Consider the following 41333-nt stretch of genomic DNA (forward strand, 5'->3'; position numbering starts at 1 on the left):
GGCCAGGGCTGCGAGGGTGCCGAAGTCGCTGTAGTAGCCGTGACGCTCACCCGACAGCGCCGCCCACATGGCATGATGAACATCATCGCACCACTGCGCGTCCAGGCCGTGCCCACCGGCTTCGCGGGCGGTGACAAGCCGGGGGTCATTGAGGTCGGATTCGGCGATCGCGAACAGCGGCCGGCGCTGCTGGGCCGCGAGCCCGTGAACCGCGACGGCGATCTCCTCAAGGATGTGGATGGCACGGGTGTCGGCAAAGGCGTGCACCGCATCCAGCCGCAGGCCGTCGCAGTGGTAATGCCGCAGCCAGCTGAGCGCGTTGTCAATGATGAATGCCCGGACCTCGTCGGAGCCGGGGGCGTCAAGGTTGACGGCCGGCCCCCACGGAGTGTCGTGGGAGTCGGTGAAGTAGGGGCCGAAGCGGGCGAGGTGGTTTCCGTCGGGGCCGAGATGGTTGTAGACGACATCCATGATCACGCCGATTCCCCGGCTGTGGGCCGCGTCGACGAACCGCTTGAGCCCGTCCGGGCCGCCGTAGGACTCGTGCACGGCGAACAGGCCCACACCGTCGTAGCCCCAACCGTGGCGGCCCGCGAAGGCGTTGACGGGCAGCAGCTCGACGGCGTCCACCCCGAGGGCCACCAGATGGTCGAGCCGTTCGATGGCCGCGTCGAAGGTGCCGGCTCGGGTGAACGTGCCGATGTGCAGTTCGTAGAGGACGCTACCGGCCAGCGTCACCCCTCGCCACGTACCATCCGTCCAGGTAAACAGAGAGTGGTCGATGAGCCGGGAGCGACCGTGGACGCCGTGCGGCTGGCTGGCGGAGCGCGGGTCCGGTACCTCGTCGACCTCACCGTCGATCAGGTAGGCGTACTCGGTGCCGTGGCCCGCGGCGGGTACGTTCACCCACCACCAGCCGCCGTCGTCGGTCAGCATCTCGTGGACGGTCTCGTTACCACCAGTATTGGTGATCACGCTCACCGTTTTGGCTTCTGGCACCCACACGCGGAAAGTGCTCATCCGTACTGTCTACCCGTCGTCGAATCCGTGAGCATCTGTGATCCTGATTTCACGGCACTGTTACCGGTGTGGCGTAGGACACGCCACGCGGCTGCCTCGGAAGGGGTTTCGTCGCCCGCCGGACGAGCTGGAGCTTGCTGTGCCATGTTTCAGGGCATCACATGCGGGCCCGTCCCGCACAGCGTTTCAGCTGATTTTCAGCCGGGTCACGCCCGTTCTCCTGGTTACCGGCGATCATTCTTTCGGCGCGTGCCCGGCGGTGTTTCGGTCAGGTGTTTCGGTCAGGTGTTTCGGTCAGGCGGTGCGGACGAGGAGGCTGACGGGGAAGTCGCGCAGCAACCGCAGGACGTAGGCGACGCCGCCGTCGTGCCGGCGGCCGGTGAACAGGTCGGTCCAACGACCGTCGGGCAGCGGGAGGGTGGTGTCCCGCCAGCCGCCGCCGCGGCGCAGCCCGAGCACCAGCCGGGGCGCCACCGCGATCACCTCCCCGGAGCGGACAAAGGCGACCACGTGCTCGGCCGCCGAGCCTGATGCCCACAGCGGCCGGTAGGTCGCTTCCGCGCCGAACCACTGCGGATGTTCCCGGCGCAGCCTTAACGCACGGGCGACAACCAGCAGTTTCGCCGCGCCGGTGTCGTCGAGCGCGGGTGGCTTGCGGGCGCCTGGATCCGGCCCGAGCTCGGTCAGCAGCTTCGCCCGCTCGCCGAAGTTGACCGGCCGCCGATTGTCCGGGTCGACCAGGGAGGCGTCCCACACTTCCTGGCCCTGATAGACATCGGGCACGCCGGGACAGACCAGCTGGAGAAGCTTCTGGGCGAGGGAGTTCTGGCGCCCGAGCTCCACCAGGGCCGCAACATAGGTTTCCAGGGCGGCCACGTAGTCTCGGTCGTCGAGGACGGCGTCGACGTAGTTCACCAGCGCGGCCTCGTAGCCGGCGTCCGGGTCGGTCCAGGAGGTGTACATCTTGGCCTCGCGGACGGCTTTGAGCAGGTGATCCCGGGCGCGCTCGATCGGCAGCGGCCACGCGCCGACCAGGGTCTGCGCCAGCAGGTAGCAGGCCTCCCGGTCCGGCCAGCCACGTTCGGTGTCCGTGTGCCGCTCGCCCAGGGCGATCAGGCGGCGGGCCAGCTCGCCCCAGCCGTGCGGGTCCTCGGTCAGGACGGCGAGCCTGGCCCGCACGTCCTCCGAGCGCTTGGTGTCGTGGGTGGACAGCGCCGTCATCGTCAGCGGCCACGTCCGTTGGATGATCGCGTTGGCCTCGTGGAACTCGTGCACAGCGCTGTGCGGATGCCCGGCGGGAAAGCCGGGGAAGTCGCCGGGAGCGCCGCCGACCTCGTTGAGGGCGATCATCCGGCCGTAACGGTAGAAGGCGGTGTCCTCGATGCCCTTGGCCATGACGGGCCCGGTGGTCTGTTGGAACCGCACCACGAACTCGGACGGGCCGGCCAGCGCCAGGTTCTCGATGAGATCGATCTCGCTGGACCGCCGCGGCAGGGACTCCCGGGCGCGCTCGCACGCCCCGACCACGTGCGCTCGAGCCTCCAGGGTCGCGGCCCCGCCTGGCCGGATGTAGGCGCGGTAGACCGCGAACGCGGCCAGCACCTCCGCGAGCGCGTCGCGAAGACCGGTACGCGTCAGGTCCGCGCGCCGCCGCCGCGCCTCGGTGAGCGCGAGTGCCGCCAGCCGCTCCAGCTCCGGGCGCAGGACATCCGTGAGCGCGTCCAGCTTCGCCGTGTGGGCGACGGCCGCGAAGTCGGGCGACGAACCGGTGATACCGGTGTACAGCTGGGTGATGGGCCTGGCCGCTGTCGGGTCGATGAACAGCCGGGTGAGCCGGTTGAGTGTGTCGTAGCCGGTGGTGCCGGCGCAGGCCCAGGTGCCGGGCAGGGCCTCGCCCGGTTCGAGGATCTTCTCCACGACCGTCCACACGCCGCCGGTGGCCTCGGACAGCCTGCGCAGGTAGTCCTCGGGATCGGCGAGGCCATCTGGATGGTCGACCCGCAGGCCATCGACGGCGCCGGCGCGCACCTGGTCGAGGATCAGGCGATGGGTCGCGGCGAAGACGGCCGGCTCCTCCTGGCGCAGGCCCACGAGGGTGGTGATGTCGAAGAACCGGCGGTAGTTGAGCTCGGTGCCGGCGACCCGCCAGAAGCACAGCCGGTAGTGCTGCCGGTCGAGGGTGGCGGCTATGTCGCCTGGTGTGGCGGTCCCCTCGGCCACCGGCAGCACGTGGTCGTGATAAACGATCACTGATTCGGCGTCGTCGTTCGTCGCGAGCCTGATCTCCCCGCCCGCGAGGCAGTCCGCCAGCGGCTCACCCAGAATCGGGACGACGACCTTGCCGGGGTTGTCCGGGGAGTCCCAGTCGATGTCGAACCAGGAGGCGTACGGCGACGCCCGGCCCTCCCGCAGCACCGACCACCAGCCGGCGTTCACCGACTCCGGCGCGGCGATCGCCATGTGGTTCGGCACCAGGTCCACCACGAGGCCGAGGCCCGCCTTGCGGCAGGCGGTCACCAGCCGGCGGAAGCCGGCCGGACCGCCGAGCTCGGGGCTGATCTGATCGTGGTTGACGACGTCGTAGCCGTGGGCCGAACCGTCGACCGCTTCAAGCACGGGCGAGCAGTACAGGTGGGTGACCCCGAGGGCGGCCAGGTAGGGCACGATGACAGCCGCGTCGGTGAAGGAGAACTCCATGCTCAGTTGCAGCCGGTAGGTCGAGCCGGGGACCGGCCGGGCGGGCGCCGGGATGCCGCCGTCCCGTGGCTCAGTCGGCACAGCGCAGCACCAGGGCTGACCGGGCGTCGACCTCGATCGGGTCGTTGGCCTTCACGATCCGGCTGGTGGCGCGCGCGTCCGGCGCGGCGCTCTCACGCGTGCCGGCAGCCGCGGTCACGACCGCGGTGGGTACCCGGGTGTCGATGACGATCTCCCAGCTGGTGCCGAAGTTCTCCGGTGGCACGCGGAATCCGAGCGGTTCGAAGTGCGCGTTGAAGAAGAGCAGGAACGACTGGTCGACGACGTTCTCACCACGATGGTTGCGATCGGGTATGCCGTGGCCGTTGAGGAACATCCCCAGGGAGCGCGCCAGGCCGAACTCCCAGTCGGCGTCGGACATCTCGGTGCCATCCGGCAGGAGCCAGACGATGTCCTTGAGCGGCTCCCCGTCCTTGAGCGGCTCCCCGTCCTTGAGCGGCTCCCCGCCGTCCGAGCCGTGCCCCGAGGTACCACCGGAGCCACGAATCGCGTCCCCCTGAAAGAACCGCCGGCGGCGGAACACCGCGTGTTCCCGGCGCAGGGCGGACACGAGCGCGGTGAACTCCACCAGGCTCGCGTTGCGTTCCGCCAGCGACCAGTCCAACCAGGAGATTTCGTTGTCCTGGCAGTAGCCGTTGTTGTTGCCGTGCTGTGTGCGCCCCATCTCGTCACCGGCCACCAGCATGGGTACGCCCTGCGAGAGAAAGAGCGTGGTGAGGAAGTTCCGGACCTGGGCCGCGCGTAGCGCGAGCACGTCCGGATCGTCGGTCGGTCCCTCCGCCCCGCAGTTCCAGGACCGGTTGTCATCCGATCCGTCCCAGTTGTCCTCGCCATTGATTTCATTGTGTTTGCTGTTGTAGGAGACCAGGTCGTTGAGGGTGAAGCCGTCGTGGGCCGTGATGAAATTGATGGAGGCGGAGGGCCGCCGGCCGTCGGATTCATAGAGGTCGCTCGACCCGGTCAGGCGGGAGGCGAACTCGGCGATGCCATGGTCCTGGCCGCGCCAGAAGTCGCGCACGGTGTCACGGTACTTACCGTTCCACTCGGTCCACAGCGGTGGGAAGTTGCCGACCTGGTAACCGCCCGCGCCCAGATCCCAGGGCTCGGCAATCAGTTTGACCTGGGAGACGACCGGATCCTGCTGGACGAGGTCGAAGAAGGAGGACAGCCGGTCAACCTCGTAGAACTCGCGTGCCAGCGTCGCGGCCAGATCGAACCGGAATCCGTCGACGTGCATCTCGGTAACCCAGTAACGGAGCGAGTCCATGATGAGCTGGAGGACATGCGGGTGACGGACCCGCATACTGTTCCCCGTGCCGGTGTAGTCCATATAGTAGCGCGGATCGTCCTCTATCAGCCGATAGTAGGCGGTGTTGTCGATCCCGCGGAAGCAGAGCATGGGACCCATGTGATTGCCCTCGGCCGTGTGGTTGTAGACCACGTCGAGGATTACCTCGATACCGGCGTCGTGCAGGTTCTTCACCATCAGCTTGAACTCCTGGACCTGCTGCCCGGCCCGGGTCGCGGCCGCGTAGGCGTTGTGGGGGGCCAGGAAGGCCAGTGAGTTGTATCCCCAGTAGTTGCGCAGGCCGCGGCTGACCAGATGCTCATCCTGGACGAACTGGTGGACGGGCATGAGCTCCACGGCGGTCACACCGAGCCGATGGTAGTGGTCGATCATGATCGGATGTGCCACGCCAGCATAGGTGCCGCGGTACTCCGCCGGCAGTCCCGGGTGCGCGATCGTGAGGCCGCGCACGTGCGCCTCGTAGATGACGGTCTCGTTGTACGGGGTGCGCGGCGGGCGGTCGTTGTCCCAGTCGAAGAACGGGCTGATGACCACCGACTTCATCATCCGTGAGGCGGAATCGGCGGTGTTCATGCTGTCCGGGTCGCCGAAGTTGTAACCGAACACCGACTGGTCCCAGTCGATCTCGCCGTCAACGGCCTTCGCGTACGGGTCGAGGAGCAGCTTGTGGGGATTGCAACGCAGCCCCCTCGCCGGGTCGTGAGGGCCGTGCACCCGATAGCCGTATCGCTGGCCGGGGCCGATGCTGGGCAGGAACCCGTGGTAGACGAATGCGTCGACTTCCTTCAGCTCGACGCGTGTCTCGGCATCGTCATCGTCGAACAGGCACAGCTCGACCTTCTCGGCGATCTCGGAGAAGATCGCGAAATTGGTCCCGGTGCCGCCATAGGTGGCACCGAGCGGATAGGGGCTGCCCGGCCAGACTTGCAACATACGCACGGAGCCTACGGGTGGTCGGGGATCCAGCGCCGACCGGCGCGGGTCTGGATGAGCCCCACAGGCCGGGTGAGTCCAGGCGGACGGTTTTCTGATCCTGTCAGGCTGGATCGTGCCAGGCCCGATCGTTGCGGGGGGATCAGCCGTACCGTGATGTGATCATATGCGGATTCGGTCCATTCGTGTTGCCGGCCATAAGAGCGACCGGCAACAGGAGAGTAGATCAAGGAATGGGGCTGGGGCGCGTGTATCGCGAGGCGGCGCGGGGAGCCACTTCCGTTGCTGGTCGCGCTACGGCGTGTCCCGGAAGTCGTCGTTCGATCAGGGAGCCCGCGTCCAGGCGGCTCCCGAAACACGCCCTGACCGTGCTCCGGCCATGAGCCCGGCCGCGGCGCGCCGGTGTTGGGACGCGCCCGGTCACTGGACCGGCCGACGGCCGTCACGAATCATCCGGATATCGCCCGAATGAACATGGATTGTCTGCCAGGGGGCGGGTATGGACGCGGCGGCAGCCCATGGCACCATCGGTACCGCACGGCGCGGACGATCGTGAGGCGAGGTCGCAGGGGAAGGCGTAACTCGTCGACGGAGGTCTTGCGTGGTCGCAATGTCATCAGCACGAGATCTTGTGTCAGGTCCGGCGTCCTTCAAGGTTCCCGGCATGTTGGCGGTTCTGGCCTGCCCGCCGCCGCTGTGTCCGCACCTGGAGTTCGCCGTGTCCGCCGTGCTGTCCTCGCCGGTGTCGCTGACCTGGAGCGAACAGCCACGGTCCCCGGGCTCGCTCTACGCGGGCCTGGAGTGGCAGGCTCCGTGCGGCACGGCCGGGCGTCTCGCGGGCCAGCTGCGTCGCCTCGGTCATGTCTCCTTCGACGTGGTCGAGGGCCCGTCGCCGGGCTGCGATTCGGAGCGCTACTCCCATACGCCCGAGCTCGGTCTGCACCGCGCGTCGATCGCCGCGAACGGGGACATCGTCGTTGGGGAAGCCGCGCTGCGTGCCCTCATCGAGCGGGGAGAGGGGCGGGAGACCCTCGCCAGAGGGCTGCAGCGCCTGCTGGGCACGGCATGGGACGAGGCCTTGGAGCCGTTCCGGCAGGCAGCCCACGGAGCTCCGGTGACCTGGTTGCGCCGGACGGGCTGACCCGGCTGTTCCCGCCCGGTCCCAGCGTGCGGCCTTGGCCCGCCCGGCGGCGACGAGACGCACCGGCTGGGTTCCGGCTGGACGGACTTTCGTTTATGATCATCGAAATTGATGTGGCGAAGGCCACACCCGATGGGGATCGTCCTAACGGGCACATACCCCACCGGTCGTGCGTTGTGGGTTGCGCACGAGACGTACTCAATTCACGGGAGAATTTCAGTGGCCACCGATTACGACACCCCCCGCACCACCGATGCCGAGGAGGTTTCCGAGCAGAGTCTGGAGGCGCTCAAGGCGCGGCGGGCGGATGCGGCGGCCGACCTCGGAGACGATGTCGACCCGTTCGAGGCCGAACTTGACCTACCCGGCGCGGATCTGTCCGGCGAGGAACTGACGGTCCGCGTCCTGCCCCGCCAGGCGGACGAGTTCACCTGCAAGAGCTGCTTCCTGGTCCACCACCGCAGCCAGCTCGCCGACAGCCGGCGCATGATCTGTGCCGACTGCGCGGCATAAGAGCGACCGGCAACAGGGCTGGCCGGCTCGCGGCGTCCGGGCGGCGCTTCGCGACGCATCCGCCGGGCAGCTGGCATACCCTGACGGGCCTCCCAGATCGGCTTCGCCCAGCCGGCCGGAACCCCGGCTTGCGGCGGCGGCCCGTAAGGCGGGGCCGGTAGGTCATCAATAGCGCCGGATGTATCCGCCGGCGTGTCAGCCGATAGTGATCTATCCGACAGTCGGCCGGTACGGAGCGGGTTCGCCTGGCGGGCCACAGGCGATGCGATCGTGGTTCTGTCGCGTCGCCGACGGCCGGAGTTTTGAGCGGCTCCGGTAACAGGGCTGGCCGGCTCGCGGCGTCCGGGCGGCGCTTCGGGACGCATCCGCCGGGCAGCTGGCATGCCCTGACGGGCCTCCCAGATCGGCTTCGCCCAGCCGGCCAGAACCCCGGCTTGCGGCTGCGACCACGTCACGCGCTGACGGGGACGACGAGCGCGAACGCACCAGGCGGGCTCGGGTGGGCCGGGATGCCGGGCAATGTGATGGGCCTGGGCAATGCCATGGGCTCGGGCGCGATGGGCCTGGGCAATGCCATGGGCCTGGACGCGATGGGCTCGGGCGCGATGGGCTCGGGCGCGGTTGGGCCGCGCCGGGCGCGCTCCGCACCGTCTCCCGCGGGGCGCCGGTGAGATTGTGGGACCGGGCTCGTGGGGCTCTGACGCGATACGGGACGGGCGGCTGGGATACGCTCCTGCGGCAGCATCTACAGCTTGTCGAAGAGCCTTGCGCCGACCGCTTGGTTCGGTCGGATCGGCGCATTCGTGGGAGGCAGGACCTGGTGACCCGATCCTTCGGCCGAACTCGGCCGTTGCCCGCCGATGTCGAGGTGGCGACTGCCCGCGACGTTCCTTCGGCGGGGAGCACGAACCGCGCGAGGAGCGCTGGCCGGCGCTCTGTCCGATCCGGTTCCCCGTGGCGGGCGCTACGACTAGTGACCGGCTTTGCATTTTTGGCACTGCTGGCAACTGCCTGTGACGTACCCAACTTCGGGTTTCCGGATGGGGTGACGGACCTTACGCCGCGCATCCTGAACCTGTGGCAGGGCTCTGTGATCGCGGCGCTTGCCGTGGGTGCGTTCACCTGGGCTTTGATCTTCTATGCGATCATCATGTTCCGCAGGAAGTCGGACGAGCTGCCCCAACAGGTGCGGTACAACCTCCCGGTCGAGATTCTTTACACGGTCGTGCCGCTGGTCATCGTCGCCGGACTGTTCTATTACACCGCCCGCGATGAGATCGAGATCGACAAACTTCCGCCCAACCCGGATGTCACCGTCAATGTGATCGGTTTCCGGTGGAACTGGCAGTTCCGCTACCTCGACACGGGCCAGCACGGCACGATCCCGGTGGAGGTCACCGGCAGGCCCGGCGAGCCCGCGGTGCTGGTGCTCCCGCAGGGCCGCACGATCCGTTTCGTGGAGACCTCCCCGGATGTCATCCACTCCTTCTGGGTGCCCGAGTTCCTGTTCAAGCGGGACGTCGTCCCCGGCCGGATCAACCAGTTCCAGCTCACGATCACCAAGACCGGGACCTTCATCGGTCGTTGCGCGGAACTGTGTGGGGTTGATCATGATCGGATGAACTTCTACGTGAAGGTCGTCCCGGGTGACGAGTACGACCGCTTCATCGCCGAGCGGACCCGGCCGGCCGCGCTGGCGGCGGCCGGGCCGGTCACCCCTGGGGCGACCACGCTGACATCCGCCGGAACTACCACTCCCGGGAGCGGACAGTGACACTGGTGCACGAGCCGCCAGCCGGCCACGTCGAGGACCTGCACGCCAAGCCGCGTACCAACCTGCTCGGTTATCTGCGCACGACGTCGCACAAGGACATCGCCGTGATGTACGGCGTGACGGCGTTCGCGTTCTTCCTCTTCGCCGGGATCATGGCCGAGATGATGCGGGCGGAGCTGGCCAGGCCCGGCCTGCAGTTCCTGTCGAACGAGCAGTTCAACCAGCTTTTCACCATGCACGGCACGCTGATGCTGCTGATGTTCGCCACACCTATGGCGTTCGCGTTCGCGAACTTCCTGATCCCGTTGCAGATCGGCTCGCCGGACGTGGCGTTCCCGCGGCTCAACGCCCTGTCGTTCTGGTTCTTCTTCTTCGGGAGCCTCACCGTCATCGCCGGGTTCCTGACCCCGAACGGTGCGGCGGACTTCGGCTGGTTCGCCTATGCGCCGCTCAACAACGCGGTCTACTCGCCGGGCGCCGGTGCCGATATGTGGATCATGGGGCTGGCGGTGTCGGGTCTCGGTACCATCCTCGGCGCCGTCAACATGATTACGACGATCCTCTGCCTACGCGCCCCGGGCATGACCATGTTCCGGCTACCGATCTTCTGTTGGAACTTCCTCGTCACATCGATCCTGGTTCTGGTCGCCTTCCCAGTCCTCGCCGGCGCGCTGCTGGCGCTGGAAGCCGACCGGCGCCTGGGCGCCCACGTGTTTGACGCGGCCAACGGTGGCGCCATCCTGTGGCAGCACCTGTTCTGGTTCTTCGGCCATCCCGAGGTCTACATCATCGCCCTGCCGTTCTTCGGGATCATCAGTGAGGTGCTGCCGGTCTTCTCCCGGAAGCCGCTGTTCGGGTACAAGGGCCTCGTCTTCGCCACGATCGGGATCGGGGCATTGTCGGTAGCGGTGTGGGCGCACCACATGTTCGTCACCGGCGCGGTCCTGCTGCCCTTCTTCGCGTTCCTGTCCTTCCTGATCGCGGTGCCGACCGGCATGAAGTACTTCAACTGGATCGGCACCATGTGGCGGGGCCAGGTCAGCTTCGAGACGCCCATGCTCTTCGCCCTGGGCTTTCTCGTGACCTTCCTGTTCGGTGGTCTGACGGGTGTCCTGCTGGCCAGCCCGCCGATCGACTTCCACGTCAGTGACAGCTACTTCGTGGTCGCCCACTTCCACTACGTGGTGTTCGGCTCGGTGGTCTTCGCCGCATATGCCGGGATCTACTTCTGGTTCCCGAAGGTGACCGGGCGCATGCTCGACGAGAAGCTCGGGAAGGTCCATTTCTGGACGCTGTTCTTCGGCTTCCACCTGACCTTCATGATCCAGCACTGGCTGGGTGTCAAGGGCATGCCGCGACGGGTGGCCGACTACTCGCCGACCGACGGATTCACCACGTACAACACGATTTCCACGGCCGGTGCCTTCCTGCTGGCCACGTCGACCCTGCCGTTCATGTACAACGTCTGGCGTTCCTACAAAAAGGGCGAGCTGGCCGTCGTGGACGACCCCTGGGGCTATGGAAACTCCCTGGAATGGGCGACATCCTGCCCGCCGCCACGGCACAACTTCCGCTCGCTGCCACGCATCCGGTCGGAACGGCCCGCCTTTGACCTGCACTATCCGCAGGCGGCCGGGAAAATCGACTATCACGCCACACCCGAGATCAGGTAGCCGGGCCCGGAAGAAGCTGGAGCGGAGCAGCAGCCATGAAGATCGAGGGCGTCGTCTTCCTCGTGTTCACCGTCTTCTGCACGGTGGTCGACATCGTTTACTGGTTCACCTCGCAGGACCCGACCGGTACGGTCGCGCTCGCGCTGTGCGGCGGCCTCGGCCTGCTCGTTGGCGGGTACCTGCTGTTCACCGCCCGGCGTATCGGGGCCCGGCCGCAGGATCTTCTCGATGCCGAGGTCGCGGACGGTGCCGGCGAGCTCGGTCACTTCACCCCGGGCAGCTACTATCCGTTCTTCATCGCCGCCAGCGCCAGCCTGGTGATTCTCGGCGTCATCTTCGGGGTCTGGCTGGCTCTCATCGGGGTGCTCATGACGTTGCTGTTCGTCGTGTGCCTGCTGTTTGAGAACTTCTGGCACCCACCGGTCCCGGAGGACTGAGCGGTCGGCTGGTGGTGCCCCGGCGGTGCGCGCCGGGGCACCACCAGCCCTCGACCGTGCTGGGCAGCCGGCGGCAGCGCCGGCACCGGCATGGCGGACGCCCTCAGACCGCCGCTTCAGACCGTGGCCGGAGCAATGGCCTGGCTCGTCTGGATCCACCGCCGCAAAGCGGCTTCGGCCGCGCCGGAGTCCAGCGACCATGCGGCGCGGCTGAACTGGCGTCGCAGCTGTTCGGCCACGGGCGTGGTGGTCGTCGGCCCGACCGCGGCGACCAGCGCGGCCGCGGCGGCCAGCAGGACAGCGTCCCGCACCGGCCCAGGACGTCCCGCCAGCAGCTTCCGGGTCACCTCGGCGTTGTAAGCGGCGTCGGCTCCCCGCAGTTCCGCCGGGTCACCGGGGCGGATACCGATGTCCCGGGGATCGAAGGTCTCCATGCGCACCTCGCCGCCCGCGACGACCCACACCGTCGAGGTGGTGGCGGGCGTGAGCTCGTCGAGGCCGTCGTCACCGCGGAACACCAGCCCTCGCGTCCCGCGCGCGGCGAGAACCCCGGCGACGACCGGCGCGAGCCGCGCATCGGCGACGCCGACGGCCTGGGCCGCGGGGCGGCCCGGGTTGCTCAGCGGCCCAAGGATATTGAAAACCGTGGGCACGCCGAGTTCGCGCCTGGTCCCGGCGGTGTGTCGCATGGCCGGGTGGAAGACCGGCGCGAAGCAGAACGTGGCGCCGGCCTTGGCGAGGCAGGCGCTGACACCGGCAGGCGACAGATCGATGACAACGCCGAGTTCGGTCAGCAGATCGGCCGATCCGCAGGCGGATGACGCGGCCCGGTTCCCATGCTTGATCACAGGTATGCCGGACCCCGCGATGACGAGGGCGGCCATGGTCGACACGTTCACCGAATGCGACTGGTCGCCCCCGGTACCGCAGGTGTCCACGGCGCGTTCGCGGACGTCGTCGGGGACCTCCAGCGGCGTCGCGAAGTCGAGCATCGCCCGGAGCAGCCCGCGGACCTCCTCGGGGGTCTCGCCCTTGGCCCGCAGCGCGACCGCGAAACCAGCGATCTGAGCGGGGGAGGCGTTACCGGACATGATCTGGGTCATCGCCCACGCGGTGTCCGCGGCACCCAGGGCCTCGTCCCGCAACAGCATGCCGAGAAGACCGGGCCAGCCCCGCGCGGCCGAGCGCGCCGCGCCAGGCTCCAGATCCGCGCCCGCATCCGCCGGTGGAACCGGTGCGCCCGTCACCATCTCGCCCGTCTGTCGGTGGGCCCGCAGCATCTGCTCACGGTCACGGTCGGGCTCAGGCGCCCGCGACCGGCGTACCAGCCGCGGGCGAGGAGCCCGGCCGCGCCGCGAGCGAGCGTCGGGCACGCAGCAGGGCGACCACGACCTCGGCGAGTTCGGCGGGGTCCACCGGGTGGGTGACCACCGCGTCCGCCTGTGACCAGCTGCCGAGCCAGCGGTCGTCCCGCCGGGCCACCAGCAGGACGGTGGGCGGGCAGTTCGGGATTTCGTTTTTGATCTGTCGGGAGAGCCCCATGCCGCCGGTCGGCGTCGCTTCCGCGTCCAGCACACAGATGTCGGCGTCCCGGTGGTCGACGGCATCGATGAGGGCCGGGCCGTCGGCCACGTCCAGGAACTCGAGCGGCCCGAGCTCGGGGTCAGGCCGCGGGCCGATGGCGAGTCTCACCCGCTCGCGGATGTCGGGCCTGTCCGCGTACACGAGAACCGTACTCATGTGACCGCGAGCCTTTCAGTCGGGTGGTGTGCTGGCTGGGCGCGCCCCGGCGCCCGGTGGCTGATCCACCTGCCGCGCACGCATGCACGACCTGAGCGGCAACCGGACAACTGGGAACCCGCCGGCAGGCTATCCGATGACGCCCGTGGGCGGTGGCTCCGCCTGGTCCGGCCGGGACACCGCCGCTCGTGTCCCGCGGCTGACATCGGCTGACATCGGCGCGTAGGGGAGCGTAGGGGAGCGTTTCGCCAGTTGCGAGGGGACCCTGGCTGAGAGATAGTGAGACTCGTTCTCATACTATGGACGAGTATCGATGTACCTGAATCAGCATCCATACGCTGCGTATCCACGCGCTAGGTCGGGATGTACGGCGTATGGATACATACGGTCGCCAACATCGGATGTGTCATGGCTGGTCAGCAGGATCTTCGCCTCACGCCTCAGCGCCGCGCGGTGCTGGAGGTGCTCCGAACCGCCCATGACCATCCGACGGCGGCGGAGGTCTACGCTCGTGTCCGGGCGGTCGCGCCGGGCATCGGCGCCGCGACCGTTTACCGGGCGCTGGGGCTGCTGGTCAGGGCCGGCTACGCCCTGGAACTCAGCCTCGGTAACGGTGTCGCGGCCCGGTACGACGCGAATGTCGCGCGTCACGACCACGCGGTCTGCGACCGCTGTGGCCGGGCCGTGGATATAGATCTTCCTGTTCCGGCGGAGCTGGTGAACGCGCTGTCGCGGCGTACCGGATTCGCGATCACAGGTTACGACCTGCAATTCCGTGGCCTGTGTCCGGCCTGTCAGACCAACGGTCCGAGATAGGGGCTCCGATATCCAGGGGCCTGGTGCCTGGATCGACAATCAGTATCCCCGGCCGTCGCTCCGGCGCCGGGGCGGACCACGATCGACAAAGGAGATCCACATGCCGCAGCTTGACGGTACGAAGACACACGAGAACCTCAAGGAGGCGTTCGCGGGCGAGAGCCAGGCGAACCGCCGTTACCTGTACTTCGCCCGCCGAGCCGACATCGAGGGCCTGACCGATGCGGCCTCGCTCTTCCGCGACACCGCGGAGGGCGAGACCGGGCACGCCTTCGGTCATCTGGACTTCCTGGCCGCGGTGGGTGACCCCGCGACCGGGGAACCGCTGGGCAAGACCACGGCGAATCTCGCCAGCGCCGTGGCGGGGGAGACCTACGAGTTCACCGCGATGTACCCGGGCTTCGCCAAGACCGCGCGGGACGAGGGCTTCGAGGAGATCGCGGACTGGTTCGCCACGCTCGCGCGGGCCGAGAAGACCCATGCCGGACGTTTCAAGAAGGCGCTCGACGCGGTCGTCGCTGACGAGAAGGCCGAGCAGGAAGCCTGATCTTTCCGTAACAGCCGCCCGGCCAACGGCGGCGCGGTCATCGTGCGCCGCCGGCGGCCGGGCGAACCGTGACCGTCCCCATCAGATCGTCCCCATCAGACGTGTGGGAGTTCCAACGATGGCACTCACTGTCGCTGACATTGTCACTGACCCCGAGGTCTACTCCGCGCGGCGCCAGGACGCCCGCGCCCGGATCCTTCCGGTCCGAGCGGAACGCCGCATCCGGGTCGGGGACATGCTTCTCTTCGAGTTCGAGAATGAGGAAACCCTGCGTTATCAGGTGCAGGAGATGGTCTATACCGAGCGCCTGCGCAGCCTCGCGGACGTCGCGCATGAGATCGAGATCTATTCTCGGCTGCTTCCCGCCAGCCACGTTCTGACCACCACCGTCTTTATCGAGCTTGACGTCGCTGAGACCGTCCGCGCGGAGCTGGCGCGGCTGGCCGGGATCCAGCGCAGCATCCGCCTGGAGATCGGCGGGCTCCCGGTGCCGGCCGAGGAGATCCCGGGTCCGGACGAGGCCCCGGGCGTTCCCACCGCGACTGTCTCCGTGCACATGCTGCGGTTTCCCCTGAGCGACTCCGCTCGTGACGCCTTCCGTGATCCGGCTGTGCTGGTCGAGCTGGTGGTCGATCACCCCGCGTACAACGAGGCGACCCCGGTCACGGGCGCGGCCCGGAAGAGTTTGATCGCGGATCTCACACTGCGTGGCTGAGAGCGCCGGGCGGGCCCGGGGCGTTCCGGTCGCGGGCGCTGTCACCGGCCGCGGGCGCTGTCCCGGGCCGCGAGCCGAGCCAGCCAGGCGTTGTAGGCCGCTTCCCGGGCGAGCAGCTCGGCCTCCGGCTCCGGGGCCCGCGGTGCGTCCAGGTCCTTGTCCGGACCGGTGGCGGGCACCGCGGCGGGGGAGATCGCCAGCCGGTCGAGTCGGTCGAGCCGGCGGTCCTCCCGGGCGGCTTCCCGGCCATCGGCTCGTGACCACTGGATGAACAGGGCGACGAACACCACCGCGCCCACCAGTTCGCCCGCGGCCCACATGAGCCCCGCACCGGTCTGCTGGTCGCCCAACAGGCTGGATCCCCAGGTTCGCCCCAGCGAGGCGTACCAGCCTTCGGCGAAGACGTCATCGGTCGTGAACATCGCCAGCGCCCACAGCGCGTGCAGCGGGAACGTCACGAACAGCAGGAGCAGGCGCCCCCAGTAGGGCAGGCGGCCGGGGATGGGGTCAAGCCCGATGACCGGCCAGTAGAACAGGCAGCCGACCAGCAGAAAGTGGATGTGCAGGAGGAGATGCAGCGGCGGGTGCCGCAATGATGACTCGTAGAGACTGGTGAAGTACAATCCGTATAGGCTGACGATGAACACGGTGAAGCCGACCAGCGGGAAGGTCATCACCCGGGCCACCCGGCTGTGCAACAGCCTCACCAGCAGGCTGCGGGAACGTCGCGGCAGCGCGCGCAGCGCGAGCGTGACCGGCGCCCCGAGCGCGAGCGGTATCGGTGCGACCGTGCCCAGCAGCAGGTGCTGGACGGCGTGTGCGCTGAACAGCGCGGTGTCGTAGGCGGCGATCCCGCCGACGAGCGCGTACCCGACGACAACCAGGCCGGCGAGCCAGGACGCCGTCCGCCACGGGCTCCAGGCGTCGCCGCGATCTGTGAGCCTGCGCACTCCGAGCAGGTACAGCCCGGCCATCGTGGCGATCAGGAGCAGCGGGCCGGGCTCGGGTGAAACGTGCAGGAGCATCCGCCCGACAGTCGGTGGGGGCGGCAGTTGTCCCTGTCCGGAGGCTGCGAACAGGTCTTGCGCAGCTGTTGGGGCAAGCGTGCCGGGACTGGTCACGACTTCCGTCACCTCGCTTGGGCCGGGGCTCGCTCGAGCCCTCGACGGCTCGTAGTCCTACCGAATGTCGAACCTACGGTGGCGCTTGGCGGAACGCGTGCCAGAATGACCGACGTGGCCTCCGCCCCCGTCCTTGAGAAGGCTCCGCCGCCGCACCCCACGGCCAACCGGCCGTCGATGGTTTCCGTGGGAACGATCGTGTGGCTGTCGTCGGAGCTGATGTTCTTCGCGGCCCTGTTCGCGATGTACTACACGATCCGCTCGGTCAACAGCGACAACTGGCCGCCGGTCACCGGCGATCCCGCGGGGTCCGAGATCGGCCCGGTGCACCTGCACGTCGGCTACGCGCTCGTCTTCACGACGATCCTGGTGCTGTCGAGCCTGACCTGCCAGCTGGGCGTCTTCGCCGCGGAACGAGGCGATGTGTACGGCCTGCGTCGTTGGTACCTCATCACGCTGGTCATGGGTGCCGTGTTCGTCGGTGGCCAGGCGTGGGAGTACTTCCACGAGAACGAGTTCTCGATCTCGTCGCATGCCTACGGGTCTGTCTACTACCTCACGACCGGCTTCCACGGGCTGCACGTGATCGGTGGGCTGGTGGCCTTCGTGATCGTCCTGGCCCGGTCGACCTACGGCAGCTTCACCCCTGAGAAGGCGACCTCGGCGATCGTGACGTCGTACTACTGGCACTTCGTCGACGTCGTCTGGATCGGCCTGTACGCGACCATCTACCTCCTCCAGTGAGCGACATGACTGCATCTTTGGGCGCTGCCCGCGCATCCACACACCGGCGTCGGCGTTCCTCCGCTGTCGTCCTTCTGCTGGCGCTCGCGGCCACCGGGGTGCTCTGGACCGCGTTCGCGCCGCGCGGCACGGCCCAGAGCACCCCGGATGCGAACGAGGCCGTACGGCAGGGGCGGGCACTCTACCTCCAGGGCTGTTCAAGCTGCCACGGCTTGAACGCTCAGGGCACTGGTCAGGCTCCGAGCCTCATCGGGGTCGGCGCCGCCGCGGTGGACTTCCAGGTGAGCACCGGCCGGATGCCGCTTGCCGCGCCGGGCGCGCAGGCCAAGCGCAAAGACCCCGTTTACAGCCAGACCCAGATCGACCAGCTGGCCGCCTACGTCGACAGCCTCGGTGGCGGCCCCAAGCAGGCAGTCGTCACCAGGAACGCACTCGATGACGCGGATCTGGCCCAGGGCGGGGAGCTCTACCGGGCCAACTGCGCGCAGTGCCACCAGGCTGTGGGCGCCGGTGCGCCGCTGACATACGGCAAGTACGCGCCCGACCTGAGCAAGGCCACCCCGTCACAGATCATCGAGGCCATGCGGACCGGCCCCGAGTCGATGCCCGTGTTCGGTCCTGGGCAGATCGACGACGCCAGCGCCGTGGCGATCGCGAAGTACGTGCGCTTCGTCACTGAGGCGCCGAGCGCCGGTGGTAGCACGCTGGGCAAGTACGGCCCGGTTCCGGAGGGGCTGCTGGCCTGGCTGGCCGGGATCGGTGGCCTGCTCGCGGTGTGCATGTGGATCGGAGCGAGGCAGAAGGTATGAGCAAGCAGGAAGACGGGACGACCGGGCCGGACGTTCCCGCCGAGAGCGGGAGCATCTTCGACCGTGCCAAGCCCGAACCGCGTCAGGGCCACGACGACGGCCCCGAGCGTCTCGGTACCCCGCCGCACCAGACCGATTCGGCCCGGGAGGGCTCAACGGTCCTGCTGGCCGAGCCGGGCGAGCGGAGCGCGGCTGTCCCCCCGGCCCATGCCGAGGAGATCGACCGCCGGGCCGAGCGCCGGGCCGAGCGGCTGGTGGCGTTCTGGTTCATGGTCTCCATCGTCGGGACGATCGGCTTCGTGGTCACCAACTTCGTCGGTGACAAGCATGCCGAGTACTACACCCCGTGCATGGGCACCGCCCTGGGCCTCGCCATGGGTGGCATCGGGTTCGGGGTCATCCTCTGGGCGAAGCGCCTCATGCCGCATGAGGAGGCCGTCCAGGAGCGTCATCCCTTCGCCTCCTCGGATGCTGAGATCGCCGCCACCGAGGAGACGGTTGCTCTCGGGTTCGCCGACACCGGCCTTGCCCGCCGGCCGTTGCTCCGCCGCACCATGCTGGGCGCGGGCACGGTGCTCGGCGCTCTGCTGGTGGTGCCGTTGCTGAACCTGACCAACCGGAAGCCGGGTGCGCAGCTCAAGCACAGCCACTGGGTGAAGGGCGCCCGGCTGGTGAACGGGGAGGGCAACCCGGTCAGGGTCGGTGACATCGCTATCGGCGGTATCGAGACCGTCTTCCCGGCGGTCCCGGTCACCGAGGCCGACGGCAGCGTCCGCTTCGAGCCCCAGCTGAGCCTGCATGAGAAGGCCGACAGCGTCACCATCCTCATCCGGCTCGCCCCGGGTGAGAACCGGCCGCGGCCCGGACGAGAGAACTGGGCCTACGACGGCCACGTCGCCTATTCCAAGATCTGCACTCATGCGGGCTGCCCGGTCAGCCTCTACGAGGCGCAGACCCATCACCTGCTCTGCCCCTGTCACCAGTCCGTGTTCAACGTCCTGGACGGATGTCGAGCGATCTTCGGTCCGGCCAGCCGGTCCCTGCCACAGCTGGCGATCGGTATTGATGACGACGGGTACTTCATCGCGCGAGACGGCGACTACACCGAGCCCGTCGGTCCCGCCTTCTGGGAGCGTCCATGACCACAGCCCCGCCACCCTCCCTGGTCAAGCGGCCGGGCCCGGTCCGCAAGCTCAACCGGGCTGTCGACGAGCGTTTCGGGTCTCAGGCCGCGCTGCGCCGCAACCTCAACAAGGTGTTCCCCGACCACTGGTCTTTCATGATCGGGGAAATCGCCCTCTACAGCTTCGTCATCCTGGTCCTGACCGGTATCTACCTGACGTTGTTCTTCGACCCGAGCAACGTCGAGATTCCCTACAACGGCTCGTACATCCCGCTGCGCGGCGTCGAGATGAGCCGGGCCTACGCCTCGACCCTCGACATCAGCTTCGACACCCGAGCGGGGCTGGTCTTCCGCCAGATCCACCACTGGGCGGCGCTGCTGTTCGTGGCCTCGATCGTGGTGCACCTGATGCGGGTGTTCTTCACCGGTGCCTTCCGCAAGCCTCGTGAGGTCAACTGGCTGATCGGTGTGGGGCTGCTCGTCCTGGGCATCCTCGAGGGCTTCGCCGGCTACTCACTGCCGGACGACCTGCTGTCGGGCACCGGGCTGCGCATCGCCGCGTCGATCGCCCAGTCGATCCCGGTCATCGGGACCTGGGCGTCGTTCCTGGTCTTCAACGGCGAGTGGCCGGGTGACAGCTTCATCCCCCGGCTGTATGTCATTCACATTCTGCTGGTGCCGGGGATCCTGCTGGCGCTGATCGGCGCCCACCTGGGCATCCTGTGGCACCAGAAGCACACCGACTTCCCCGGGCCGGGCAAGACCGAGCACAACGTGATCGGGCACCGCGTCTTCCCGGTCTTCGCGGTCAAGTCCACCGGGTTCTTCATGCTCGTGTTCGCGATGCTCGCCCTGCTCGGCGGGCTGGCGCAGATCAACCCGATCTGGAGCTTCGGCCCCTACGACCCGGGCAACGTGAGCTCCGCCTCACAGCCCGACTGGTACATCGGCTTCCTTGACGGATCTACCCGGCTGTTCCCGCCGTGGGAGTTCCGTGGGCTCGGTCACACCGTCCCAGCGGTGTTCTGGCCGACCGTTGTGCTGCCGGGGATCCTGTTCACGCTGCTCGCGGTGTACCCCTTCCTGGAGGCGAAGTTCACCGGTGACTCCAGGCCGCACAACCTGCTCCAGCGGCCGCGTGACACCCCGGCCCGCACCGGCTTCGGCGCCATGGCCATCAGCTTCTACCTGGTGTTGTGGATCTCCGGTGGTAACGACGTCATCGCGAAGACGTTCGACATCTCGCTGAACGCCATGACCTGGGCCGGTCGGATCGGCTGCATCGTCGTCCCGCCGATCGCCTTCACGGTGACGAAGAGGCTGTGTCTCCACCTGCAGGCTCGTGATCGGGAGATCGCCGAGCATGGTATCGAGACCGGGATCATCCACCAGCTTCCCGACGGGGAGTTCGTGGAGAAACATCGTCCGAAGCTGCCCCCGGTGCCCGACCACCGCCGGGTGCCGACCGACCGGGTGGCGTTGCCCGCCGGGGAGAACGGGGATGCCAAGGGTGGTCTTGTCCGGCGCGCGGGCAAGGCGGTGACCGGGTTCTTCGTCGAGGAGGAGGACGCGCAGGGGACTCCGCCGCGCGAGTCCACCGGTGAATCTCCTGATCAGCCCGCCGGCAGGCACTGAGCGGGACAGTTTTTGGATCAAGAGCGATACCGGGCCGTCCGCGGAGCGGGTTTTCAGGCGCGGTAGACGCCGAGCAACGCTCGATCCCGAACCAGGGGTCGTTACGTCCGATACCAGGGCGTAACGACCCCTGTTTTTGTTCCAGCGGCCGTCCTCGGCGGCGCGGGCCGGGCGTTGGCCGAGGTCAGGCGCCCGATCCGGGTGACGAGAGGACGAGAAAGGCAGATAGTTAGTTGTATGAAGGAAAAGATATGGAGGCTGGATGTCCATCGAGCAGTCCGTACGTGCCCCGTCCAGCGCGTCCTCGGGTGACCCGCCGGCCCCGCCGGCCCTGGCGGTCCGAGGCCTGACCTACCGGTTCGGCGGGCACACAGCGGTTGACGCGGTCGACCTCGACCTCGCGGCAGGGGAGATACTCGGCCTGCTCGGGCCGAACGGAGCCGGTAAGACCACGGCGATCCGTGCCGTTGTCACGCTGCTGCGGCCGGCGGCCGGGTCGGTGTGCGTGTTCGGGATGGACGCGGTACGTTATCCCATCCGTGCGCGCCGCCTCATCGGCTACGTGCCACAGATGCTCTCGGCGGATTCGGGCCTGACCGGGCGGGAGAACGTGGCACTGTTCGCGGGGCTGTTCGACGTACCACGGCGGCAGCGGCGGGCGCGGGTCAACGAGGCCTTGGCCGCGATGGGGCTGACCGATGTCGCGGACCGGTTGGCGCGTACCTATTCCGGCGGGATGGTGCGCCGGCTGGAGCTGGCCCAGGCGCTGGTCAACGCGCCACGCCTGTTGATCCTCGACGAGCCGACGGTGGGGCTGGACCCGATCGCCCGCGACAGCGTGTGGGCACACGTCCACCGGCTGCGTGCTGAGCAGGCGATAGCCGTCCTGCTCACCACGCACTACATGGAGGAAGCGGACGCCCTGTGTGACCGGGTCGCGCTCATGCACACCGGCCGGGTACGCGTCACCGGTGTCCCGGATGAGCTCAAGGCGGCCATCGGAGCGCGGACGAGCCTTGAGGACGTGTTCCGCCACCACACCGGTGATGCGCTTGAGGGTGGCGGGGGAGGTGATTTCCGTGATGTCCAGCAGATCCGCCGTGTCGCCAGCCGGGCCGGTTGAGCGCGCCGATCCACCGAGCCCCCTGTCCTCGGCGGGGATCATCTTTGATGGAGATCGTGACGGGCCGTTCGGCGCGGCGCGGCTGTTGTTCCGCCGTTTCGCGACCCTCTCCCTGGTGGAGTTGCAGAAGCTGCGCCACGACCGGGTCGAGCTCTACACCCGGGCGGTCCAGCCCGCGCTGTGGCTGCTTGTTTTCGGCGTGACTTTCAGCCGTATCCACGCCATTCCGACCGGATCCGTGCCCTACCTGGACTATCTGGCACCGGGGATTCTCGCCCAGTCGGCGCTGTTCATCTCGATCTTCTACGGCATCCAGATCATCTGGGACCGGGACGCGGGCGTCCTGGCCAAGCTCATGGTCACCCCGACACCACGAACGGCGCTGGTCGCGGGCAAGGCGTTTGCGGCCGGGGTGCGGGCGCTGATACAGGTCGCCGTCGTCCTGTTGCTGGCGGCTCTGCTCGGCGTAGGGCTCACCGCCAACCCGCTGAAACTGGTCGGCGCCGCGGTCGCGGTGCTGCTTGGCGCGGCCTTCTTCTCCTGCCTGTCCATCGTGATCGCTGGGCTGGTGCTCTCCCGGGACCGGCTGATGGGAATCGGCCAGGCAATCATGATGCCGATGTTCTTCGCGAGCAATGCCCTGTACCCGGTGTCCATCATGCCGAGCTGGGTCCGCGTGGTCAGCTATCTCAACCCGCTGAGTTATCTGGTCGACGCGTTGCGCGGCCTGCTCATCGGTACCCACGGCCACCTCGTGCTGGATTTCGCCGTTCTCACGGGCTCCGCGGTTTTGACGATCATTGTGGCCAGCGCGCTGCTCGGCCGCCTGGCTCGATGATCAGGAGCCTGTTCCGCATCACGCTCGCCCAGGCGAGCCGCGTCCAGCCGGTCCCTGGCGTCGGCTGTCACAGCCCCTGTCCCAACCGGAACATCTCCCGGGCGGCTCCGTTCGCCGGCGAGGCCCATTCGCCCTCCAGGACGGCAAGACGGACACCGGGAGCGGACAGCCAGCGCTGGATCCGTTCCGTCTCCTCCGCGCTGGCGCACGGCGTGGGCCCTGGCCCCGGGCACACGGTTTCGGCGCTGGCCTGTGCCGCGGCGACCCAGGGCCGCGGATGCGCTCGCGGCGGGGTGCGGGTAGCCGCGACCAGCCTGCCGTGACGGATCACCGCGATGTCCCAGCCACCGTCACCGCTGGGTGAGGCCGCGGCCATCTCGGCCACGCCGGTCAGCGCCGACAGGCGTTGCAGCCGCCGCGCGCCGTGCAGGAACGCGAGCAACCGGTCCCGCTGGACGGCCGCGTCCTCGAAACGTTCTTCGGCGGCGAGGCTGTCGATGCGTTCCCGCGCGGCGGCAACGACCACAGACGGGTCGGTGGTGATGGCCCGGCGGGCCGCTTCCACATGCCGGGCGTACTCCTGCGGGCTTTCCCGGCCGTCGCAAGGGGCTCCGCAACGTCCCAGCTCCGCGAGTACGCAGGCCGGCACCGAACGCCGTGGCGACAGGCGGGCGGTGCACTGCCGCAGTGGAATCGCCGCGTGGATCGCGGCCGCGGCGAGCTCGGCCCCGGCGGTCCCCGCGAACGGGCCGAGGTAGGTCCCGCCATCGCGGACCGCCCGCACCCGTGCCAGCCGCGGGAACGGCTCGTCGGTGATCCGCAGGTAGACCGCCCGCTCCGGATGCCGGGACCGGCGGTTGTACGGAGGCTTGTATTCGGCGATCAGTCGCAGCTCGCGGACCTCGGCCTCCAGCGCATGCGCGCACGCGATCGCGTCCACCCGTTCGGCCGTCGCCACCATCTCGGTCATCCGTGCCCGTGGCTCACTCGCGGTGAAGTAGGAGCGGACGCGTGCGCGCACCGACCGCGATGTCCCGATGTACAGCGCCCGGCCGCTGCGATCGCGGAACACATAGACCCCGGGCCCGGTCGGCAGCCCGTCCGCCAGGTGCCGTTTGCGCCGCCGCGCCGGGGAGACCTTCCGGGTGAAACCGTGGACGTCCTCCAGCGTGGTCACGCCGAGGCTGCCGAGCCGCTCGAACAGGCCGTGCAGGACGGTGACAGTCGCCCGCGCGTCCGCGAGAGCCCGGTGACACGGCTCGGCGTCCGCGCGGAAGAGCCGGGCCAGCGAGGCCAGTGTGCGGTCCGGGCATTCATCCCTGGTCAGGATCTGCCGGGCGATCCGGAGGGTGTCCAGGTATTCCCACTCGGGAACCGGGTAGCCGCCGCGTACGCACGCCTGGCGCAGGAAGCCCAGATCGAACGGGGCGTTGTGGGCGACCAGGACGCTACCGTGGGCGAACTCCAGAAAAGCCGGCAGCACGGCGCCGATGGGCGGCGCGGTGGCGACCATCGCGTCGGTGATCCCGGTCAGGACCGAGATGAACGGCGGTATCGGCGCGGCCGGCCGCACGAGGGCCGCCATCTCCGCGAGGACCTGCCCGCCGCGGACCTTGACCGCGCCGAGTTCGGTGATCTCGTTGTCGGCGCTGCGGGTACCGGTGGTCTCGAGGTCCACGACAACAAAGGTGACGTCCCGCAGGGGCCGGCCCAGCTCCTCGAGACTGGCCTGTCGCGGCTGGGAGCGGGCCGTGGGCGGCGACGGCTGCGTCGAGAAGGGCACCGGCGGGGTCTGGTGGCCGCCGCCAGGCGCCTGCGAGAACAGGCTCATGTCCGCGCAGGCTATCGGTAGCCGCGGACAGTTCTGCCGCGGACATGTTTTGTGCCATAGCCGGGTTTGGGTGGCAGCCGGGTTTCGCCGCGGACGGGTGCCAAGGCGGACGGCTCTCTTTCAGCGGGTGGCTTTCTCGTCATCCTCGGTGGCGGGGCCGACCGGTTGGAGCCCCCGGGCGGCACCTCGTGCCGATGACCCTCCTACCGATAGTGTCCAGGTATGGCCAGCGTCTTCACCCGGATCATCAATCGTGAGCTGCCCGGGCGGATCGTCTATGAGGACGATCACTGCGTGGCGTTTCTGACGATTGCTCCTCTCACCCCCGGGCACACCCTGGTGGTCCCGCGGCTGGAGGTCGATCACTGGATTGATCTTCCGTCGGACGTGCTGCGGGAGCTGTGGAGCGGAGCCGCGCGGGTGGGACGGGCCGTGGACAAGGCGTTCCGTCCCCGGAAGGTGGCCGCGCTGCTGGCCGGTCTGGAAGTGCCGCACGTCCACGTGCATATCGTCGCGATCGATTCTGAGGCCGAGCTTTCCTTTGCCAGAGCTGATCACAATCCCGACCCGGCCGCGCTGGATGACGCGGCTGACCGTATCCGGACCGCGTTGATCTAGTGGTCGCCGCCGGCGGGCGAGCTCAGCCGCGTAAAATGATCAGCTGGGCTTGGCGCGCCCGGCAGGAGGCGCGTGCCCCAGCCCCGCGATGCCGCGTCCCCCGGTTTGTCACCGCTGGGACGAGCCGGCGCGGAACGCTGGCGATCCGGAAGGGCCTGCCTGCTCCCTATACGCTGATGCGTCATCGTTGTTCCCATCGCGCCCCGGAGCCTGCGCCGTGCCCGTCGACCTGCCCGGACCGCATACCCGCTGGCGGTGCGGGATATGTGGTAATCTGACCCGTTTCGATGTGGCGAGAACGCTACGGTCACGGGACTACGTCCATGTCGATCTTGCGGGTGTCCCGCGTGTGGAGGAACGGGACATCGTGGACGAGAAGATCGAGCATGTCTGGTGTCGGTGGTGTGGCGCGGTGGACAGCGTGGTGTGTGAGCCTCGGCCGGCGTCCGGGTGAGCGAGCCACTCCCGCCCAACGTCCGGGCGCAGGTCGTCACGTTTGCCGCTGACACCCTCGCGGACATTCCCGAGCAGGATGTGCCGGCCGCGCTCATCGCGGTCCGGCGCTTCATCCCGTCGCGACGCGCTCGGCTCGGGGCCACCCCGTTGGCCGCCGCGATCGCGAACGACGCGGTTTTCCGCGGGCGGGTGGCCGAGCGGGTCCGGCTCGCCCTGCCCGATCTCGTCGCGGCACTTTCCTCAGCCGAGGGACCGCCCGAAGCGGCCCCACCCGAGGAGATCGCGGCCGTCGCCTACGTCCTGCGCCTGCCCGGCTGGGAGCGGATGGTCGAGGCCGCCGCTCAGGAACTGGCCGAGACGGCCGCTTCGGCCCGCGCGGCGCAGGCCGCCGATGCCGCCGCACGTCTCCATGAGCGGCTCGAGGCGTTGAAGCGCAGTTCCAGGGCTGAGAGCGATCAGCTGCGTGACCGGCTGGCGGCGGCCCGGACCGAGGTTGAGGATGCTCGTCGGCGGCTGAGATCATCGGCTGACCGGGTGCGTCGGGCCGAGCTGGACGCCCAGGAGACCATCCAGAGGGCTGAGCGCAGTCGCGACGACGCGGTCGCCGCGGCCCGGGAGGCCGAGACCGAGACCCGCCGGTTGCGACAGCGGGTCGTCGAGCTCGAGGCGGCGCTGGCGGCGGCGCGGCGAGGCAGCCGGGAAGCCAGGTCCGTGGAGGACGTGCGCCTGCGCGTTCTGCTTGACACCCTGATGGCCGCCGCGAACGGTTTCCGCAAGGAGCTCTCGCTGCCGACCGCCGTACGGCGGCCCGCGGATGTCGCCGGTCGCGAGAACGATGGCACGGCACTGTTCGATCCGTTCTGCGGGGTGGGCGTGCGCGGCCTGGCTGAGGACGATCCCGGGGTTGTCGACGAGGTCCTAGCGGTTCCCGGAGTGCACCTCATTATCGACGGTTACAATGTGACCAAGCGTGGTTATGGCTCGTTGACCTTGCAGGCGCAGCGCGCCCGGCTGCTGTCAGGGCTCGGCGCGCTGGTCGGTCGCGCGCCCGAGAGCGAGATCACGGTGGTCTTCGACGCGACCGCGGTGATCGCGCGGCCGGTCGGGGTGGCCACGCCCCGCGGGGTGCGGGTGGTGTTCAGCCGGTCCGGTCAGCTTGCCGACGAGGAGATCATCCGGTTGGTGCGGGCTGAGCCGGCGGGCCGCCCGGTGGCTGTGGTGACCTCCGATCGGGAAGTGGCGGAAACGAGCCGGATGTCGGGTGCCCGGCCGGTCCCGTCCGCCGCGCTGCTGACTCGCCTCGACCGATCCTGAGCCGCCGGGCCTGGGCGCTGACCGGGCGGCCGGGCCTCAGCACCGTCGGGACGGTTGGGAAAACTTGTCGTACCCCGTGGCTACGTTGTGTCTCAGTGCTACTCGTTGCCTGTGTTGCCGCAGGTGCTGGGGAATCGTGACGTAGGCGGCCGGTATCGGCTGGAGGGGCGGAGACGATGTTGATCGACTGTGGCACCTGCGCGGTTCGCGGGGACGCCTGTGGCGACTGTGCGCTGCACGTCCTGCTCGGGTCCGACCCCGCGGCCGGCTGGGACGAGACCGAGCTGCGGGCGTTGGCGCTACTGGCCGACGCCGGGCTGCTGGCGCGCATGACCCCGTGGCCGCGTCCCGTGCCGCTCACACCACCCCCTGCCGGGCCGGCACGCCTCTCGCCCGCGCAACGCTCACACGGACGTGCGCGCCGAGCCGGCTGAGCCCCGCGGCACTGGCCGATGGCGCTTGTCATCGAGGGGCCGGCCATCGTTGCGCGGTCCGCGGCGACCGCCGAGACGAGGGCCGCGGCGCTTGTCATCGATTGTGATCGTGGTTGCGCTCGTGTTCCTGCCGGTCGCGGCCGGCGTCGGGGCGTCGTTGGTCGCCGTCGCTCCTTCGGACCAGGCCGATGCGGCCCATCGCCCCACCGACCAGCTGACCATCACGGGTTACGGCGTGTCACCCGCACGGCTTACTCAGGTCCGGCGGGAAGCCGGTGACGCGCTGCGCTACGTGCGTGGTGTCTGGGACGGGGCATGGTCCGCCCCTGTCAGGATCGACCTTCCCGCGGACAGCGCGGGGTTCCGCGCACGGGTGGGCCGCGCGGGCACGGACGGCGAGGCTGCGGTCGCGGTGATCCCGCGGGCGGGTGGGGCTGGAGCACCGGGCGGCGATGCCACCCGGGTGGTCATCAATCCCGATGTCTATGAACGGCTTACCCCCGAGGGCCGCCAGGTGGTACTGCGCCATGAGTTGACCCATCTGGCGAGTGCGGATGTGACCGGCCCCGGTACCCCCACCTGGTTGGTGGAGGGTCTTGCCGAAGCGGTGGGGCATGCCGGCGTGGCCCTGAGCGTGCGCCGGGCGGCCCCGGAACTGGCGGTCGAGGTCCAGGCTGGCTGGCTGCCTGACGCGCTGCCGGGTGACGCGGCGTTCACAGCCACGGATGGGACGGTTCCCCGTAGTTACCAGGAGGCGTGGCTCGCCTGCAAGTTGATCGCGGACACGGTCGGCACGGACGGGCTCATCGGCTTTTACCGACAGGTGGGGTCGGGCGAAGGCGGCCCGAATACTCGGCTGGCCGGGGCTTTCCAGCGGTTCCTGGGCACCACGGAGGCCGGTTTCGTCGCCCGGTGGAGGTCGTACCTGCGTGCTCAGCTCCCGACCGGGACGGACCGGCGACCGCCCGCGTGAGCCGGTGCTGACCGGTGCTGACCGGTGCTGACCGGTGCTGACCGGTGTGGACGCCCGGGCTCGAGCCGGCCGCCGCGGTGTTGATGGAACAGGGGAGTATGGCCTGATGCGGGTGCTTGTTGTGACCAACGATTTTCCGCCCCGTCCGGGTGGGATTCAAGCCTATATACATAATTTTGCCAGCCGTCTTCCCGGCGGAGCGGTAACCGTGTACGCGCCCGCCTGGAAGGGGGCGGCCGCCTTCGACGCGGCCGCGCCGTTCCCGGTGGTGCGCCATCCGACTTCGCTGATGCTGCCTACCCCGGATGTGCTTCGCCGCGCCCGGGAGGTCGCCCGGTCACACGGCTGCGATGCGGTGTGGTTCGGGGCCGCCGCGCCGCTGGGCCTGCTCGCGACGGGGCTGCGCCGTGATCCAGGGGTGCGCAGGATCATCGCGAGCACGCACGGCCATGAGGTGGGCTGGGCGGCGTTGCCAGGCCCCCGTCAGGTGCTGCGCAGGATCGGGCGGTCGGTCGACGCTGTGACCTATCTCACCGACTACACCAAGGTGCGCCTTGCGTCGGCCTTCGGCCGCCATCCGGCCCTGGCCAGGTTGCCCAGCGGTGTCGACACGGAGCTTTTCCGGCCGGGGGCGGGCCGCGACGACATCCGCAAGCGCCACGGCCTGACCGATCGTCCGGTTGTCGTGTGCGTGAGCCGGCTGGTTCGGCGCAAGGGGCAGGATATGTTGATCAAGGCCCTGCCGGCCTGGCGCCGCAGGGTACCCGGAGCCGCGCTTCTGCTGGTCGGCGGGGGAGCACACCGAGTGGCGCTGGCGCGTCTCGCCCGTGAGGCCGAGGTCGACAAGCACGTGGTGATGACCGGTCCCGTGCCCTGGGAGGAACTGCCGGCCCACTACGCCGCCGGGGACGTGTTCGCCATGCCGTGCCGGACGCGGTTGGCGGGGCTGGAGGTCGAGGGGCTCGGTATTGTCTACCTGGAAGCGTCCGCCACGGGTTTGCCGGTGGTGGCCGGGCGCAGCGGCGGAGCGCCGGACGCGGTGCTCGACCGCCGGACCGGCATCGTGGTCGATGGCGGTGACCTGGCACGGGTCACCGACGCTGTCGGTGGGCTGCTGGCCGATCCTGGGCGCGCGCGGGCGATGGGTGCGGCCGGCCGTGCCTGGGTCGAGGTATCGTGGCGCTGGGACATCCTCGCGGCCAGGCTGCACGACCTGCTTACCTCCCCGGGGTAGCGGCCTTGCCACGGTCTGGACCCGAGCCCGTGAGCGGGCACATGCCCGTGGCCGGCGTGTCATGGCGGCGGGTCTGCGGGTCTGCGGGCCTGTGAGCAGCATCATGATTGTGAAGCCCACGGTCCCTAGACTTACCGCGCATGAGGGTACACGTGGTCAGTGACGTCCATGGGCGTGCCGACGCGCTTGCCGCGGCGGGAAGGGACGCGGACGCCTTCGTCTGCCTGGGCGACCTCATTCTCTACGTGGACTACCGCGATCACAGCCGGGGGATCATGGGTGATCTGTTCGGCCCGGTGGCGGTCGGAAAAATGATCAAACTGAGGACCGAGCAGCGTTTTGACGAGGCGCGCGAATGGTCGCGAGGTCTGTGGGCGACGCTGGGCGACGACCGTCAGGAGATCATTGAAGCGGCGATCCGCAAGCAGTACGAACAGGTGTTCGCCGCTTTTCCGGCGCCGACCTTCCTGACCTACGGCAATGTGGATCTTCCGCATCTTTACCAGGACTACCTGCGCGACGGGGTCACGCTCCTGGACGGTGAGGTGGCTGAGATCGGCGGGCTGCGTTTCGGTTTCGTGGGCGGGGGGCTGCGCACTCCGATGCGTACTCCCTGCGAGATCGACGATGACATCTATGCCGCGAAGGTCGCCGCTGTCGGGGTGGTGGATGTACTGTGCTGTCACGTTCCGCCGCACCTGCCCGAACTCGTGTACGACACGGTTGCTCGGCGTTACGAGCGAGGCAGTGTGGCGGTACTGGAGGCTATTCACGAAATTCAGCCCAGGTATGTGCTTTTTGGGCATGTTCATCAGCCCTATCGTGAGGTTCTTGAGATCGGACGAACGCGGTGCGTGAACGTCGGCCATTTCAACGCTCGAGGGACGCCGTTCGTGCTGGAGTGGTAGCTGTCGGACGGGCCTGCGGGCCATCCGGTAGCCTCGACGACCGGTCACGATGATTATCCTGGCTTCCAGTGGGTGGAAGACTTCTTGATCGTGAATCTTCTCGCGTCGGGGTTCCCGGGTTCCGGGAGGCCTGGAGAACCTGGAGAGCCGGTATGTCAGGCAACCGGTATGTCAGCGACGCCGGGTATGCCCGGGTAGTTTGTGGAGGCACTGTCACCGATGGCGGATCAAGCCCGAGCCACCCTTACGATCAATGCCGAGCCCGCGGAGGTGATGGCTGCGATTGCCGACACCGCGGCGTATCCGACCTGGTCGGGGCCAGTGGAACGATCCGAGGTCATCGAGGTCGGGCCGGATGGTCGTCCTCGCCGGAGCCGCTTCCTGGTCAACGCGATGGTGGCGAAGGAAGAATTCGTCATCGAGTACACCTGGTCGGGTAACGAGTCGGTGAGCTGGACGCTTGTCGAGGGGCACAACATGACTGCCCAGGAGGGCAGTTATGTTCTATTTGATCTTGGTGATGGCAAGACCGAGGTCACCTACGACCTGACCGTCGAACTTAAGATCAAAATTCCTGGCCTGCTCCGGCGCAAGGTCCAGAACGGCGTTGTCGACGCCGCGCTGAAGGATCTCAAAAAGTATCTCGAGAGCTGACAGCGCGTGCGATGCGTGCTCTTTTCCGGCAAGGGAGGCGTCGGGACAACCACGGTCGCCGCGGCAACGGCAACTCTGGCGGCTCAGCGCGGTAACCGGACGCTGGTGATGTCGGCGGATCCGGCGCGAGGCCTCGCGGCTGTCCTGGATCATCCGCTGGCCGATGTTCCTGTTGAGATCGAGTCCGGCCTGTTCGCACAGCAGGTGGACATCCAGCGGGCGTTCGAGGACCAGTGGCAGGTGCTTCGCGGTTCCTTCGGGCGGCTGTGGGAGGCGACGGGAACCGAACCGATCGACGCCGGTGAGCTGATGCCGCTTCCCGGTGCCGAGGAGGTGCTCACCCTGCTCCAGCTGCTTGATCAGATCAGGTCCGGAGCCTACGACGTCGTCGTGCTCGATACCGGCCCGGTCGCGCAGCTGCTGCGCCTGCTGACGCTTCCCGAGACGCTGTCGTGGTACCTGCGCCGGATGATCCCGGTGGATTACCGCATTGCCCACCTGCTGCGCCCGACCTCTCGCATACTCGGGCGCGGCGACGTGACGGAACCGCTGACGGGCGCCGTCACTCGGCTACGAGAGATCATGAACGAAGTCCGGGAGGTGCTCCTGGACCCGTCACGATCGAGCGTGCGGCTCGTTCTGACTCCGGAGAGCGTGGTGGTGGGACAGACCCGCGGAGCGTTGACGGCGCTCGCGTTGCACGGTTTCGGCGTGGACGCGGTGGTGGCTAACCGGGTGCACACCCAGGCCGGTGCCGATGCCTGGCGGGCCGGGTGGGTGGCCGTCCACCGCGAGCAGCTGCTGGACGTCGAGGTGTCCTTCGCGCCGATCCCGGTCCTGCGCGCGGCCTACCGCGCTGGTGAGCCGATCGGTCTGGAGGAGCTGGCGGCTTTTGCCGCCGCCGCCTACTCGGGCCTGGACCCCGTGGCTGTTCTCGGCGGTGGCGGACTGACCGGCAGCGAAGCGCTGCGCGTCGAGCGCACCGGTGATGGCTTCTCGCTCTCGCTGAGCCTGCCGTTCGTGGAACGCTCCGAGATCGACCTTGCACGGATCGGGGATGACGAGCTGATGGTGTCCGTCGGACTGCAACGACGGCTGTTCAGCCTGCCATCAGCGCTGCGTCGTTGCGACGTGCGTGGCGCGGTGTTGCGAGACGATCGTCTGGTGGTCTCTTTTGTGCCCAATCCGGACTTCTGGGTACGCACATGACCCGTAGCACGGCTGGGCCGCTGGCGCGGGAGGCAGCCCTGCTGGCCGCGGCTCTGCGCGACCTGCTTGCCGAGCCGGCGGCGCACGCCGGTGCGGGCGGTGCGGGCGGTGCGGGCGGTGCGGATCATAATCATGATGGTGCGGCGGCGGGATTCGGCACCGGACCGTTTTTCGGGCGGACCGCGGGCTGCGACGGCAGCCAGGCCCATACCGGTTTTCCAGCGGGCCAGCAGGACGATCGATCTGGTGGGGCGCAGATCGTGGCCTGCCAGGCGTGTCCGGTGTGTCGGCTCGTCGCGACTGTCGCCGCCGGTCGGCCGGAGGTGGCGGTACATCTGTTCGCCGCCGTGACGTCGCTTGCCGCGGCGCTGCGGGCGACCCTTGCGGCTCCCGTCTCCGACGTCCCCGGAAGCGCCGGCAGCCATGCTGGGACAGACAGGCAGGAGAGCACGACCGAGCGACCGCGGCCCCGGTCGCGTGTTCAGAGGATCGATGTCGAATGACTGCCGCAACGGCCTTGGGGCACAGCCACCCAGAGTCGGGTCTGGTGATCGGTGTGGATGTCGGCGGAACCAAGGTTGCCGCGGGCGTCGTCGACCGGAACGGGGCGGTCCTCGCCTCGGTCCGCTGGCCGACTCCTACCAAGGAGCCGGCCGAGGTGGCCGACTCGATCGCCGCGGCAGTCGATGACCTGCGCGCCGCTGTGTCGCCTCGTCCGGTGGAGGCGGTCGGTATCGGAGCGGCCGGCTGGATCGACCGTGAACGGTCACACGTCCTGTTCGCGCCGAACCTCGCCTGGCGGAACGAACCGCTGCGGGATGAGGTCAGCGCCCGGATCGGGCTGCCGGTGATCGTCGAAAACGACGCGAACGCGATGGCATGGGGGGAGTACCGGTTCGGCGCCGGCCGTGGCCATGACGACCTGCTGTGCGTCACCGTGGGGACCGGTATCGGCGGCGGGATCGTGCTCGACGGGAAGCTGTACCGGGGACACGCTGGCATCGGTGCCGAGATCGGGCACATGCAGATGGTGCCCGGGGGCCACCCGTGCGGCTGCGGGAACAAGGGATGTTTCGAGCAGTACGCGAGCGGCCGCGCACTGGTCCGGACCGCCCATGAAATGATAATGGTTTCGCCCGCGGCCGGCCGTCGGCTGCTGGAGCTGACAGATGGCGATGTGACCTGCCTGACGGGTCCGATGATTACTGATGTCGCCCGGCAGGGCGATCCGCTCGCGGTGAAGTGTTTCGAAGAGGTCGGCAGCTGGCTGGGCCGGGGGCTGGCCAGCCTTGCCACGATCCTTGATCCCGGCCGTTTTGTTGTCGGTGGCGGCGTGGCGGAAGCAGGGGATCTTCTGCTCGGCTCGGTGCGGGCGGAGTTTCGTAACAATTTGTCAGGTCGTGAATACCGTCCTGAGGCGGAGATAGTCGTGGCGGAACTCGGGCCGCCAGCGGGGATCATCGGTGCCGCGGACCTGGCTCGACACTGAGTTCCCGCCGTCGCGCCCCGTGGGGTGCCAGCCGTCGTTCAGGCAGGCCCCGGCAGCGGCCCCGTCCCGGAGCGGGACGGGTAGTCCGCGACCAGTTCCTGAGCCAGCTGTTCCAGGAACAGGCCGCTGTCGGTGACGACACCGACAGCCTGGGCGAACCCGCGGTCGACCAACCTGGTGACGTTGCTCGGGTCGATGTCGACACAGGCTACCGGGATGGATGCGGGCAGGATGTTCGCGGTTGCCACCGAGTGCAGCATCGATGCGATCATCATGGCGAATCCGACACCGTGCAGGGCCTCTCGCATGGCTCGCTGCCCGGCCAGCACATCGGTATGAACGTCAGGCAGCGGACCGTCATCGCGAACCGAGCCGACCAGGACGAACTTCTTGTTGGCCTTGACGATCGCATGCATGATCCCGCTGGTGAGGATGCCGTCCTCAACCGCCGTGGTGATCGAACCAGCGCCCCGGATCGTGTTGATCGTCCGGATGCGCTGTTCGTGACCACGCTCAGTGGTGTGGGCGCGGGCCGACTCGTTGCCGATCGCCGTGCCGTAGAGGGCCGCCTCGATGTCGAGGGCGGCGAACGCGTTCCCGGAGAACAACACGTCCACATAGCCCGCCTCGACCAGAGCGACCATGGCGGGAGCCGCGCCGGCCTGCACGACCGCCGGCCCGGCCACCCACAGGACTGAGAAGCCCTCGGCCTTGAGCTCGCGGATCTGGCGTGCGATCGTGCGGACCAGCAGCGCCTGGTACTGCGGTGACATCGACGTCGTTGACGACGACAGGGACTGGAAGGTTCCGTACATGCGGGTCGAGTGATCGCTGACCGGTAGCACGGTCTTCACTCCGGACACTCCACACACGATCATGTTGCCGGCCCGGACCTCGGACACCGGGATGGTGCGGACCCGCCCGCCGGAGACGACCAGGCCGCAGTCCATCTCGGGATGTTCCACCGGCACCCACTGGCCGCCGAGATGGACCACGGTCTCCAGATTGCTGGTCGAGTAGAAGTCCGCGGGGAAGACGCCGTCGCGCTCGGCAGGCCGTAGCAGCACCTCGTCAGAGCTCACGCTGTTGACACCATGCACCTGGATGTGCATGAGAATCCGGGAAAGCTGGTTCGCTGAATCCGCTCCGACGATGATCTTTGCGTGTGACTCGTCGTCGTGGCTCTTGCCGAGATCAATGCTTTCGACCTCGTAATCGCCCCCGTAGCTCAGGACGTCATCGAGCACACGAGCGAGAACCCCGGTGTCCATCAGGTGACCGTGGATCTCGACCGTTTCGTGAAAGCGCACGCAGCAGCCCCTTCCATGCCGTAGCTCTGGCGCCGAGGCCCACCCGGAGCCGGGCTCAGACGACCGCGCCGTCGTCGCCATCGTCGGAATCGGTGGGTGGTCGATCCCCCAGCTGTGCTACCAGTGTGGCGACTCCGCCCAGCACAAGCACGACTCCGGCAATGTCATGACCCGTGCCCTGCCTGATGCCGGCCACCGCTGGTACGAGCAGGATTCCAAGGCCGAGCGCGAGGGAGCACAATGCCCACCGCGTGACAGGACGCATCCGTGGTACCGGCGGCGGTGGTGGTGGTTCGTAGTGATCGGACTGTCCGTAAGCGCCCGCCACCTGATCGGCGGCCGGCACGTAGTCGGGGCCGTAGGTGGGGCCACTGCCAGCTGTCCCGCTGCCAGCTGTCCCGTCGGTCAGGCGGGCGACCAGCGCGGCGAACGCCGCGTCCCACTCCGCCGCGTTGTCGCTCAGGGCAGCGGCCGGCGCTGGCGCCCGGAGCGCGGAACTGTCGTCCGCCGTCGCGTCAGCCGGGAAATCGCCAGGTGCCGGCTCCCGGTCTGAAGTGCCGTGCGCGGGTGCGGGGCCGCACTGGCGTGCGTCGTACGTCTGGGCGGGCCCACCCGTCGGCTCGCCCCGGCCGCCACCCTCGCCCCCGTCGCGGCGGTTGCCCTCGGCATCATGCCGCGCCCGCTGGCCCGAGCCGTGATCGGAATCTTTTCGGTCGCCGGGTGTCATGTCGGTCATGACTCAGCCCGAGAGCGGCCCGGAGGCCTGGGCCTGCGGCAGCGCGTGGGTACGGATGAACTCACGACTTTCCTCGAAGATTGTTTGGCGATCGTTGTCCAGCGTCGCCACGTGATAGCTGTCCTCCAGGACACGTTCGGAGACGGTGCACGATGCCGCTCCAGCCAGCAGGATCTGCCCGGACGAGGCCTCGACGACGTGGTCGACGCGGCTGCGGAAGGTCAGCACGGGGCACACGATGCGTCCCAGTTCCGCGACTGTCACCCGCCACAGGTGGGACAGGGAGACGTAGGCCCGCAGCGGCACGCGCTGATAGGCGATCTCCCGCTCGCCGTGGGCTTTGATGTCGCTGGCCACCCCCGGCACAGCCGGTATGATGCGAGAGAGCAGCGGGGCGAGTACTGAAATCTTCCGATCGGTGCCGAGACTCGGGTTGACGGTGACCACGCCGGCCACAGCTGAGCCGTGTACCTCCGCGAGACGCAAGGTCAGCGTTCCACCCATGGACAGCCCCATGACGAAAACAGTCTCGCAGCGTTCCCGGAGCCGCGTGAACGCGGCGTCCGCCGCGCCGAACCAGTCCTGCCAGGTTGTGGCGTTCATGTCCTGCCAGCGGGTGCCGTGGCCCGGCAGCAGCGGACAGCACACTGTCAGGCCGGCCTCCGCGAGGAACTCGCCCCATGGGCGCATGCTGTGCGGTGTGCCTGTGAATCCGTGGACCAGCAGCACGCCGGTGCCACCACCGCCGAGCTCGAAGGGCTCAGCGCCCGGCATGACCGAACTCCGCGGTCCGCTCCCCATGGTTTCCGCCCTCTCGTCAGATGCGCGGGACCGTTCGCCCCCCGTGGGGGCGGATGGCTTCTCCGTCATCGTCACGCAAACCGGTTTTGCAGCATGCTCGCACGCCCGGGAGAGACAGGCCATGCTCAGTGTGCCGCTCGAGGCGGCGCGCCCGTTGCCGGCGGCCCCGTGCATGGGCTCCGAGCCGGTGCTCGCGGGTGGGAGGCAGCGGAGGTGGTCGCGGCGAGGCGCTTGTGACGGCGGCGACACGCTGGCATGGTTCGGCACCTGCCGGTGGACGCCACCAGCGGGGATACATAGGGTTATTCCGGCCACCGTGCGCGGGTGTGTCCGGCGAATATTTGGTGGACGACCACACCGGGAGCTGACGTGTTTTACTGGGTCGTCAAGGCATTTCTCACCCCCTTCCTGCGACTCTTCTGGCGGCCCTGGGTGGAGGGGCTGGAAAACATCCCGGAGCGGGGTCCCGCCATCCTTGCGGGTAATCATCTGTCCTTCGCGGACCACTTCTTTCTCCCGCTGGTCGTGCCGCGCCGGGTCACCTTTCTGGCTAAAAGCGACTACTTCACCGCGCCGGGGATCAAGGGCTGGCTCAAGCGGGTGTTCTTCAGCGGCGCGGGGCAGCTCCCTATTGACCGCAGCGGCGGGGCCGCGAGTGACGCGGCGCTACGAACCGGGGTCAGGGTGTTGCAGCACGGCAAACTGCTGGGCATCTATCCGGAGGGCACCCGGTCGCCCGACGGGCGGCTGTACCGTGGTAAAATCGGCGTCGCTCGGATGGCGCTGGAATCGAAGGTTCCAGTGATCCCGATCGCGATGATCGGTACTTTCGAGGTGCAGCCGCAGGGGAAGGTGATTCCCCGGATCCGCCGCGTCGGTATTCGGATCGGCCGTCCCCTCGACTTCAGCCGGTACGAGGGAACAGCGGATGATCGTTTTGTGCTGCGCTCCATGACTGACCAGATCATGTACGAGCTTATGGTGCTGTCAGGCCAGGAGTACGTCGACGTGTACGCCCAGCGTGCCAAGGTTGAGATTGCCGCCGCGCGTGAGGCCGCGGTCGAGGCGGCCGGGGGTACGGGAACTCCGGGTCCCGCCGGGCGGACGCACGATCGCCAGGCTGCCGCGGTGTCTCGGGCCGCGGGCGCTCATGGCGGGATTGCCGGGGACCGCGACAGCCGCGACGCCGCGGACGGGACGGATACCCGCCAGGCAGGCTGACGGCTCGCGCGGTGGGCACGGCAGGATGGTCGGCGTGTACTCATCGGGGGCCCCCAGAGCGCCGAGGCCGCGCTGGAACGAACACCGGCCGACCGGGCGTTTCGCGGCGGGGCGGCGCGGCCTGGGACGGCTGATCACAACGGGTGTGACCGTGGCTGTCACCACGGTAGCGGCGACGGCCGGCGTTGTCTCGGCGCTCGGGGCTCAGCCCGCGCGCGGCGCGGAACCGACGGGCCTGGCGCTGACCGCGATCGCGGCGGGTGGCCCGCCCGCCGGCACCGTGCTGCGCGCGGGCCGCTTTATTGTTGATCTTGAAGGCCGTGTGCTGTTCCTGCACGGTCCCTCGGTCCCTCCAGGGGCTGTCGTTGACACCGCCACCGCTGGGCAGTGGGCGGCCGAGGGCTTCAACGCGGTGAGTATCGGCGTGCGGATGGACACCGACGGGACGTTCGCTGGCAGTTCCAGCAGTTCCAGCAGTTCCAGCCACGCTGGCATGCCGGCTCGGGCGGCCGCCGATGGCTCCGATCCCGGGCTTGAGCAGCTTGCCACGGCTGTCGATGCCGTCGTCGGTCGGGGACTGCGAGTCATGATCCAGATTGTGCCGACCGCCGCCGCGGTGCGAGCCGGTGATGAGGCATTCGCCGCTGGCCTACGGCGGGTGGCTGGCCGCTTCCACGATGTCGCCGGGCTGGTCGGCTTCGAGCTCGTTGCCCCGGCCGGTTCACCCGCGCTCAACGGAGCGGTCCGGGACACCGATGCCCACCATCTGCTGTGGCGGCAGAGCATCGCCCCGTTCGACGCGGCCGCGAGTGTCGTGACCAACGACGAGGCCGCGCTGCTGGTCGGGTGGGCCGCCGGCGATCCCGCGACCGTGCTGCGGCTGGTGTCGGCCGCCGACGCGACCCAGCTCGGATGGTTCTTCGACCGGCCGCTGAACGACACCACGCTCGGTGCCGTCGCCAGGCCCTATCCGGCCGCGGTGGCCGGTGTACCGGTCGGCTTCACCTACAGTCCGTCGGGGCGGCTGCTGACACTGTCCTACGTACCGGTGCCGGCCGGCGGAGGTGCCTTCAGCGGTGGGGCCGCGACCCAGATCCGTGTTCCCACGCGCGTCTACCCTGACGGTTACGTGGTCCGGGCGAACGGGGCGACGGTGGTGTCCGCTCCCGGCGCGGGTGTGCTCTGCCTGGTCACCGATGCCCGAGCCGCCCGGGTGGACGTCAGGGTCGAACCCGCGGCCGCCGGGCGGGAACCACCGGTGGCCGCGCCGGTGGCTGGTGACCCCTGCCCAGGGGTCACCGCGCGGCCAACGGCGCCTCCCGCCGGAGGGCAGGCCGTGGACGGCGCCATGCGGACGGACAGAGCCGCCTCCCGTGCCACCGGCCAGGCTGGCGGCACGGGAGGCGGCCAGACTGGCGGCATGGCGCTGTGGGCACTGCCGCTGGCTGGCGCCGTGGGAATGGCGTCGGTCCTGGGCGGTCTGCGGTGGAGAATGCGCCGCGGCCGCGGCCGCGGCGGACGGGCGGCTGTCGCCGGCAGCCGGCGCTTTCCCTGACGTGGGCAGGCAAACTGGACGGGTGGGCACCCGATATCTTTATGACACCGAGTTCATCGAACGTTCCGAAGCCGGCCACCACTGGCTGGATCTGGTGAGCATCGGGATCGTCAGTGAGGACGGCGCCAGAGAATACTACGCTGTGTCCACTGAGTTCGATCCAGCCTTCGCGGTGCCGTGGGTGCGGCGCAACGTGCTGGACAAACTTCCGCCGCCGGCCGATCCGTGCTGGCGGTCGCGGTCGCGGATCCGTTCGGACATCGCCGAGTTCCTCGGTGTCGACGGGCCGCCGGAGCTGTGGGCCTGGTACGCCGCTTATGACCATGTGGTGCTTTGTCAGCTTTTCGGCACAATGACCGATCTTCCCCGTCCTTTCCCCCGGTTCACCCGTGACCTGCGCCAGCTCTGGGAGGAGGTCGGCCGGCCACCGCTGCCGCGGCCGCCCCACGACGCCCATGACGCCCTCGCCGACGCCCGGCACAACCTGGCCCGCTGGCGTGTGCTGGCGCCGTTGCGGGCAGCCGCGTCATCGTTGGCCGCGGAAGCCGCGGAAGCCGCGGAAGCCGCCGGATAGGAGCGCCTCTTCCGGCGGTTCTTCCGGGCCGCCGGCCCGGCCGTGCGAGCGGAACTATGATCTTTTGGTTTTTGTTCAACCGGATTTTCGCGCCACGGATGCCGGTTCTGTTCCTGGAACGCTCCGCCACGACTACGCTCCGCCCTGATGGGCTCGATGCGGGTCATCAAGGCAAGTCGTCAAGGCGTCAAGGCGGCGAAAAGGGGTGCGGTCGTGCGGGTCGGCGTACTGACAGGCGGTGGGGACTGCCCAGGACTGAACGCGGTCATACGGGCGGTTGTCCGTAAGGGAGCGGATATCTATGGATATTCTTTCGTGGGTTTCCGGGACGGCTGGCGCGGTCTTCTGGAAAATTCGACGGTGCCGCTTGGCGTAGCTGCGGTCCGGGGGATTCTTCCGCGCGGTGGGACGATTCTCGGTTCCAGCCGCACAAATCCCTACAAGGTGAATGACGGGGCGGATCGCATCCGGCAGACAATCAACAGCCTGGGGATCGACGCCCTTGTCGCCGTCGGGGGCGAGGACACCCTCGGCGTCGCCGCCCGGCTGCACGCCGAGGGCATTCCGATTGTCGGGGTTCCCAAGACCATCGACAACGATCTGTCGGCCACCGATTACACCTTCGGGTTCGATACGGCGGTGAACATCGCGATGGAGGCCATCGACCGGCTGCACACCACCGCCGAGAGCCACCACCGGGTCCTCATCGTCGAGGTCATGGGCAGGCACGCCGGCTGGATCGCCCTGCACAGCGGGATGGCGGCCGGCGCCAACGTGATCCTCATCCCGGAACGGCCGTTCGACATCGACAAGGTCTGCGCCTTCGTCGAGCACCGTTTTGCCTCGCACTATGCGCCGATCATCGTGGTGGCCGAGGGCGCGAGCCCGGTGGCCGGCAGCCTGGTGGTCAAGGAGGGCGAACTTGATGCCTTTGGACATGTCCGGCTGCAGGGAATCGCGTCCGTCCTAGAGACCGAGATCCGTGGCCGTACCGGGCGCGAGTCCCGCGCCACCGTACTCGGCCATGTGCAGCGGGGCGGTACACCAACGGCGTTCGACCGCTGGCTTGCGACCCGTTTCGGCCTGCATGCCATTGACGCCGTGTATGACGGCGCCTGGGGCACGATGGTCGCTCTGCGCGGAACCCGGATCGAGCGGGTACCGCTGACGGAGGCGACCCGTCAGCTCAAGCTGGTCCCCGAGGAGCTCTACACCGAGGCGGAGGTGTTCTTCGGCTGAGACATGGCT

At 68.6% G+C, this 41333-nt stretch carries 40 protein-coding genes; 30 read left to right on the forward strand and 10 right to left on the reverse strand.

Going from position 1 to position 41333, the window contains the following annotated elements; all coding sequences use genetic code 11:
• The 3 genes from MJ783_RS01210 to glgX all read right to left on the reverse strand — a co-directional run.
• On the reverse strand, positions 1 to 1020 hold a 1020-nt coding region (locus tag MJ783_RS01210; protein ID WP_239308026.1), incomplete at its 3' end, for an alpha-amylase family glycosyl hydrolase.
• Positions 1021 to 1314: 294 nt separating this feature from the next.
• Complete coding sequence (treY, locus tag MJ783_RS01215) at positions 1315 to 3717, reverse strand: malto-oligosyltrehalose synthase (RefSeq protein ID WP_239308073.1); 2403 nt, start codon at positions 3715 to 3717, stop codon at positions 1315 to 1317.
• A 70-nt stretch (positions 3718 to 3787) separates the two neighbouring features.
• The gene (gene glgX, locus MJ783_RS01220; RefSeq protein WP_239308074.1) at positions 3788 to 6019 is read right to left on the reverse strand and encodes a glycogen debranching protein GlgX; all 2232 of its coding nucleotides are present in this window, start codon (positions 6017 to 6019) and stop codon (positions 3788 to 3790) included.
• 610 nt (positions 6020 to 6629) lie between these two features.
• Here glgX and MJ783_RS01225 point away from each other — a divergent pair.
• The 6 genes from MJ783_RS01225 to MJ783_RS01250 all read left to right on the forward strand — a co-directional run bounded on the left by MJ783_RS01225 (position 6630) and on the right by MJ783_RS01250 (position 11557).
• The gene (locus MJ783_RS01225; protein ID WP_239379881.1) at positions 6630 to 7160 is read left to right on the forward strand and encodes a DUF3145 domain-containing protein; all 531 of its coding nucleotides are present in this window, start codon (positions 6630 to 6632) and stop codon (positions 7158 to 7160) included.
• A gap of 219 nt (positions 7161 to 7379) precedes the next feature.
• The gene (locus tag MJ783_RS01230) at positions 7380 to 7673 is read left to right on the forward strand and encodes a DUF4193 domain-containing protein (RefSeq protein WP_239308028.1); all 294 of its coding nucleotides are present in this window, start codon (positions 7380 to 7382) and stop codon (positions 7671 to 7673) included.
• A 434-nt stretch (positions 7674 to 8107) separates the two neighbouring features.
• A complete protein-coding gene (locus tag MJ783_RS01235; protein ID WP_239308029.1) occupies positions 8108 to 8344 on the forward strand; it encodes a hypothetical protein in 237 nt (78 codons plus the stop codon).
• A 149-nt stretch (positions 8345 to 8493) separates the two neighbouring features.
• Positions 8494 to 9447, forward strand: coding sequence for a cytochrome c oxidase subunit II (coxB, locus tag MJ783_RS01240; protein WP_239308030.1), 954 nt, complete (start codon positions 8494 to 8496; stop codon positions 9445 to 9447).
• Positions 9444 to 11120, forward strand: a complete 1677-nt coding sequence (gene ctaD, locus MJ783_RS01245; RefSeq protein WP_239308031.1) for a cytochrome c oxidase subunit I — start codon at positions 9444 to 9446, stop codon at positions 11118 to 11120. Before coxB ends, ctaD begins: the two co-directional genes overlap by 4 nt.
• Positions 11121 to 11155: 35 nt before the next feature.
• Positions 11156 to 11557 (forward strand): cytochrome c oxidase subunit 4, encoded by a 402-nt coding sequence (locus MJ783_RS01250; protein WP_239308032.1) that lies wholly within the window; start codon positions 11156 to 11158, stop codon positions 11555 to 11557.
• Between the two features lie 116 nt (positions 11558 to 11673).
• Here the strand turns inward: MJ783_RS01250 and trpD are convergent, their stop codons facing one another.
• Both trpD and MJ783_RS01260 read right to left on the reverse strand, forming a co-directional pair.
• On the reverse strand, positions 11674 to 12708 hold the full coding sequence (gene trpD / locus MJ783_RS01255; protein WP_239308075.1) for an anthranilate phosphoribosyltransferase: 1035 nt from the start codon (positions 12706 to 12708) through the stop codon (positions 11674 to 11676).
• A 151-nt stretch (positions 12709 to 12859) separates the two neighbouring features.
• The gene (locus MJ783_RS01260; RefSeq protein WP_239308033.1) at positions 12860 to 13297 is read right to left on the reverse strand and encodes a hypothetical protein; all 438 of its coding nucleotides are present in this window, start codon (positions 13295 to 13297) and stop codon (positions 12860 to 12862) included.
• A gap of 408 nt (positions 13298 to 13705) precedes the next feature.
• Between MJ783_RS01260 and MJ783_RS01265 the strand changes: the two genes are divergently transcribed.
• The 3 genes from MJ783_RS01265 (at position 13706) to MJ783_RS01275 (ending at position 15375) form a co-directional block, all read left to right on the forward strand.
• Positions 13706 to 14113, forward strand: coding sequence for a Fur family transcriptional regulator (locus tag MJ783_RS01265; RefSeq protein ID WP_239308034.1), 408 nt, complete (start codon positions 13706 to 13708; stop codon positions 14111 to 14113).
• Between the two features lie 100 nt (positions 14114 to 14213).
• Positions 14214 to 14660, forward strand: a complete 447-nt coding sequence (locus tag MJ783_RS01270) for a rubrerythrin family protein (RefSeq protein WP_239308035.1) — start codon at positions 14214 to 14216, stop codon at positions 14658 to 14660.
• A gap of 118 nt (positions 14661 to 14778) precedes the next feature.
• The gene (locus tag MJ783_RS01275; protein ID WP_239308036.1) at positions 14779 to 15375 is read left to right on the forward strand and encodes a DUF3501 family protein; all 597 of its coding nucleotides are present in this window, start codon (positions 14779 to 14781) and stop codon (positions 15373 to 15375) included.
• Positions 15376 to 15416: 41 nt separating this feature from the next.
• On the opposite strand, the gene MJ783_RS01280 is transcribed toward MJ783_RS01275, so the two are convergent.
• Positions 15417 to 16496 carry a cytochrome c oxidase assembly protein gene (locus MJ783_RS01280; protein WP_239308037.1) on the reverse strand — a complete coding sequence of 360 codons (1080 nt, stop codon included), beginning with the start codon at positions 16494 to 16496 and terminating at the stop codon, positions 15417 to 15419.
• 105 nt (positions 16497 to 16601) lie between these two features.
• Between MJ783_RS01280 and MJ783_RS01285 the strand changes: the two genes are divergently transcribed.
• The 6 genes from MJ783_RS01285 (at position 16602) to MJ783_RS01310 (ending at position 22768) form a co-directional block, all read left to right on the forward strand.
• Entirely contained in the window at positions 16602 to 17240 is a 639-nt protein-coding gene (locus MJ783_RS01285) for a heme-copper oxidase subunit III (protein WP_370651400.1), read from the forward strand.
• Positions 17241 to 17245: 5 nt separating this feature from the next.
• Positions 17246 to 18049 carry a c-type cytochrome gene (locus MJ783_RS01290; protein WP_239308038.1) on the forward strand — a complete coding sequence of 268 codons (804 nt, stop codon included), beginning with the start codon at positions 17246 to 17248 and terminating at the stop codon, positions 18047 to 18049.
• A complete protein-coding gene (locus MJ783_RS01295; protein ID WP_239308039.1) occupies positions 18046 to 19191 on the forward strand; it encodes a ubiquinol-cytochrome c reductase iron-sulfur subunit in 1146 nt (381 codons plus the stop codon). Before MJ783_RS01290 ends, MJ783_RS01295 begins: the two co-directional genes overlap by 4 nt.
• Positions 19188 to 20807, forward strand: coding sequence for a cytochrome bc complex cytochrome b subunit (locus MJ783_RS01300; RefSeq protein WP_239308040.1), 1620 nt, complete (start codon positions 19188 to 19190; stop codon positions 20805 to 20807). Before MJ783_RS01295 ends, MJ783_RS01300 begins: the two co-directional genes overlap by 4 nt.
• 262 nt (positions 20808 to 21069) lie before the next feature.
• Complete coding sequence (locus tag MJ783_RS01305) at positions 21070 to 21930, forward strand: ABC transporter ATP-binding protein (protein WP_239308041.1); 861 nt, start codon at positions 21070 to 21072, stop codon at positions 21928 to 21930.
• A complete protein-coding gene (locus MJ783_RS01310; RefSeq protein ID WP_239308042.1) occupies positions 21890 to 22768 on the forward strand; it encodes an ABC transporter permease in 879 nt (292 codons plus the stop codon). Before MJ783_RS01305 ends, MJ783_RS01310 begins: the two co-directional genes overlap by 41 nt.
• Positions 22769 to 22835: 67 nt before the next feature.
• On the opposite strand, the gene MJ783_RS01315 is transcribed toward MJ783_RS01310, so the two are convergent.
• Positions 22836 to 24599, reverse strand: coding sequence for a DEDD exonuclease domain-containing protein (locus MJ783_RS01315; RefSeq protein WP_239308043.1), 1764 nt, complete (start codon positions 24597 to 24599; stop codon positions 22836 to 22838).
• Between the two features lie 222 nt (positions 24600 to 24821).
• On the opposite strand from MJ783_RS01315, the gene MJ783_RS01320 reads away from it, so the two are divergent.
• The 11 genes from MJ783_RS01320 to MJ783_RS01370 all read left to right on the forward strand — a co-directional run bounded on the left by MJ783_RS01320 (position 24822) and on the right by MJ783_RS01370 (position 33888).
• Complete coding sequence (locus tag MJ783_RS01320) at positions 24822 to 25217, forward strand: HIT family protein (RefSeq protein ID WP_239308044.1); 396 nt, start codon at positions 24822 to 24824, stop codon at positions 25215 to 25217.
• Between the two features lie 217 nt (positions 25218 to 25434).
• Complete coding sequence (locus tag MJ783_RS01325; RefSeq protein WP_239308045.1) at positions 25435 to 25671, forward strand: hypothetical protein; 237 nt, start codon at positions 25435 to 25437, stop codon at positions 25669 to 25671.
• On the forward strand, positions 25668 to 26987 hold the full coding sequence (locus tag MJ783_RS01330) for an NYN domain-containing protein (RefSeq protein ID WP_239308046.1): 1320 nt from the start codon (positions 25668 to 25670) through the stop codon (positions 26985 to 26987). Before MJ783_RS01325 ends, MJ783_RS01330 begins: the two co-directional genes overlap by 4 nt.
• Positions 26988 to 27163: 176 nt before the next feature.
• Positions 27164 to 27421, forward strand: a complete 258-nt coding sequence (locus MJ783_RS01335) for a hypothetical protein (protein WP_239308047.1) — start codon at positions 27164 to 27166, stop codon at positions 27419 to 27421.
• A gap of 91 nt (positions 27422 to 27512) precedes the next feature.
• Positions 27513 to 28394, forward strand: coding sequence for a hypothetical protein (locus MJ783_RS01340; protein WP_239308048.1), 882 nt, complete (start codon positions 27513 to 27515; stop codon positions 28392 to 28394).
• Between the two features lie 106 nt (positions 28395 to 28500).
• On the forward strand, positions 28501 to 29628 hold the full coding sequence (locus MJ783_RS01345; protein WP_305039371.1) for a glycosyltransferase family 4 protein: 1128 nt from the start codon (positions 28501 to 28503) through the stop codon (positions 29626 to 29628).
• A 140-nt stretch (positions 29629 to 29768) separates the two neighbouring features.
• On the forward strand, positions 29769 to 30536 hold the full coding sequence (locus MJ783_RS01350) for a metallophosphoesterase (RefSeq protein ID WP_239347165.1): 768 nt from the start codon (positions 29769 to 29771) through the stop codon (positions 30534 to 30536).
• Positions 30537 to 30755: 219 nt separating this feature from the next.
• Complete coding sequence (locus tag MJ783_RS01355; RefSeq protein WP_239308050.1) at positions 30756 to 31190, forward strand: SRPBCC family protein; 435 nt, start codon at positions 30756 to 30758, stop codon at positions 31188 to 31190.
• Between the two features lie 6 nt (positions 31191 to 31196).
• Complete coding sequence (locus MJ783_RS01360) at positions 31197 to 32399, forward strand: ArsA family ATPase (protein ID WP_239308051.1); 1203 nt, start codon at positions 31197 to 31199, stop codon at positions 32397 to 32399.
• Positions 32396 to 32902: a hypothetical protein gene (locus MJ783_RS01365; protein ID WP_239308052.1), complete on the forward strand. Its 507-nt coding sequence runs from the start codon at positions 32396 to 32398 to the stop codon at positions 32900 to 32902. Before MJ783_RS01360 ends, MJ783_RS01365 begins: the two co-directional genes overlap by 4 nt.
• On the forward strand, positions 32899 to 33888 hold the full coding sequence (locus tag MJ783_RS01370; protein ID WP_239308053.1) for an ROK family glucokinase: 990 nt from the start codon (positions 32899 to 32901) through the stop codon (positions 33886 to 33888). Before MJ783_RS01365 ends, MJ783_RS01370 begins: the two co-directional genes overlap by 4 nt.
• Positions 33889 to 33926: 38 nt before the next feature.
• On the opposite strand, the gene MJ783_RS01375 is transcribed toward MJ783_RS01370, so the two are convergent.
• Genes MJ783_RS01375 through MJ783_RS01385 form a run of 3 tightly spaced genes read right to left on the reverse strand, consistent with a single transcriptional unit; the run spans position 33927 to position 36735 of the window.
• Entirely contained in the window at positions 33927 to 35198 is a 1272-nt protein-coding gene (locus tag MJ783_RS01375) for a TIGR00300 family protein (protein WP_239308054.1), read from the reverse strand.
• Between the two features lie 55 nt (positions 35199 to 35253).
• Positions 35254 to 35934, reverse strand: coding sequence for a hypothetical protein (locus MJ783_RS01380; protein ID WP_239308055.1), 681 nt, complete (start codon positions 35932 to 35934; stop codon positions 35254 to 35256).
• Between the two features lie 3 nt (positions 35935 to 35937).
• Positions 35938 to 36735 carry an alpha/beta hydrolase gene (locus MJ783_RS01385; protein WP_370651401.1) on the reverse strand — a complete coding sequence of 266 codons (798 nt, stop codon included), beginning with the start codon at positions 36733 to 36735 and terminating at the stop codon, positions 35938 to 35940.
• Between the two features lie 369 nt (positions 36736 to 37104).
• Between MJ783_RS01385 and MJ783_RS01390 the strand changes: the two genes are divergently transcribed.
• The 4 genes from MJ783_RS01390 to MJ783_RS01405 all read left to right on the forward strand — a co-directional run bounded on the left by MJ783_RS01390 (position 37105) and on the right by MJ783_RS01405 (position 41324).
• Positions 37105 to 37956, forward strand: coding sequence for a 1-acyl-sn-glycerol-3-phosphate acyltransferase (locus MJ783_RS01390; RefSeq protein ID WP_239308057.1), 852 nt, complete (start codon positions 37105 to 37107; stop codon positions 37954 to 37956).
• Positions 37957 to 37990: 34 nt separating this feature from the next.
• Entirely contained in the window at positions 37991 to 39511 is a 1521-nt protein-coding gene (locus tag MJ783_RS01395; protein WP_239308058.1) for a hypothetical protein, read from the forward strand.
• Between the two features lie 22 nt (positions 39512 to 39533).
• The gene (locus MJ783_RS01400; RefSeq protein ID WP_239308059.1) at positions 39534 to 40085 is read left to right on the forward strand and encodes a polyadenylate-specific 3'-exoribonuclease AS; all 552 of its coding nucleotides are present in this window, start codon (positions 39534 to 39536) and stop codon (positions 40083 to 40085) included.
• A gap of 213 nt (positions 40086 to 40298) precedes the next feature.
• Positions 40299 to 41324: a 6-phosphofructokinase gene (locus MJ783_RS01405; RefSeq protein WP_370651403.1), complete on the forward strand. Its 1026-nt coding sequence runs from the start codon at positions 40299 to 40301 to the stop codon at positions 41322 to 41324.
• Positions 41325 to 41333: the final 9 nt, after the last annotated feature.

Source organism: Protofrankia sp. Cj3 (assembly GCF_917627355.1).
GTDB lineage: Bacteria > Actinomycetota > Actinomycetes > Frankiales > Frankiaceae > Protofrankia.

What these genes read in the sequence shown, in the direction of transcription:
- treY (WP_239308073.1), bottom strand. Translation starts at nt 3,717, where the DNA reads ATGGAGTTCTCCTTCACCGACGCGGCTGTCATCGTGCCCTACCTGGCC.
- glgX (WP_239308074.1), bottom strand. Translation starts at nt 6,019, where the DNA reads ATGTTGCAAGTCTGGCCGGGCAGCCCCTATCCGCTCGGTGCCACCTAT.
- MJ783_RS01225 (WP_239379881.1), top strand. Translation starts at nt 6,630, where the DNA reads ATGTCATCAGCACGAGATCTTGTGTCAGGTCCGGCGTCCTTCAAGGTT.
- MJ783_RS01250 (WP_239308032.1), top strand. Translation starts at nt 11,156, where the DNA reads ATGAAGATCGAGGGCGTCGTCTTCCTCGTGTTCACCGTCTTCTGCACG.
- trpD (WP_239308075.1), bottom strand. Translation starts at nt 12,708, where the DNA reads ATGCTGTTGCGGGACGAGGCCCTGGGTGCCGCGGACACCGCGTGGGCG.
- MJ783_RS01260 (WP_239308033.1), bottom strand. Translation starts at nt 13,297, where the DNA reads ATGAGTACGGTTCTCGTGTACGCGGACAGGCCCGACATCCGCGAGCGG.
- MJ783_RS01265 (WP_239308034.1), top strand. Translation starts at nt 13,706, where the DNA reads ATGGCTGGTCAGCAGGATCTTCGCCTCACGCCTCAGCGCCGCGCGGTG.
- MJ783_RS01270 (WP_239308035.1), top strand. Translation starts at nt 14,214, where the DNA reads ATGCCGCAGCTTGACGGTACGAAGACACACGAGAACCTCAAGGAGGCG.
- MJ783_RS01275 (WP_239308036.1), top strand. Translation starts at nt 14,779, where the DNA reads ATGGCACTCACTGTCGCTGACATTGTCACTGACCCCGAGGTCTACTCC.
- MJ783_RS01285 (WP_370651400.1), top strand. Translation starts at nt 16,602, where the DNA reads ATGACCGACGTGGCCTCCGCCCCCGTCCTTGAGAAGGCTCCGCCGCCG.
- MJ783_RS01290 (WP_239308038.1), top strand. Translation starts at nt 17,246, where the DNA reads ATGACTGCATCTTTGGGCGCTGCCCGCGCATCCACACACCGGCGTCGG.
- MJ783_RS01295 (WP_239308039.1), top strand. Translation starts at nt 18,046, where the DNA reads ATGAGCAAGCAGGAAGACGGGACGACCGGGCCGGACGTTCCCGCCGAG.
- MJ783_RS01300 (WP_239308040.1), top strand. Translation starts at nt 19,188, where the DNA reads ATGACCACAGCCCCGCCACCCTCCCTGGTCAAGCGGCCGGGCCCGGTC.
- MJ783_RS01305 (WP_239308041.1), top strand. Translation starts at nt 21,070, where the DNA reads ATGTCCATCGAGCAGTCCGTACGTGCCCCGTCCAGCGCGTCCTCGGGT.
- MJ783_RS01310 (WP_239308042.1), top strand. Translation starts at nt 21,890, where the DNA reads ATGTCCAGCAGATCCGCCGTGTCGCCAGCCGGGCCGGTTGAGCGCGCC.
- MJ783_RS01315 (WP_239308043.1), bottom strand. Translation starts at nt 24,599, where the DNA reads ATGAGCCTGTTCTCGCAGGCGCCTGGCGGCGGCCACCAGACCCCGCCG.
- MJ783_RS01320 (WP_239308044.1), top strand. Translation starts at nt 24,822, where the DNA reads ATGGCCAGCGTCTTCACCCGGATCATCAATCGTGAGCTGCCCGGGCGG.
- MJ783_RS01335 (WP_239308047.1), top strand. Translation starts at nt 27,164, where the DNA reads ATGTTGATCGACTGTGGCACCTGCGCGGTTCGCGGGGACGCCTGTGGC.
- MJ783_RS01345 (WP_305039371.1), top strand. Translation starts at nt 28,501, where the DNA reads ATGCGGGTGCTTGTTGTGACCAACGATTTTCCGCCCCGTCCGGGTGGG.
- MJ783_RS01350 (WP_239347165.1), top strand. Translation starts at nt 29,769, where the DNA reads ATGAGGGTACACGTGGTCAGTGACGTCCATGGGCGTGCCGACGCGCTT.
- MJ783_RS01355 (WP_239308050.1), top strand. Translation starts at nt 30,756, where the DNA reads ATGGCGGATCAAGCCCGAGCCACCCTTACGATCAATGCCGAGCCCGCG.
- MJ783_RS01365 (WP_239308052.1), top strand. Translation starts at nt 32,396, where the DNA reads ATGACCCGTAGCACGGCTGGGCCGCTGGCGCGGGAGGCAGCCCTGCTG.
- MJ783_RS01370 (WP_239308053.1), top strand. Translation starts at nt 32,899, where the DNA reads ATGACTGCCGCAACGGCCTTGGGGCACAGCCACCCAGAGTCGGGTCTG.
- MJ783_RS01380 (WP_239308055.1), bottom strand. Translation starts at nt 35,934, where the DNA reads ATGACCGACATGACACCCGGCGACCGAAAAGATTCCGATCACGGCTCG.
- MJ783_RS01385 (WP_370651401.1), bottom strand. Translation starts at nt 36,735, where the DNA reads ATGGGGAGCGGACCGCGGAGTTCGGTCATGCCGGGCGCTGAGCCCTTC.